Annotated in this window: 53 protein-coding genes and 2 riboswitches (1 of these 55 running past the window's edge); of the genes, 47 read left to right on the forward strand and 6 right to left on the reverse strand. The window is 29.2% G+C overall.

The window, feature by feature from the left end:
* From RSF37_RS03910 to RSF37_RS03920, 3 genes are all read left to right on the forward strand, one after another.
* Window positions 1-1,605, forward strand: a 1,605-nt coding sequence (locus RSF37_RS03910; protein WP_332563083.1) for a LytS/YhcK type 5TM receptor domain-containing protein, incomplete at its 5' end; no start/stop codon positions are given.
* A 1-nt stretch (window position 1,606) separates the two neighbouring features.
* Window positions 1,607-2,329 (forward strand): LytR/AlgR family response regulator transcription factor, encoded by a 723-nt coding sequence (locus tag RSF37_RS03915; protein ID WP_332563084.1) that lies wholly within the window; start codon window positions 1,607-1,609, stop codon window positions 2,327-2,329.
* Window positions 2,330-2,439: 110 nt separating this feature from the next.
* Window positions 2,440-3,660: an L-lactate MFS transporter gene (locus RSF37_RS03920; protein WP_332563085.1), complete on the forward strand. Its 1,221-nt coding sequence runs from the start codon at window positions 2,440-2,442 to the stop codon at window positions 3,658-3,660.
* A gap of 70 nt (window positions 3,661-3,730) precedes the next feature.
* Here RSF37_RS03920 and RSF37_RS03925 read toward each other — a convergent pair whose 3' ends face one another.
* Complete coding sequence (locus tag RSF37_RS03925; protein ID WP_332563086.1) at window positions 3,731-4,756, reverse strand: glycoside hydrolase family 18 protein; 1,026 nt, start codon at window positions 4,754-4,756, stop codon at window positions 3,731-3,733.
* Window positions 4,757-4,878: 122 nt separating this feature from the next.
* Here RSF37_RS03925 and RSF37_RS03930 point away from each other — a divergent pair, with 122 nt between their 5' ends.
* Window positions 4,879-5,838 carry an aromatic acid exporter family protein gene (locus RSF37_RS03930; protein WP_332563087.1) on the forward strand — a complete coding sequence of 320 codons (960 nt, stop codon included), beginning with the start codon at window positions 4,879-4,881 and terminating at the stop codon, window positions 5,836-5,838.
* 34 nt (window positions 5,839-5,872) lie between these two features.
* Here the strand turns inward: RSF37_RS03930 and RSF37_RS03935 are convergent, their stop codons facing one another.
* Window positions 5,873-6,646 carry a histidinol phosphate phosphatase gene (locus RSF37_RS03935; protein ID WP_332563088.1) on the reverse strand — a complete coding sequence of 258 codons (774 nt, stop codon included), beginning with the start codon at window positions 6,644-6,646 and terminating at the stop codon, window positions 5,873-5,875.
* Between the two features lie 99 nt (window positions 6,647-6,745).
* Here RSF37_RS03935 and RSF37_RS03940 point away from each other — a divergent pair, with 99 nt between their 5' ends.
* From RSF37_RS03940 to RSF37_RS04000, 13 genes are all read left to right on the forward strand, one after another.
* On the forward strand, window positions 6,746-7,090 hold the full coding sequence (locus RSF37_RS03940; protein WP_332563089.1) for a hypothetical protein: 345 nt from the start codon (window positions 6,746-6,748) through the stop codon (window positions 7,088-7,090).
* A gap of 204 nt (window positions 7,091-7,294) precedes the next feature.
* Window positions 7,295-8,545, forward strand: coding sequence for a TcaA 3rd/4th domain-containing protein (locus tag RSF37_RS03945; protein ID WP_332563090.1), 1,251 nt, complete (start codon window positions 7,295-7,297; stop codon window positions 8,543-8,545).
* 40 nt (window positions 8,546-8,585) lie between these two features.
* Window positions 8,586-9,836, forward strand: coding sequence for a murein hydrolase activator EnvC family protein (locus RSF37_RS03950; protein ID WP_332563091.1), 1,251 nt, complete (start codon window positions 8,586-8,588; stop codon window positions 9,834-9,836).
* Between the two features lie 426 nt (window positions 9,837-10,262).
* Window positions 10,263-10,421 carry a hypothetical protein gene (locus RSF37_RS03955; RefSeq protein ID WP_332563092.1) on the forward strand — a complete coding sequence of 53 codons (159 nt, stop codon included), beginning with the start codon at window positions 10,263-10,265 and terminating at the stop codon, window positions 10,419-10,421.
* Window positions 10,422-10,503: 82 nt separating this feature from the next.
* A complete protein-coding gene (locus tag RSF37_RS03960; protein WP_332563093.1) occupies window positions 10,504-11,286 on the forward strand; it encodes a hypothetical protein in 783 nt (260 codons plus the stop codon).
* Window positions 11,287-11,398: 112 nt separating this feature from the next.
* On the forward strand, window positions 11,399-12,682 hold the full coding sequence (gene tig, locus RSF37_RS03965; protein ID WP_332563094.1) for a trigger factor: 1,284 nt from the start codon (window positions 11,399-11,401) through the stop codon (window positions 12,680-12,682).
* 145 nt (window positions 12,683-12,827) lie between these two features.
* On the forward strand, window positions 12,828-13,424 hold the full coding sequence (gene clpP, locus RSF37_RS03970; RefSeq protein WP_332563095.1) for an ATP-dependent Clp endopeptidase proteolytic subunit ClpP: 597 nt from the start codon (window positions 12,828-12,830) through the stop codon (window positions 13,422-13,424).
* 34 nt (window positions 13,425-13,458) lie between these two features.
* Complete coding sequence (clpX, locus tag RSF37_RS03975; RefSeq protein ID WP_332563096.1) at window positions 13,459-14,757, forward strand: ATP-dependent Clp protease ATP-binding subunit ClpX; 1,299 nt, start codon at window positions 13,459-13,461, stop codon at window positions 14,755-14,757.
* Window positions 14,758-14,888: 131 nt separating this feature from the next.
* A complete protein-coding gene (gene lon / locus RSF37_RS03980) occupies window positions 14,889-17,213 on the forward strand; it encodes an endopeptidase La (protein ID WP_332563097.1) in 2,325 nt (774 codons plus the stop codon).
* Window positions 17,203-17,799 carry a ribosome biogenesis GTP-binding protein YihA/YsxC gene (gene yihA / locus RSF37_RS03985; protein ID WP_332563098.1) on the forward strand — a complete coding sequence of 199 codons (597 nt, stop codon included), beginning with the start codon at window positions 17,203-17,205 and terminating at the stop codon, window positions 17,797-17,799. The genes lon and yihA overlap by 11 nt, the downstream gene beginning before the upstream one ends.
* Window positions 17,800-17,960: 161 nt before the next feature.
* Window positions 17,961-18,413, forward strand: a complete 453-nt coding sequence (locus RSF37_RS03990; RefSeq protein WP_332563099.1) for a hypothetical protein — start codon at window positions 17,961-17,963, stop codon at window positions 18,411-18,413.
* 39 nt (window positions 18,414-18,452) lie between these two features.
* Window positions 18,453-18,719 (forward strand): hypothetical protein, encoded by a 267-nt coding sequence (locus RSF37_RS03995; protein ID WP_332563100.1) that lies wholly within the window; start codon window positions 18,453-18,455, stop codon window positions 18,717-18,719.
* Window positions 18,720-18,856: 137 nt separating this feature from the next.
* Window positions 18,857-19,492 (forward strand): hypothetical protein, encoded by a 636-nt coding sequence (locus RSF37_RS04000; RefSeq protein WP_332563101.1) that lies wholly within the window; start codon window positions 18,857-18,859, stop codon window positions 19,490-19,492.
* 136 nt (window positions 19,493-19,628) lie between these two features.
* Here the strand turns inward: RSF37_RS04000 and RSF37_RS04005 are convergent, their stop codons facing one another.
* A complete protein-coding gene (locus tag RSF37_RS04005; RefSeq protein WP_332563102.1) occupies window positions 19,629-20,546 on the reverse strand; it encodes a hypothetical protein in 918 nt (305 codons plus the stop codon).
* Between the two features lie 85 nt (window positions 20,547-20,631).
* Between RSF37_RS04005 and RSF37_RS04010 the strand changes: the two genes are divergently transcribed.
* A complete protein-coding gene (locus tag RSF37_RS04010) occupies window positions 20,632-21,837 on the forward strand; it encodes an ABC transporter substrate-binding protein (RefSeq protein ID WP_332563103.1) in 1,206 nt (401 codons plus the stop codon).
* Window positions 21,838-21,890: 53 nt separating this feature from the next.
* Here RSF37_RS04010 and RSF37_RS04015 read toward each other — a convergent pair whose 3' ends face one another.
* Window positions 21,891-22,298, reverse strand: a complete 408-nt coding sequence (locus RSF37_RS04015) for a Fur family transcriptional regulator (protein WP_332563104.1) — start codon at window positions 22,296-22,298, stop codon at window positions 21,891-21,893.
* A 365-nt stretch (window positions 22,299-22,663) separates the two neighbouring features.
* On the opposite strand from RSF37_RS04015, the gene RSF37_RS04020 reads away from it, so the two are divergent.
* Window positions 22,664-22,993 carry a hypothetical protein gene (locus RSF37_RS04020; protein ID WP_332563105.1) on the forward strand — a complete coding sequence of 110 codons (330 nt, stop codon included), beginning with the start codon at window positions 22,664-22,666 and terminating at the stop codon, window positions 22,991-22,993.
* 130 nt (window positions 22,994-23,123) lie between these two features.
* Entirely contained in the window at window positions 23,124-23,297 is a 174-nt protein-coding gene (locus tag RSF37_RS04025) for a hypothetical protein (RefSeq protein ID WP_332563106.1), read from the forward strand.
* Between the two features lie 68 nt (window positions 23,298-23,365).
* Here the strand turns inward: RSF37_RS04025 and RSF37_RS04030 are convergent, their stop codons facing one another.
* Complete coding sequence (locus RSF37_RS04030) at window positions 23,366-24,841, reverse strand: nicotinate phosphoribosyltransferase (RefSeq protein ID WP_332563107.1); 1,476 nt, start codon at window positions 24,839-24,841, stop codon at window positions 23,366-23,368.
* Window positions 24,842-24,953: 112 nt separating this feature from the next.
* On the opposite strand from RSF37_RS04030, the gene RSF37_RS04035 reads away from it, so the two are divergent.
* The 4 genes from RSF37_RS04035 to RSF37_RS04050 all read left to right on the forward strand — a co-directional run bounded on the left by RSF37_RS04035 (window position 24,954) and on the right by RSF37_RS04050 (window position 30,978).
* A complete protein-coding gene (locus RSF37_RS04035) occupies window positions 24,954-26,960 on the forward strand; it encodes an ATP-dependent helicase (protein ID WP_442878703.1) in 2,007 nt (668 codons plus the stop codon).
* A 127-nt stretch (window positions 26,961-27,087) separates the two neighbouring features.
* Window positions 27,088-28,272, forward strand: a complete 1,185-nt coding sequence (locus RSF37_RS04040) for a M20 metallopeptidase family protein (RefSeq protein ID WP_332563108.1) — start codon at window positions 27,088-27,090, stop codon at window positions 28,270-28,272.
* A gap of 97 nt (window positions 28,273-28,369) precedes the next feature.
* Window positions 28,370-29,344, forward strand: coding sequence for an RluA family pseudouridine synthase (locus tag RSF37_RS04045; RefSeq protein WP_332563109.1), 975 nt, complete (start codon window positions 28,370-28,372; stop codon window positions 29,342-29,344).
* Window positions 29,345-29,358: 14 nt separating this feature from the next.
* Window positions 29,359-30,978, forward strand: a complete 1,620-nt coding sequence (locus tag RSF37_RS04050; RefSeq protein WP_332563110.1) for a putative polysaccharide biosynthesis protein — start codon at window positions 29,359-29,361, stop codon at window positions 30,976-30,978.
* A 55-nt stretch (window positions 30,979-31,033) separates the two neighbouring features.
* Here RSF37_RS04050 and spoVB read toward each other — a convergent pair whose 3' ends face one another.
* Entirely contained in the window at window positions 31,034-32,527 is a 1,494-nt protein-coding gene (spoVB, locus tag RSF37_RS04055; protein ID WP_332563111.1) for a stage V sporulation protein B, read from the reverse strand.
* Between the two features lie 160 nt (window positions 32,528-32,687).
* On the opposite strand from spoVB, the gene RSF37_RS04060 reads away from it, so the two are divergent.
* From RSF37_RS04060 to RSF37_RS04170, 23 genes are all read left to right on the forward strand, one after another.
* Window positions 32,688-33,962 carry a hypothetical protein gene (locus RSF37_RS04060; RefSeq protein ID WP_332563112.1) on the forward strand — a complete coding sequence of 425 codons (1,275 nt, stop codon included), beginning with the start codon at window positions 32,688-32,690 and terminating at the stop codon, window positions 33,960-33,962.
* A 104-nt stretch (window positions 33,963-34,066) separates the two neighbouring features.
* Entirely contained in the window at window positions 34,067-34,561 is a 495-nt protein-coding gene (locus RSF37_RS04065) for a hypothetical protein (RefSeq protein WP_332563113.1), read from the forward strand.
* A gap of 22 nt (window positions 34,562-34,583) precedes the next feature.
* The gene (locus RSF37_RS04070; RefSeq protein WP_332563114.1) at window positions 34,584-36,266 is read left to right on the forward strand and encodes a B12-binding domain-containing radical SAM protein; all 1,683 of its coding nucleotides are present in this window, start codon (window positions 34,584-34,586) and stop codon (window positions 36,264-36,266) included.
* A 188-nt stretch (window positions 36,267-36,454) separates the two neighbouring features.
* Window positions 36,455-36,781, forward strand: coding sequence for an ATPase (locus tag RSF37_RS04075; RefSeq protein ID WP_332563115.1), 327 nt, complete (start codon window positions 36,455-36,457; stop codon window positions 36,779-36,781).
* Window positions 36,768-38,705 (forward strand): V-type ATP synthase subunit I, encoded by a 1,938-nt coding sequence (locus RSF37_RS04080; RefSeq protein WP_332563116.1) that lies wholly within the window; start codon window positions 36,768-36,770, stop codon window positions 38,703-38,705. Before RSF37_RS04075 ends, RSF37_RS04080 begins: the two co-directional genes overlap by 14 nt.
* 34 nt (window positions 38,706-38,739) lie before the next feature.
* Complete coding sequence (locus tag RSF37_RS04085) at window positions 38,740-39,225, forward strand: V-type ATP synthase subunit K (protein WP_332563117.1); 486 nt, start codon at window positions 38,740-38,742, stop codon at window positions 39,223-39,225.
* Window positions 39,226-39,247: 22 nt separating this feature from the next.
* Window positions 39,248-39,847 carry a V-type ATP synthase subunit E gene (locus tag RSF37_RS04090; RefSeq protein ID WP_332563118.1) on the forward strand — a complete coding sequence of 200 codons (600 nt, stop codon included), beginning with the start codon at window positions 39,248-39,250 and terminating at the stop codon, window positions 39,845-39,847.
* A 12-nt stretch (window positions 39,848-39,859) separates the two neighbouring features.
* On the forward strand, window positions 39,860-40,861 hold the full coding sequence (locus tag RSF37_RS04095) for a V-type ATP synthase subunit C (RefSeq protein ID WP_332563119.1): 1,002 nt from the start codon (window positions 39,860-39,862) through the stop codon (window positions 40,859-40,861).
* Window positions 40,854-41,165: a V-type ATP synthase subunit F gene (locus RSF37_RS04100; protein WP_332563153.1), complete on the forward strand. Its 312-nt coding sequence runs from the start codon at window positions 40,854-40,856 to the stop codon at window positions 41,163-41,165. Before RSF37_RS04095 ends, RSF37_RS04100 begins: the two co-directional genes overlap by 8 nt.
* A gap of 18 nt (window positions 41,166-41,183) precedes the next feature.
* On the forward strand, window positions 41,184-42,956 hold the full coding sequence (locus RSF37_RS04105; protein WP_332563120.1) for a V-type ATP synthase subunit A: 1,773 nt from the start codon (window positions 41,184-41,186) through the stop codon (window positions 42,954-42,956).
* A complete protein-coding gene (locus tag RSF37_RS04110) occupies window positions 42,957-44,336 on the forward strand; it encodes a V-type ATP synthase subunit B (RefSeq protein ID WP_332563121.1) in 1,380 nt (459 codons plus the stop codon).
* A 3-nt stretch (window positions 44,337-44,339) separates the two neighbouring features.
* A complete protein-coding gene (locus RSF37_RS04115) occupies window positions 44,340-44,981 on the forward strand; it encodes a V-type ATP synthase subunit D (RefSeq protein WP_332563122.1) in 642 nt (213 codons plus the stop codon).
* Window positions 44,982-45,128: 147 nt separating this feature from the next.
* The gene (locus tag RSF37_RS04120; protein ID WP_332563123.1) at window positions 45,129-46,082 is read left to right on the forward strand and encodes an MraY family glycosyltransferase; all 954 of its coding nucleotides are present in this window, start codon (window positions 45,129-45,131) and stop codon (window positions 46,080-46,082) included.
* Window positions 46,083-46,170: 88 nt separating this feature from the next.
* Window positions 46,171-46,713: a GNAT family N-acetyltransferase gene (locus RSF37_RS04125; RefSeq protein ID WP_332563124.1), complete on the forward strand. Its 543-nt coding sequence runs from the start codon at window positions 46,171-46,173 to the stop codon at window positions 46,711-46,713.
* A 53-nt stretch (window positions 46,714-46,766) separates the two neighbouring features.
* Window positions 46,767-46,851: riboswitch (SAM riboswitch) on the forward strand.
* A gap of 68 nt (window positions 46,852-46,919) precedes the next feature.
* A complete protein-coding gene (metF, locus tag RSF37_RS04130; protein ID WP_332563125.1) occupies window positions 46,920-47,807 on the forward strand; it encodes a methylenetetrahydrofolate reductase [NAD(P)H] in 888 nt (295 codons plus the stop codon).
* Window positions 47,804-48,259, forward strand: a complete 456-nt coding sequence (locus tag RSF37_RS04135; protein WP_332563126.1) for an S-ribosylhomocysteine lyase — start codon at window positions 47,804-47,806, stop codon at window positions 48,257-48,259. The genes metF and RSF37_RS04135 overlap by 4 nt, the downstream gene beginning before the upstream one ends.
* A gap of 1 nt (window position 48,260) precedes the next feature.
* Entirely contained in the window at window positions 48,261-48,947 is a 687-nt protein-coding gene (locus tag RSF37_RS04140) for a methionine synthase (protein WP_332563127.1), read from the forward strand.
* Window positions 48,925-51,318: a homocysteine S-methyltransferase family protein gene (locus RSF37_RS04145; protein ID WP_332563128.1), complete on the forward strand. Its 2,394-nt coding sequence runs from the start codon at window positions 48,925-48,927 to the stop codon at window positions 51,316-51,318. Before RSF37_RS04140 ends, RSF37_RS04145 begins: the two co-directional genes overlap by 23 nt.
* A 193-nt stretch (window positions 51,319-51,511) precedes the next feature.
* Window positions 51,512-52,183, forward strand: a complete 672-nt coding sequence (locus RSF37_RS04150) for a TVP38/TMEM64 family protein (RefSeq protein ID WP_332563129.1) — start codon at window positions 51,512-51,514, stop codon at window positions 52,181-52,183.
* 184 nt (window positions 52,184-52,367) lie between these two features.
* Entirely contained in the window at window positions 52,368-53,306 is a 939-nt protein-coding gene (locus RSF37_RS04155) for a hypothetical protein (protein WP_332563130.1), read from the forward strand.
* 121 nt (window positions 53,307-53,427) lie between these two features.
* Window positions 53,428-54,141: a biosynthetic peptidoglycan transglycosylase gene (locus RSF37_RS04160; protein ID WP_332563131.1), complete on the forward strand. Its 714-nt coding sequence runs from the start codon at window positions 53,428-53,430 to the stop codon at window positions 54,139-54,141.
* A gap of 112 nt (window positions 54,142-54,253) precedes the next feature.
* Window positions 54,254-55,117: a GNAT family N-acetyltransferase gene (locus RSF37_RS04165; RefSeq protein WP_332563132.1), complete on the forward strand. Its 864-nt coding sequence runs from the start codon at window positions 54,254-54,256 to the stop codon at window positions 55,115-55,117.
* A 75-nt stretch (window positions 55,118-55,192) separates the two neighbouring features.
* Window positions 55,193-55,279: riboswitch (NiCo riboswitch) on the forward strand.
* Window positions 55,280-55,408: 129 nt separating this feature from the next.
* A protein-coding gene (locus RSF37_RS04170) for a cation-translocating P-type ATPase (protein WP_332563133.1) crosses the window boundary here: on the forward strand, window positions 55,409-57,671 show its 5' portion. The gene runs 263 nt beyond the window's last position; the window shows 2,263 of its 2,526 coding nt (coding positions 1-2,263); it begins with the start codon at window positions 55,409-55,411; the stop codon falls past the right edge of the window.

A 57,671-nucleotide genomic window follows, 5' to 3' on the forward strand; every position in this document is an offset into this window, starting at 1 on the left:
CTATGTCTATTTTTAATGACTAGATTAAAAGGTGTGAAAGATATATTACAAAAAGAGAATTACAATAAATTCGATTATATAGTTGTCGCTGCATTTTTTTTATTTTTTGCTATATTTGAAACAGTGACTGGTGTCGAAGTTAATGGGTCTATAGTAAATATAAGAATTATTACTATAATGGCATCAGGGATATTATTTGGACCATTTGTTGGAATAACAACAGGGGTTGCGTCAGGATTACATAGATTTTTAATCGATGTTAATGGTGTGACATCGATTCCATGTTTAATATCAAGTGTGGTTGCAGGTGTTGTATCTGGGGCTATTAATAAAAAAGTAAAGAAAAAATATATGTGGTTTGTAGGAATAATAGGAGGTATATTTTGTGAATCGTTAACAATGGTTTTGATAGTTTTCATGACACATCCAGAACGTAAAGGGATAGATATAGTATCGCAAATAGGACTTCCTATGATTTTAGGACAATTTAGTATTGGATTTATAGTTATGCTTATACAAAGTATAGAAAATGAAAAGGAGGAAGTTGCAGCAAAGCAGGCAAAGCTTGCTTTAGATATAGCAAATAAAACACTCCCATACTTTAGAAATATAAATGAAAATTCTTTAAAAAGAATATGCGAAATTATAGAAGTGGAGCTTAAAGCAGATGCGGTTGCAATAATTGAAAAGGAGTATATACGTGCTTATGTAGGTGTAGGAGATAAAGAACACAAAATTGGAGGGAAAGTAATTACAGAGGAAACTAAGGAAGCATTAAAAAATGGAAAAATAGTAATAAAAAACTCAGGTATGTTTGATAAGAAAAGCAAACTTAAATCTGCGATAATAATACCTTTTTGGGAAAATGAAGAAGTGATTGGAGCCTTAAAAATATATTATTTACATGCTAATAAAATTAGTCGTTCGTTAGAAACATTAGCAATTGGATTATCTAAAATAATTTCTACGTTAATGGAATTATCAAAGCTTGAACAAATGAAGGAAATGGCAACAAAAGCAGAACTTAAAGCATTGCAAAGTCAAATAAACCCACATTTTTTATTTAATTCATTAAATGCTATAACTTCATTTATAAGAATAGACCCAGATAAGGCAAGAGAACTTATAATAAATTTATCAAGTTACTTAAGATATAATATTGAGCTAAATGATGAATTTATAAATATTAAAAAAGAACTAAAACAAGTTAGTGATTATATACAAATTGAAAAAGCCAGATTTGGAGATAAATTAAATGTTATTTATGATATAGATGATGACATAGACGTTAATATTCCAAGTCTTACTATACAGCCCTTAGTTGAGAATGCAATAGTTCATGGAATATTACAAAGTAGAGGAATGGGAACCGTTAAAATTAGTATTAAAGGTGAAGAAGAAAGAGTTAGAGTATCTATAGAGGATGATGGAAGTGGAATTGATGAGAAAGTAATAGAAGAAATATATAGCAATAAAATATGTAAACATAAAATTGGACTTAAAAATGTATATTCAAGAATTAAATTAACATATGGTGAAGGACTTATAATTAAAAGGCAAGAAAAAGGAACGAAGATAGAATTTTATATAAGAAAGGAAGATTAGATTGAGAGGAATAATAGTTGAAGATGAATTTATAGCTAGAGAGGAGCTTAAATATTTTATAAATAATTTTAGTAATATTGATGTGAAAGACGAATTTGAAGATGGGATTGAAGTTTTAAAATTTATTCAGGAAAATGAAGTAGATGTAATATTTTTAGATATAAACATTCCACTATTAAATGGACTGGTATTAGCTAAAAATATTAGTAAATTTTATGTGAAGCCATATATTGTTTTTATAACTGCATATAGGGAACATGCAGTAGATGCTTTTGAAATAGAAGCTTTTGATTATATACTAAAACCTTATGATGAGAAAAGAATAATTACAATGCTCAAAAAACTTGAATGTACATTTAATAATAGGAAGAAAGCAATAGAAGATATTAAAGTTAAAAATAAAATTAATTTATGGGACAATGAAAAAATAATAGTATTAGATGTTAATAATATATATTATTGTGAAGCTAGTGAAAGAATAACTAGTGTATTTACAAAGGAAGGAAAATATTCTGTAAATATGAGTATATCTGAATTTTACGAAACACTCAGAAGGGATATGTTTTTTAAGTGTCATAGATCATTTGTAGTAAATTTAAATAAGATTCAAGAAATAATACCATGGTTCAATAATACATATAATTTAAAACTTAAAGATATTAAATTTAATGTCCCGGTAAGTAGAAGTCATATTAAAGAATTTAGGAAGCTCATGAATATATAAAGGTATTTTATGTACATATAATAGCATTTAATTCAAAAATTCAACCATTTATATTTTATAAACCTATAATTAAAGAAAATGTTTACAAAATTTAAGTGGAGGGACAGCAGATGAAAAATTCGAAAGTAAGTAAAAGATTAATTATTTTAATAGGAACAATAATAACTCAGTTAGGGCTTGGAACATTTTATTCTTGGAGTTTATTTAATCAACCATTAGTAAATAAATTTGGGTGGGGTTTGAATAAAGTTTCACTTACCTTCTCAATTGCAAGTTTTGCTTTGTCATTTTCAACTTTGTTTTCTGGGAAGTTGCAAGAAAAATTTGGAATTAAAAGAGTAGTAGGATGCTGTGGTATTGTTCTAGGAACTGGACTTATATTAACAGCAAAAGTACATTCACTTATATCTTTATATATTTTTGCAGGAGTAATGCTTGGAGCAGCAGATGGTATTGCGTATATGATATCGCTATCCAATTGCATTAAGTGGTTTCCAGAGAAAAAAGGGCTTATTTCAGGAATATCAGTCGGAGCATATGGAACTGGTAGCTTAATATTTAAATATATAGATTCAGCGTTCTTAAGATCAAGTGGTGTAAGTATAGCATTTGAATATTGGGGAATACTAGCAATGATACTTATATTTGTTGGAGGAATGCTTCTTAAAGATGCTCCTTTAGATCCAATTGTAAATTCAGATAGTAAAGATAAAGTTGATAATAATTTTACAGTAAAAGAAATGCTTAGAACTAAACAAGCATATCTTTTGTTTATAGCTTTTTTTTCAGCTTGTATGGGAGGACTATATCTTATAGGAATAGTAAAAGATATAGGAGTTAATCTAGTTCATTTAGATGTACAAGCTGCAGCAAACTCAGTTGCAATGGTAGCTATATTTAATACAGTGGGAAGAATAATTCTTGGCGGGTTATCAGATAAGATAGGAGCACTTAGAGTTATAGGATTTAATTTCATAGTTACAGCAATTTCAGTTACAGTATTGTTATTTGTTCCTTTAAATTTCGAAATTTTCTTTGCTTGTGTTGCGGGTATAGCTTTCTGCTTTGGAGGCAATATTACGATATTCCCAAGCTTGGTTGGAGACTTCTTTGGACTTAAAAATCATAGTAAAAATTATGGAGTAATATACCAAGGCTTTGGTATTGGAGCATTATCAGGTTCTGTAATTGCTAATATAGTTGGAGGATTCAGACCAACATTTATGGTTATTGGAGTTTTATGTATAATTTCATTAATTATAGTAGCAACAATAAAAGCACCTCATCATGAAAGAGTTATAAATGAAGAATTAAAATTAGGTAATGCGTAGAGAATAATAACAAATGAGCTGTAAGAGTAGATAATCCTTTGAAAATTTTTTCAAAGGATTATCTACTTGATTATATTAAATTTTTATATATACAATTTAATAATGTACCTGTACTATCTGCATAATAGTGCCAAAACATCATTCCTAAAAGTCCTTCATCTTTTAAATAAGAGCACTTATAACTTATAGATTCTTCATCATCATAAGATATAAATTCAGTACCATTAAATAAGTATGGAGCTTTTGCTTCGTTATCAAAGTATCTTTTAAAACCATTTTTATTTATATAATTTTCTTTAAGTTCATCATAATTTGAGAAGAAACCACCTGTAGTTTCTGCTATTTGGAAAAGTCCACTATTAAAGTTTGGAACACCTTTAAATCCTCTAGCATAGAAAGCAGCACCGATAATTAATTTCTCTTTTGGTACACCAGCTTTTTCAAATAGTTTAACTGCATCATGGGTAGAACCTTTAAATAAATCACCTGTTGAATTATAAAGTGGAGTATGGTGTCCTGTTAGTACTTGGAATCCACCTCTAAAATCATAAGTCATAAGTTGAATATAATCTAAATACTTATGAATCTTATCCATTTCAGTTCCATCTAAATAATATTGCTCTGCACCAGTTGCTATTGTTAACAAGAAATGTTTGTTATATTTTTCTTCTTCAATATCTAGTTGATTTCTAAGTTCTTCTAAAAGAAGAGTGAAATTAACCTTATCATCTGGTGAAGACATAATTCCTGATACTGAGTAACATGGATATTCCCAGTCAAGGTCAAGACCATCTAATTCATACTTATGCATGAATTCTATTGCATTTTTTGCAAATAACTTTCTATTTTCATTAGAAGATGCAGCTTCAGAAAAACCGCCAGCACCCCAGCCACCTAAAGACATTAAAATAGTCAAATCAGGATTGAAATCTCTAATTTTAGAAAGTTCGTTTAAATTTTTAAGTTTTGTGTATATTTCACAATTTGAAACCTTTGCAAATGCAAGATTTATATGAGTAAGCTTTAGAGCATCCTCTTTTTTTATGTTCAAAAGTCCGATATCGCGTAAATACGCAATTATAAATTTATTTCCCATAGTACCCCTCCTAACGTTTACATAATAAGTTTATCATATATAATTAATAAATTTATATAGCAAAATACAATTAAATTTATTATCATTAATAAGTAGTTATAAAATTATAGTAGGAGTGAAAAATGAATATTTTAAAAGAAAATACATTTAAGATGGCAATATCAGCAACACTTGCGATATTTATTGCAGAAAGCTTTGGTCTTCAATTTGGAGTTACAAGTGGAATTATTGCTATTCTTAGTATACAAAATACAAAAAAAGAAGCACTTTTAGTAGGTGGAAAGAGATTAATTGCGGCTACCATAGCGGTAGTATTATCATATTTTTTATATATGTTACTTGGAAATACAGCACTTATATTTGGAATATTTCTTCTTGTGTATATTACGATTACTAAAGAACTAAAAATAGAAGAAGGAATGGTAGTTGGAGCAGTTTTATCAACTCATTTATTAGTAAGTACTAATATCGATTTAGGATGGATATTAAATGAAGAATATTTAACTTTAATAGGGATAGGGGTAGCGTCATTATTTAATCTTTATATGCCTTCATTAGAAGATAAGTTTAAAGAAAAAAGAGAACTTATAGAAGTAGGATACAGAGAAATTATAAATGATATGGCTCAAAGTTTAATATTAAAAGCAGTACCAATTAATGAAATGGAAAAGCTTAGAAAGATTGAGGGACATATAGAAGAGGCTAGAGATCTTGCGTATAAAATAAATAACAACTATTTATTTAAAGAAGAGCTCTATTATATTGATTACATAGAGATGAGAATAAAACAATTAGATACAATGAAAAGAATGAAGTCTCACTTTTCAAGGTTTTATATGGCCTATGATCAAACACTTATAATGGCTGATTTTACAAAGGATGTTGCTATGAATATATATGATGGAAATGATTGTATTGCACTCCTTTATAAACTTAAAAAATTAAAGTTTGGATATAGGAATATGCCACTTCCTAAAACAAGGGATGAATTTGAAAATAGAGCGATGCTGTTTCAATTTCTAAATGATTTAGAAGACTTCTTAACGCTTAAGAAAGACTTTAAAAAAATATATAAAAATTAGGCTATGATAATCATAGCCTAATTTTTTTAATAAACTAAAGAGATATTATTTGAGGCTTTCTTTCTTTGAAGTATATAGGCTTTAAATTAGCTTCTTTAGCCATATTAAGTGCAATATCAAAATTAGAGCCAATAGCCCCTGCATTATGAGCATCTGAGCCTAAAGTTACATATTTACCACCAAGCTCATTGTATCGTTTATATAGTGGAATAAGCGCTTTAGAGGCAGAAATAAAATCTAATCTCTTACTATTTAATTCTAAAACTTTACCTTTAGATATAAGAACTTTGAAAATTTCATCTATATAATCAGAGAAGTCCTTTAAATAAATTTCATTATCTTTGAAATTTAAATACCTGCAAGGGTAATCTATATGAGAAAGTGAATCAAAATTATCAAAGCCCTTAACATCACGTAACATTTCCTCAAAATAAGAAGTGAAGAAATCTTTCTTTGATATAGAATCTTTGTTTGGATCACTAAAAATATCAACATCATTAATAGAATGAACGGAACCTAGTATAAAATCAAATGGATATTTATTAGATAGTTCAATATTTTTATCTACAATAGATTCAGAAAGTCCAATTTCAATTCCAAGAAGAAGATTATCTCCTCTATATTTAGAATATTTTTCAAAAAACTTATCGCAATCTACTTTAAATAAATCAGGAACAGGATAGTTATAATCCATATGTTCAGTTAGTATTGTTCCAATATTCAGGTCTTGTCCTCTTTTGATTACTTCGGCTATTGTCATTTTGCTATCAGAGGATAATTCTGTATGCATGTGACTATCGAAAATCATATTAAAAAACCTCCAGTATAATATATAAATTGCTTTTTTATATTATAGCATAGTATTATTAATATTGAAGATAATAACCTATAACGAGGAGGAAAAATTATGAAAGAATTATTTAAAGTAAAAGATATGTCTTTTTATGAAGAAGACTTTTTAGATGATATTGCAGAGTATGAGGATATAATACCAATAATAAAGGAACTTGAAGGTAAGTTAGATTACGAAAAGATAGCATGTGTTGATATTAATGAATGTTGTGAAAAGAGTAAGGATAATTATTTAGTTGAAATTGTTGGATATATAAATGATGAAGATGAATTTATTACTAAAGAAGAAAAAGAGCAGTTTGAGAATGTATTAAAAAATGATGCTCTTGATTTGTTCGTAATATCAGTTTACAAATGTGCTGATTGTGGGAAATGGGTAATAAAAATATTAGAAGATTAGTATGATATTTATGGGGTTATATCAAAGAGCTAAATATAGTTCATTTTGATATAACCTCTATTTTTATATAAAAAAGTATTAATATAAGGCATAATGTTAATAATCAAAATAATTACGAAATAATTAAAATAAAGAATAAAAAGTTAAAAAAGATTGATTTTTGTTAATAAAATTTATTATTATATAAAAAGAGAGAGGTGCAAAATGGCGATAAAAGATAATTTATACAATATTAAAGAGTTTTTTATTAAAAAATGCAAAGATATAAAAGGTATAAATAAGGACAACTACAAAAACTTTTTGAGAAAAAATATTAAGTGGATTATAGCGATAATACTATTAATATTTCTAATGGCTGGGTTTTCTATTGGAAATGCAACGACAACAAAAAATCAAATCGTCAAAGAACTTAATTTAACATTAAAAGATGGAAAAGCAAATAAGCTTACAAATATTATTGAGGTTAATAATAAAAAAGTAAGCAAAAAAGAATTACTACCTTTAATTGAATATTATAAAGGCAAAAATGAGCTAGTAAACAGTACTGTTGAGCAGTTAAGTGACAACAACAAAACAGACATATTTGAACTTGTAAATGAAAAAAGTTTTTTTGGAGATAACTATCACATAAATTTAAAGACTTTTAATGTTACACTAACTAGCAACTTTAAAGATGCACAGATTTCACTAAGTAATAGTGATGAGAAATATGGAACAACAGATACTATAAGAAATATAATTCCAGGAAATTACGTAATAACAGGTGAAATAAAGAGTGATTATGGAGACATAAAATCAGAGAAAGATATCACTGTTATGAAGGATGAAAAGATAGATATGAATCTTAAAGGGGTTATGGTAACAGTACAATCAGATATAAAAGATGCTAAAGTTATGATAAATGGAAAAGATAGCGGAATTATAGCTAACAATTTTAAAGATATTGGACCAATTCCAAGTGATGGATCTGTTAGTATTTCACTTCAAAAAGAATTTCCTTGGGGAGTTGTAGATGGAAAAGAAGTGAAAGTTATGGATTCTAAAAATATAAAACTAAATATTAATTTAGTTAATGATGAGCTTTGGAACAATGTATTAAATAGTGTTAATACTTTTTATAAAAGTGTTATAGATGCACTAAATAATGAAGATGAAAGTCTTATAAAGGGTTCAAGTGAAGAGGCAAAGAAGAAAGTATATTCTATACTTGAAAAAAATTATTTCATATTTAAAAACAAATATGAAATGACATCATTAAATATTGATAAAGAAAAAAGCCATTTTGAATACAACGGAGGAGAGTATAAGGGGACTGTTGTATGTGACGTTAATTACGATGTTAGCATGGCGTTATTTGGTATTGGAAAGAAAGAGAACAATAAAAAGTTCTTTACAAAAGTAGTTTATAAAAATAATGAGTGGATTGTTGATGATGTTGAGAATTTCTCATTGTAATATTAAGGTGGATTAAGGGGTTTTAGGAGGAGTTTTCATAATGAAAAAAAGGGTTATATCAATAGGGCTTGCATTTGTTATGCTAACAGGAGTTATGGGAATCAATACAACTGATGCATATGCAACAAACACAGATTCTAAAAATAAAATAGAAGAAAATAAAAATAAAATAGAAGATCTTCAAAAAGAAAAAGATAAGATTAATAATAGAAAAAAAGAGGAAGAAAGTTATTTATCTTCATTAATGAATGAAATAGAAGAAAAGAGTTTAGAACTTTCAAAATCTGAAAATAATTTAAAAAGTATTGAAGATGAAATAAAGTCACTAGATGAAGAAGTTAGGAAAATTAATAATGAAATAAATAATAAAGAAATAGAAATAGGAGAAAATGAAGTTAAAGCAAGTGAGACTGAAGATATACTATCAAAAAGGCTTAGAAGCTATTATAAATCAGATTTTCAGTCTCAATATTTATATATGATTTTTACAAGTGAAAACATAACTCAATTTTTCTCGAATATATCAAGTATAAATAAAATAATTAAAACTGATAATGAGCTTTTAAAAGAAATAGAAGATATGCATAAAAACTTAGAAGAGCAAAAAGAAGATCTTAGACGCAGAAGAAGTGAAGTGGAAGAAAATAAAGCTTCAAAAGAAAATCTTAAAATAAAAGCTGCAAATGAGAAAGACAGATACGAATCAGAAGTTAATCAACTTAAATCTTTAGAAGAAGAAAAAGCGAGTAGAGTTGATAGTTTAAATAATGAAGAGAAAAAAATCCAAGAAGAAATTGGAGATTTAACAAGCTTTAATAAAGAACTGCAAAATGAAATGGATAATATATTTAATAATATAAATAGTGGAAATGATAGTGGTAGTAGTTCTAATAATGGTGGAGAGTCAAGCAAAGGCTTTGTAAGACCAACGGCTGGCAGAACTACAAGTCTATATGGACCAAGAAAACATCCTGTAACTGGAGCTATGGGATTCCATACAGGTGTTGATTTTGCAGGGGCAAGTGGAGCAAAAATAGTCGCATCAAAAGGTGGAAAAGTTGTATCAGCAGGTGTAATAGGTGGATATGGACAAGCTATTATAATTGATCATGGAAATGGAGTGCAAACTTTGTATGCTCATTCAAGGAAGCTGCTAGTAAATGTTGGACAAACTGTATCACAAGGACAACTTATAGCTGAAGTAGGAAGTACAGGCATGAGTACAGGACCGCATCTTCATTTTGAAGTTAGAATAAATGGAAAACATACTAATCCAATGAATTACTTATAATTTTATCTAAAATAAGGAATACTTTAAGTGTTTCTTATTTTTTTACGAAAGAAAATAAAAAACCTGTACTAAAAATAGTACAGGTTAAAGGGTTATGTTCATTTAAGAAAGGGAATAAATGAACATTTTGTGGGGTTTATTTAAACTCTATAGCGTTTGCTAATAGAGTGGTATGGGCTTTATTAATTTTTTAATTTATTTGTTAATATGATTATACTAAAATTTAAAATAAATTCCAATAGGTAAACGATAAGTTTACTAAATATTAATAAATGGTTTATAATATGTTAAAAAAGTATTCAAAAAATCAATTTCAAATATTTTTCTATAAAGTTATAAAATAATGGTGAAATTATGATAAAATAATTTGTAGAAATTTGAATAAATACAGACTAAATATAGTTTTTATAATAAAGGAGAATAATTATGATAAGAATAGATAAGAAGACACATTTAAGGGATAGTATGGAATATGAAGATTATTCTAACAATATAGCTAATTTATCCAACAAGGAAAAGGAAGAACTTGGGATTAAAACTTGTGGCGGTTGCTGTAAAACAAAAAAAGAACAAAAAAGTAAGTAAAATATAAGAAAAAATTTATTAATTTAATGTAGCAAGTATTGTATAATAAATGTAGTATTAGTAAGTTTAGGAGGTAAATATTTTGGCAAAACCAAGTATATTTAGTAAAGATTATGAAAAGAAAATGAGACGTAGAAAGATTAAGATTTCAGTAATAGTAGCTTTAGTTGCAGTAGTTACAGGAATTCTTATATATAAATTCAAGATAGAAAAAATGGATTTTTCTAATGTAAGAGGGAAATTACAAGCTTGGGTTGATAGTGGGAATGATAATAATAGTGATGAAAAGGTAAAGGAAGAAGTACAAGAAGAGACTAAGCCAGAACCGCCAAAGCAAACTTACATCGAAGCTAAAATAAATGAGAAATTAACATTGAAATGTGAGTATAAAACAGAAGATGATAAAAAAGAATTTGTCTCTATAGAAAATGCAGATGGTATAAGCTATGATATTTCACCTAACAAACAGATGATTGTTGTATTAGATAAAGATCAAAACATGCAATTAATAAATATAGATGGAAAAGTTACAGATATAACAAAAAAAGAATATATATCAAAAAAAGGTGATAAGTTTAAGAAGGAATTAAAGATTAAGGAAAATAAAGATTATTTATGGCATTCACAAGCTAAGTTTATGGATGATGAAAACATAGTATATGTAAGTAATTTACCTTACTTTGGTACTGCTGCGACAAATGAGTATATATGGATATATAACATAAAAGATAAGAAAGATACTATAAGTTGGAAAACTAAAGGAAAAGATATAACAATTGGAAAAGTAGTTCCAAAAAAAGGTATTGAAATTAAGTCAGGCAAAAATGAATATATACTAGATAATAAGGGTACTATTGTAAAGTAAGATTTAGTAAAAAAGAGCCTGGAATAAAGCATTTGATAATGTGTAGAAATTTATGTTATAATAACCTAGTTAATAAATGTGAACAAAGAACTATTTTAGGAGGAATAACAAAATGGAAGCTAAAATGGAAAAAATAGAAGCTAATGTTGTTAAATTTGAAGTGAGAGTAGAAGCAGAAAAATTCACTGCTGCTTTAAATAAAGCATACAACAAGAATAAGAAGAACTTTAATATACCTGGATTCAGAAAAGGTAAAGTGCCAATGGCAATGGTAAAGAAGCACTACGGTATCGAAGTATTATTTGAAGATGCAATAAATACAGTAGTAAGTGAAACTTACCCAACACTAGTTGAAGAAAACAACTTAAGACCAATTGATTACCCAAGCATAGACGTTGTAGAAGTTGGAGAAGGTAAAGACTTAGTTTATACTGCAGAAGTTACTTTATATCCAGAAATCGAACTTGGAGAATACAAGGGATTAGACGTTAAGAGAAAAGAAGTTAAAGTAGAAGACGTTGAAGTTGAAGGCCAATTAAAGAGCATGCAACAACAAAACGCTAGAGTAGAAGTTAAAGAAGAAGGAACTATTGAAAATGGTGATATCGCTGTTATAGACTTCAAAGGATTTGTTGATGGAGTTGCTTTCGAAGGCGGAGAAGCTAAAGACTACGCTTTAGAAATTGGATCAGGTTCATTCATCGATAACTTTGAAGAACAATTAGTAGGAATGACTACTGGTGATAAGAAAGAAATCAAAGTTAACTTCCCAGAAAATTACGGAAAAGAAGATTTAAACGGAAAAGAAGCTACTTTTGAAGTAACAATCAATCAAATTAAAGCTAAAGAAATGCCAGCTTTAGATGATGAATTTGCTAAAGAAGTTTCAGAATTCGAAACATTAGCTGAATTAAAAGCTGATATAATCGGAAAAATAGAAGAAACTAAGAAAGCTTCAATTGAAAGAGAATTCGAAGACGAGTTAATAACTGCAGTTATCGAAAACTCAAAAATGGATATTCCAGCAATCATGGTTGAAAAAGAAATAGATACTATGGTTAAAGATCTTGAAAATAGATTACAACAACAAGGTTTATCATTAGAGCAATACATGCAATTCACTGGTAACACAGAAGAAAAGATGAGATCATACATGAAGGAAAATGCTGATAAGAAAGTTAAAGCTGACTTAGTATTAGAAGCAATTGCTAAAAATGAAAAGATCGAAGCTACTGATGAAGAAATCAAAGAAAAAGCTACTGAAATAGCTAAAATGTATGCACCAGATGAAGCTGAAAAAATGGCTGAAATGTTAATGCAAACTCAAAAAGCTATGATAGCTAAAGACATAGTTGTTTCAAACACAATTAAGTTATTAGAAAACAGCTGTAAATAATTGATATATAAAAATTAAATAAATGTAACATAAAATAATTGCCAGAAAATTTCTTTCTGGCAATTATTTCAAATAAAAAGATTAACAAAAGACAAATATTAGGGTATAATTTTATTTAAGTTACATTGAAAAGGAGGGGAATTAAATGAGTTTAGTTCCAATGGTTGTTGAACAAACAAATAGAGGCGAAAGAAGTTATGATATTTTCTCAAGATTATTAAAAGATAGAATTATAATGATTAATGGAGAAATTAATGATGCTACATCAAATTTAGTTGTTGCTCAACTTTTATTTTTAGAAAGTGAAGATCCAGATAAGGATATTTATATTTATATAAACAGTCCAGGAGGATCAATAACTGCTGGTATGGCTATTTATGATACAATGCAATACATCAAACCAGATGTTTGCACAATTTGTATTGGATTAGCTGCATCAATGGGATCATTCTTACTTTCATCAGGAACAAAGGGCAAGAGATATGCACTTCCTAATGCAGAGATAATGATTCACCAACCTTTAGGCGGATTCCAAGGTCAAGCAACTGACTTTGATATTCACGCAAAAAGAATTTTAAGAATAAAAGATAAATTAAATCAAATACTAAGTGAAAACACAGGTAAGCCAATTGAAGAGCTTAAACTTGATGTTGAGAGAGATTACTTCTTAGAAGCTGATGAAGCTAAAGAGTATGGACTAGTGGATAAAGTTATCACTAAGAATGAAATCGAAAAAGCATAAAATAGTTAGGCGTTGTCCTTAGCGAGGTGAGAATATGGCTAAATACGAAGAAAAGAAACAGCTAAAATGCTCTTTCTGTGGTAAGAGTCAAGACCAAGTTAAAAGATTAATAGCTGGTCCTGGAGTTTATATATGTGATGAATGTATAGATTTATGTTCAGAAATAATAGAGGATGAATTTGAAGAAACAACAGAAGTTGTTGCTACAGATTTACCAAAGCCACAAGAAATAAAAGAATATCTTGATTCTTATGTAATAGGTCAAGAAGGTGCAAAGAAGTCATTAGCTGTTGCGGTTTATAATCATTATAAGAGAATAAACACAAAAAAAGCATCAAGTGATGATATAGAGTTACAAAAGAGTAATATTTTATTACTAGGACCAACAGGATCAGGTAAGACATTACTTGCTCAAACATTAGCTAAAGTTCTAAATGTACCATTTGCAATAGCAGATGCTACTACGTTAACTGAAGCGGGTTACGTTGGAGAAGATGTTGAAAACATCCTATTAAAATTAATACAAAATGCTGACTTTGATATTGAAAAGGCAGAAAAAGGTATTATTTATATTGATGAAATAGATAAGATTGCTAGAAAATCTGAAAATCCATCAATAACTAGAGATGTTTCAGGAGAGGGTGTACAACAAGCGCTTCTAAAGATTTTAGAAGGAACTACTGCTTCAGTACCACCTCAAGGAGGAAGAAAACATCCTCACCAAGAGTTACTTCAAATAAATACTTCAAACATATTATTTATTTGTGGAGGAGCCTTTGATGGAATAGATAAAATTATTGAAAAGAGAACAAGAAAAAGTTCAATTGGATTTGGTGCAGATATTCAATCAAAGAAAGAAAAAGACTTAGGAACAATATTTAAAGAAATAATGCCAGGAGATTTATTAAAATTCGGTCTTATACCTGAATTTGTAGGAAGACTTCCAATAGTTGTTAGCCTTGAATCTCTTGATAAGAAAGCATTAGTTAAGATTTTATGTGAACCTAAGAATGCTCTAGTGAAGCAATATAAGAAGTTATTTGAACTTGATAATGTAGATCTTGAATTTACAGAAAAAGCTTTAGATACAATTGCAGAAGAAGCAATCACTAGAAGTACTGGAGCTAGAGGTCTTAGAGCAATAATTGAAGAGATGATGGTTGATATCATGTTTGATATACCTTCAGATGAAAGAATTACTAAAGTAATAATAACTGAAGATACGATCAAAAAGGGTGAGAAACCAGAAGTTCATAGATTACCAGAAGGTGAAGTTCGACCAATGCTTGTTGATAAATCAGCAAAAAGCAAAGATGGAATGGAAACTGCATAAATAAAAAAACACTCTTTTATAAGGGTGTTTTTTTATTTATATAACAATTTTAGAATTATTGAAAAATGCCATGGTTATGGTATACTTAACTAGTCTAATAAAAAAATAAACAAGAATGGGGGAAGATAGGTATGACAAATGAAAATATACTTCCTTTAATTCCTTTAAGAGGGATAACTATTTTTCCAAATATGGTTACTCATTTTGATGTAGGAAGGGAAAAATCAAAAAAGGCAGTTGAAGCTGCTATGGAAAATGGAGAGAAAATTTTCCTTGCAACACAAAAAAATGTAGAAATAGAAGATCCAAAGAAGAGTGATATAAGCAAGGTTGGTACAGTTTGCGACATAAAGCAAATTATTAAATTACCTGATGACGTTATAAGAGTTCTAGTTGAAGGTAAGGAAAGAGCCGTAATAAAGAAGTATCAAGCTAAAAGAAGCTACTTAGAAGTAGAATTAGAGAGAATTAAAGAAGATGAAATAAACGATGTTGAAATAGATGCATATATAAAATCTTTAAAAGAAAAATTTATAAACTTTATGAAAATTACAGGTGAAAATTCAAATGAAATAATTAAAGCTGTAGAACTTGATAATAAGATTTATGAGTTTATAGATATGGTAAGCAGCGTAGCTGTTGGAAAAGAAGAAGATAGACAAGAAATATTAGAAACAATAGATTTAAAGAAAAGACTTTCAAAATTATTAGTTATGATTGAAGAAGAAATAGAAATAGCTAAAATTCAAAAGAAAATAGCTGATAAAGTGAAAGAAAAGACTGACAAAAGTCAAAAGGAATATTTCTTAAGAGAACAAATGAAAGCAATTCAAGAAGAACTTGGTGAAGATGATGAAAGTAAGCTTGAAATAAAGAAATATGAAGATAAAATAAGTAAATCTAAGCTACCAAAAGAAGTTAGAGAAAAGGCAGAGTATGAGTTAAATAGACTTAGAAGCAATTCATCAAACTCAGAAGAAGGTGTTATTAAAAGCTATTTAGATTGGATTTTAGACATGCCTTGGAATAAGAGTAGCAAAGATACTATTAGTATAAAAAGTGCTGAAGAAGTATTAAAGAAAGAACATTATGGACTAGATGATGTTAAAGAAAGAATAATAGAATATATTGCAGTTAAACAAATGAGCAAAAGTATGAAAGGACCAATACTTTGTCTTGTTGGACCACCAGGAGTAGGTAAAACTTCAATAGCTAAGTCAATAGCAGAATCTATGAATAGAAAGTATGCTAGAATTGCACTTGGCGGTATGAAGGATGAATCTGAAATAAGAGGTCACAGAAAGACTTATGTTGGTGCAATACCAGGAAGAATTGCTTATGCGTTAAAAGAAACAAAAACAAAAAATCCATTAATATTATTTGATGAAATTGATAAAATTAGTTCAAACTATAAAGGTGATCCACAAGATGCTTTACTTGAAGTTTTAGATAGTGAACAAAATTTCAACTTTAGAGATAATTACTTAGAGTTACCAATAGATTTATCAAAGGTATTCTTTATAGCTACTGCAAATAGTTTAGATACTATTCCAAGAGCATTACTTGACAGAATGGAAGTTATTGAAGTGTCAGGCTATACTTATGAAGAAAAGTTCCAAATAGCGAAAAGATATTTATTACCTAAAGAACTAAAAGAACATAATATAAGCGAAGATAAAATTAAAGTAAGTGATAGTGCCTTAAAGGAAATAATAGAAGGATATACTAGAGAATCAGGTGTTAGAAGTCTAACTAGAGTATTAGCATCCTTGATTAGAAAAGCAATTACAGAAATGCTTAAAAATAATAAAGATTCAATAAGTATAAATTCTAAAAAAGTGGAGAACCTATTAGGTAAAAAAGTATTTAGTTATGACAAAATAGACAAAGATGATAAAATTGGTGTTGTAACTGGTATGGCATGGACTGCTTATGGTGGAGATACTCTACCTGTTGAGGCTATGGTTATGGATGGTACAGGAAAACTTCAATTAACAGGTCAACTTGGTGATGTTATGCAAGAGTCTGCTAAGGCAGCCTTTACGTATGTAAGAGCTAATGCTACTAAGTATGGTATTGATAATGAATTTTATAAGAATAAAGATGTTCATATTCATGTTCCTGAAGGTGCAGTACCAAAGGATGGTCCTTCAGCTGGTGTTACTATGGTAACAGCATTAGTATCAGCACTAGCAAAGAAGAAGGTTAGACATAATGTTGCTATGACTGGAGAAGTTACTTTAACTGGAAGAGTTCTACCTATTGGAGGATTAAAAGAAAAGTCACTTGCAGCGGTTAGAGCAGGAATAGATACGATTATAATTCCAAAAGAAAACGAAAAAGATGCAGATAAGATACCAGATTCAATTAAGAAGGGACTAAAGATAATAGTTGCAGAACAAATTGATACGGTACTAAATAACGCGATAATTGGAGAGGATACCCATGAGAATTAAACAATCAGAATTTATAATATCAGCAGTAAAGAAAGAACAATATCCAGTAGATGGAAGAGTGGAAATTGCTTTCGTTGGTAGATCAAATGTTGGTAAGAGTTCAATAATAAATGCTCTTACAAATAGAAAAAAATTAGCTAAGGTCAGTCAAACTCCAGGAAAAACTAGATTAATAAATTTCTTTTTAATAAATAATGATTTCCACCTTGTAGATTTACCAGGTTATGGATACGCTAAAGTATCTAAAACTGAGAAGGCAAGTTGGGGTGCAACTATAGAAAGATATTTAAATGGAAGAGAAGAACTAAAAAGAGTAGTACTTTTAGTTGATTCAAGACATAAGCCAACAGCAGACGATATCATGATGCATGAGTGGATAAAGCATTATGGATATGATGTAACTATCGTTGCTACAAAAAGCGATAAGTTATCAAATAATGCTTTAAGAAAAAGCGAAAAGATTATAAGGGATGCATTAGAGTTAAGTAGCGAAGATAAACTATACTTCTTCTCATCACTTAATAAAAAAGGTAGTGAGCAGTTAATAAACAATTTATTTGGAGATTTAGCTGAAGATACTGAATAATTAAAGAAAAAGACCTATCAAATTTAATCAAATTTGATAGGTCTTTTTTTATGAAAAAAAATTTGTAGAAGAGAATTATAATATGCAAAAAACAGTGTCAAATTATTTGGGAGAGAATAGTATATAGTATAAAAAGGAAATAAGTCAAGGAGGATTAATCTATGGAAATTAATGATATCCTACACGGATTCAATAATGACTCAGATTGTGACGATGACTGCATGGATAATGATTGCGGATTTGGCAATGATTGTGGATGCGGTAATAACGGTTGCGGCGGCGGTAATAACTGCGGCTGTGGAAACAATAATATATGTTTAATAATTTTATTATTAGTACTTTGTGGCGGATGTGGCTCACAAGGCGGAAATGGAGGATGTGGTAATATGGGAAATAATTGTTGTTGTTGTTGTTGTGAAAAACCTAAATTTAAAAAATGTACAGAAACTGTGTATGTTCCAGAATGCGGATATCCAGCTTATGGATACGGAAATGCTGGAATGGGTGGAAACTGTGGATTCGGAAATGAATCTTGGTGGATTATAATACTATTATTATTATTCTGTGGCGGAAACGGATTCGGCGGAAACTGCGGCGGATGTGGAAACTGCTAATAAAGTATAAGAAATATAATGAAATAGGAGGAATTTAGTATGTCTCACAAAAAATCAAGTTGTTGTAGTTGCTGTGATAGAACAGTTGTAGTTTCACCTCAACATCAAGGAAACTGCGGATGTGGAAATAATTCAATATGGATAATAATCTTATTATTATTATTCTGTTGTGGAAATGGAAATGGATTCGGTGGAAATTGTGGAAATAATGGTGGCTGTGGTAATGGCTGTGGTAATAATAGTTTCTTATGGATAATTATATTACTATGTTGTTTCTGTGGAAACGGAACTGGTTTCGGATTCTAATTTAAACAAATTAATCAATTTTAGTAATTGGTAGTTGTTGGAGGGCTTTATGCCCTCCAAAAAAAAGCTCTAAAATAATAACATAATTGATATAAATTACATACTATATAACTAGAATACTTTGTAGGAGAATGAATATGGCAAAGAAGAGACATAGAAATAGAGAAAATGAGTATGCAAACGGAAATGGCCAAGAACAATTTAACAATTTTGCAAACAATCCTTTTGGAATAGATCCTAATCAACTTATGAATATGCTCGGAAATGTAGATGGTGATAAACTGAAAAACATAATGGAATCAATGGATAAAGAGGGTATAGATTTAAATTCCTTTATGGCTCAAAATGGTATGAATACTGGCAATAATGGAATGAATCAAGGTAATCCTGGAATGAATAACAATGGAAACCAAGGTGCTGGGAATAATATGAATCCTATGGATATTTTAAAAAATATGGGGATGAATCAAGGGAATGCTGGAATGAACAATGGTAATCCTGGAATGAATGGTAATATGGGATCTATGGGCAATATGAACCCTATGGCTATACTTAGCCAACTTACACAAATGGGCAACTTTAATGGTCAAAATAAAAACAATAATAATAATGGCAATAACAATAATAACAGAAAGAATAATAAAAAAAATAAATATAATACTGGGGATGCAAATATGGATATGTTGCTTGCTGTAAGAGATTCGGTAGATTCTGAAAGAATTGAATTTGTAGATAAAATAATAGGCATGTATAAAAAAGGTGACTTAGATTAAAAAAAGTTGAATAAAAAAAATGAATGGTGTTAATAATATAATTGTACCGGAGAAATTATTCTCCTACATTTACACTAAATTATTATTTAGTGTAACAAACCCCCCATCCCCCTTTTAGGCCGCTTTAAGCGGCCTTTTAATTTGTACTAATATTCGAAATTTTAAAGCTTTCATTATTTATATTTGAAATATCTAAGATAATAATGAATGGAATTTTCTTAGAGGTTGATCTTTGTATTTTTTCAAATTTTAATATCATATTTATTTCATTTAAATTTCCATCATTATCAATAATATTATCATAGAAAAAAGCATCTTTAAAATTATATTCGAATGAATCTTTATCTAATTGCCAAAGTATAGATAAAGTGTCTTTATCAATATCTTCAGTAAATATATTTGGAAGTTCAGAAACTTCGTAATCAATAAGTATTAAATCTATAAATTTGACTGCATTAATATAACCCAAATCCAAAAAAGAATTATTAGATATGTTCGTTAGATCATTGTTTAGCAGCATGTAATTTTCAAATGAATCTTTTATATCTCTATGATTAAATGATTGTAACATAGGAGTTCTATTCATATTTGAGTCTATGATTCCTAAGACATCATTATTAGATGAAGTTTTTAGTGTGAATTTATTTTTTTCAAAAGAAAATAAATAATTTATAGGTTCATTATTCTTATACCCTTGTACAATAATTTCACTTTTATTATCACGGGAAATATTAGAAATTGCTACATTCATTGAATATGAATCTGATACGTCGGATAAATAATTTGATGAACTTAACGAGCTGAGTAAAATAGTATTTTCTAAAGTTGTTATTTGTACATCGCCCTTTCCTTTTGAAGTAATTATTTTTATTATTTCATTGATACCATCACCAGTTAAATCTGCAGCAAATTCATCTTGTAATTTTATTGGCGCGCTTGATTCTTTAATATCGAATTCAATTGACTTAGAACATAAAATAAGAATAGATATTAAAAAGATAAGAAAAATAATAAAAGATATTAAAACTGTTTTAAATTTAAAAGTAAATTTCATTTATCATAACCTCCTCAATAAAGTATATGAAACATATATAATTTAATGATAATATAGGCAAACTATAATAAAGGAGGAGTTACAAATGAAGAAAATAATAAGTTTAATTATGGTTACAGTAGTATTTTTCACTGTTGCAACTGGATGTGGTAAAAAAAATAAAGGCAATGAAGAAATAAGTTTATATTATAATACTGAAGATATAAAAACCTTCAATATCGCAAATGAAATAATAAATGAATTTGAAAAAGAATACGGAATAAAAGTAAATATTCATCCAGTTACAGATAATAAAGAAATAGAAAAAAATATAAACGAGGGAAAAGAGAATTCAGTACTTTTATTAGATGGTTATAATTTTACTAAATTCGCCAATAATAACTATTTAAGAGATCTTGGTTATTTATATAAAAGCAAGGATACTAGAGAAAAATTTTCATATATAACAAATATTTATGCTATATATAATAATAGGTATTATGGAATTGGTCTTATGCCATATTCTTTAGAGCTTATATATAATAACAGTTTACTAAAAGATGTAGGAATAACAGTTGAAGATAACAATATAAATGATTTATTTAAAAAGTTAAATGATAAAAATATAAAGATACCAACACATATAAAAAGTCAATATTCAAAAGAGGTGCTTTTAAGCGCATTAGTTGCTAATGATTCAATAATATATGATTTATATAAAATAAATAATGTAAATGATGTAGATAAAAAAATAGATGCAATAGAAAATGGCCAAGAAATTTTTAAAAGATTAAATGATCTTTATGTAAGTAATACTATAAGAGAAGATATGTTTATAGATGGCGGAGAAGAAGTAATTAAAGATTTTAATGACGGGAAATATCCAGCTATTTTAACAACAACATTAGCTGCTAACGGTATAAGAGATGGAAATGACATTGGGCTAGCTAATAAAATGCACTTATCTAACGATATGATAAATGCACCGGTAGGCGTTGATTTTATAGTATGTTCATCCGTTGGAAATAGCAAAGGAGACGAAGTAGATAAGTTTTTAAGGTTTTTATTAAGGTCTGAACCGTTTGAACTATTAAGTAAACAAAACTGTGTAACGGGTAATAAAATGGGAGATAGTAATCTCAAGGGTATACATATTAAGATGGCAAACAGTATACATGCGGCAGCGGAAATAAATATATTGTATATTGAATCAATAGCGCCTAATAAAGTCGAGAGAATTGATAAAGAGGTAAAGAATGTACTGAATGGCAAGTATGATGGGAATGAGTGGAATAGAGTTAAAGGAAAATAAAAAACTAGAAGCAGAATCCAAAATAACATGGATTACTGCTTCTAGTTAAAATTTTATTGACAATCCTTACAAAGACCATAGAAATAAGTTTGGTTAGATAAAACTTTATAATCAGAGTTTTGCTCTACTTCAGAATTTAAATGATCAAATGAAAGATTCATTAAATCATCAACTCTACCACAACTTATACATTGTATATGGGGATGAGAATCTGCGTTACCATCATATCTGAAGTTACCTTCGCCAACATTTAGTTCTTGAACTAAACCAACGTCTACAAGAGTTTTTAATGCTTTGTAAACAGTAGCTAAGCTCATTGTAGGAAAATCTTCCTGTATAGCTTTGTAAATTACTTCAGCAGATGGGTGCTCTGTAGTACTCATCAAATATTTGTAAACAGCAAGTCTTTGAGGGGTTAGCTTTAGTTTTTTTTCCTTAAAAATAGCTGTGATGTTATTCATAAATGACACTCCTTAACTTGTAATAATATTATTATATCGTTAATAATATATGAAGTCAATTGCTATCAATCAATTATTATAATTTATAAATAATTAGTATTGGTTAGACTGTAAAAAAATAAATAAAAAAATTTCTTGCTATATTTAAAAAACAATGTTAAAATATAAACAAAGTTGTTAATTGATTAACAAATTCCGTGTTCATTTCATTTTATTTTATATAGAGCAGAAAATCTGTTCTATATTTTTTTTGAACAATTTTAATAATAAGTGAATTTAATTTTAAAAGTGAAAGTTTAGTTGAATATGACGATTTAAAGTGCTAATATAAAAATATAAGAGAGTTTAATAAGGAGGCTAAAGTTATGGCTAAATATAAAATTGGAGACGAACTATTAATAGTAAACGATCCTACAAAAGAAAAACAAAGATTAAAAGAGTTAACTAAGTTAACTGTAGATGATGATTATGCTCAAATATCATGGGGTATTAAAATACTAAATGTAGAATATGATAAGCCTAATGTGACACTTACATACAGAAATATTAATGGAGAAACAAACAAGGTATTTGCAGTATGTAAAGACATTGAGAATTTTGATCAACAAAAGGTACTTGAAAAGGCTCTATTAAAGGCTTTCCAAAATGAAATAATAGATATTTCAGTTGGTAAAAATACAGGTATATTAAGATAAAAATTAGCCACATGTAGTACATGTGGCTTTTAAATTATAAAATTTTAAAAAAATACTTTATTTTACAGGAAAAATATTATATACTAGTGGTGTAATAATGGTTTCGTTTTCAAAAGGGTGGGGAGAAATTATGAGTAATTGTCCATTTTGGTCTTCAGATATTGAAGGGGTAAAGTGTAATTCTGAATGTCCAATGAAACAAGATTTAGAAAAAGAAGAAGAGTGTGTTTTCAAAGAATATTTGGATGAGACTAACTTAGGGTATGGTAACCTAGTAAATGTTAAAGGTTATAAAGACTTATAAAGATATTAAATGAGAATAACATAGAAGAACAACATTGATATTTTAGTATCAATGTTGTTCTTCTTTTATTATGAATAAAAGTTTGTTGCTGAATGTAGTAAAGTTTGTTTTAAAGACCAAAGATTATCAGATAAATCAACTGAATACTCATGTGGATTTTCAAATCTCAATACTTCAGGCCAAAGCTTTTCTGTTTCTAAATTAGAAAATTCTCTTATTTCCATAACTGATGGTGAATTATAAGTACAAGTTCCTTCATTAAATATTTTAACCATTAAATCCTTAACATAGTAGTTAGTTATAACTTTTTTCTTCCATGTATGGATAGGGTGGAATATAGTTAAAGGCATATTCTCATCTATAGTTTCATCGTGAAGCATAATTAAATCAGCAATAGCTTTATGAGAATCTTTATCGAAAATTCTTACTGTCTTTTTAAAGCCAGGGTTTGTTATCTTTTCGTTATTTTCGCTTATTTTTATTTTAGGAATTATCTTTCCATCCTTTTCAACTGCTACAAGTTTATAAACTCCACCAAAAACAGGTTCAGATTTAGCTGTTATAAGTCTTTCACCAACTCCAAAAGAGTCAATTGCAGCACCTTGTGATAATACATCTGTAATTATATATTCATCTAATGAATTAGAAACTACTATTTTACAGTCTGAATAACCAGCATCATCTAAAATCTTTCTACATTTTTTAGTTAAGTAAGTAATATCACCTGAATCTATTCTTATACCTGTTGGTCTCTTACCTAATGGTTTTAAAATTTCATTGAAAACTTTAATTGCATTTGGGATACCAGATTTTAATACGTTATATGTATCAATAAGAAGTAGGCAATTGTCAGGATAAACTTCTGCCCATGTTTTAAAGGCTTCATATTCAGTATCAAACAGTTGTATCCAACTATGAGCCATAGTCCCTACTGCTGGAATATCAAAACGTTGATCTGCAAGAGTACATGCTGTTGAATTACAACCACCTATCATTGCAGCTCTAGCACCATAAATAGCACCATCATATCCTTGAGCACGTCTTGAACCAAATTCCATAACTGTTCTTCCCTTAGCTGCTCTACATATTCTATTTGCTTTTGTTGCAATTAGAGTTTGATGGTTTATAGTTAAAAGAATCATAGTTTCAACAAATTGAGCTTGAACTACAGGTCCTTTAACAGTCACTAGGGGTTGATTTGGAAAGACTGGATTTCCTTCAGGGACAGCCCAAACATCACAGGAAAATTTGAAATTTTTAAGGTAATCTAAAAATCCTTCGCTGAAAATATCCTTAGATCTTAAATAGTTTATATCATCTTCTGTAAATTTAAGTGAACTTAAATATTCTACTAGCTGTTCAACGCCAGCCATAATACAATATCCGCCACCATCTGGAACTCTTCTGAAGTACATATCAAAATAAGCTATCTTATCTTCAATGTTTTTTTCAAAGTAACCATTTCCCATTGTTAGTTCATAGAAATCAACTAACATAGTAAGGTTTCTATTATCTTGAACATTAAAAGTCGTTATAGTGTCCATAAGTCAACTCCTCTAAAAAAATACTTAAACCTATTGTACAACTTAAACAGAATTATTACAATATAGTTATTCCCTATTAAATGTGGCAATAATCAAGAAGAAGGAGGGAATTATTTTGAAGTTAGATTTGTACCAGAAAGAAGCCGTAAAGGCTAAAGAAAGAAATATATTAGTTGTTGCAGCACCAGGTTCTGGTAAGACAACAGTAATAATAAATAGGATAAGATATTTAACTAAAGACCTTGGAGTTTTAAATAAGAATATTATTGTAATAACATTTACTAAAGCTGCTGCTTTAAATATGAAAGATAGGTATGTGAATACTTTTAATACAAATTCTTCACCGTTTTTTGGAACGTTTCATGGACTTTTTTATAAGATTCTACTTAGGGAAAATTACAATATAAGAATAATAGAATCATATAAAATACATAGACTTGTTGAAAGTGTTTTAAAAAAATATTTTGATGATATTAATGAAGATAAAATAAAGGAAGTAATAAATAATATATCATTATTTAAAAATTCAAGAGTGACTTTAGGAGAATTTAAGCCATCTTTAACTAAAGAGATATTTGAAGATTGTTATACTACATATATTAATTATTGCGAAGAAAATGGTTATTGGGACTTTGATGATTTAGCAGTTAAAGTATTAGATTTATTTAACGAAAATAAAAGACTGAGAGATGGGTATAGAGGGTTATTTAAATATATATTGGTTGATGAGTTTCAAGATTGTGATGAGCTTCAAATAGAATTTTTAAATATGATGAATGAAGAGGATAACTCATTATTTGCGGTAGGGGATGAGGACCAATGCATATATTCATTTAGAGGATCTAGACCAGAATATATGGTAACTTTCTCAAAGATTTTTAAAGATAGTAAGAAATATTATTTATCAAAAAATTATAGAAGTTCATCTAACATTATAGATGGAGCTAAAAATGTTATAGAGTACAACAAAAAGAGAAATGAAAAAGAAATAATAGCGCATAAAGAGGAAGATGGAATTGTAAAAATTATGGCTCCTTACGATGAAAAAATTCAAGGTGAACAAATCGTAGATGAAATAAAATCATTAAAAAAGAATGGCTACAATTATAATGATAATATTGTTTTATATAGAACTAATATGGAGGCTATGACTTTTATTGATGTATTTACTAGAAAAAGAATTCCATTTACTTTACTTGATAAAGAATACAATTTCTTTGAGCATTTTATATGTAAAGATATTTTAACGTACTTAAAGCTTGCTATAGATCCTAATGATAGAAGTGCATTTATTAAAATAATTAATAAACCCTTTAGATATGTAAGTAAAAACAATGTTGAATATGTAAGATATTTTAGGGAGGATAAAGATCCTTTCCAAATTTTAATGGATAAAAAGGATACTCCACCATTTCAAATAAAGAAATTAGATGATTTAAGAAAAGATATAAATTATTTATCTAAACTTAGTTTAAATAGTGCGATACAGTTTATAATAAGTGACTTAGGATATTTAGATCATTTAAAGGAATATTGCGATAAGTTTAATCAAAGTATTGATGATTTAGAAGAAATATTAGAAGAATTTAAAATATCAGCTAGTGAATATAGAACTATAATTGATTTCTTTGCACATATTGAAGAAGTTAAAGAAGAAATTGAGAATTCTAAAAATAAAAAAGACGAAGATAGAGTTATTTTAAGCACTGTTCATAGAGTTAAAGGAATGGAATTTAAAAATGTATTTGTAGTTAATTGTAATGAGGATACAATGCCTCATGCATCAGCAGGAGAAGAGAACTTAGAAGAGGAAAGAAGATTATTCTACGTTGCTATTACAAGATCTATAGATAATCTTTATATTTTAGCACCAAAAACTAAAGGTGGTAAATTTAAGGAAGCATCAAGATTCATAAAAGAAACAGCATTTGTATCAGATGAAGGAATGTCTAAAGAATTTAAAAAGGGTACGACTGTATATCATAATGGAAGACAAGAGCAAGGAATTGTTGAGGAGTGTCAAGGAGATAGGGTTAGAGTATTGTTTGGAGATGGAATTAGTAGAACATTCTCTCTAAAAGTGCTTTTAGAACGTAATTTAATTATGATCATACAATAATTAAGTAGATAATTTTATAAAATATCAAATTTAAATGTTAAAAGATGATATACTTATACTAGTTATGTTTAAAATTATTTACAATTAATCATTTTAAATTAAAGTTTAATTCTAGGAGGTACGGGGAATGATTGATTTTAGAGAAGAAGCAAATAAAATAAAAAAAGATTTAATTGATATAAGAAGAGATATTCATATGCATCCAGAAGTAGGTTTTGAAGAAGTTAGAACTTCAAATCTTATAAAGAATTTTTTAGAGGTTCAAGGAATTGATTATAAAAGTGTAGCAGGCACTGGAATTTGTGGAATAATAAAAGGAACTAAAGAAGGAAAAGGTAAGACTATAGCAATAAGAGCTGATATGGATGCCCTTCCAATTCAAGATAATAAAGTTTGTGAATATAAATCTACAGTAAAAGGTAAAATGCATGCTTGTGGTCACGATGGTCACACAACAATATTACTTGGAGTTTCTAAAATACTTAATGAAAATAAACACTTATTTAGTGGAAATGTAAAATTATTATTTGAACCAGCAGAAGAGACAACAGGTGGGGCAAGTGTAATGATAAGTGAAGGTGTTTTAGAAAATCCGAGTGTAGATAAAGTTATTGGATTACATGTTTCAGAAGATGTAGAGTGTGGAAAAATAAAGATTAAAAATGGAGTTGTAAATGCAGCTTCAAATCCATACAAAATTAATATTAAGGGAAGTGGCGGACATGGTGCTGCACCTAGCGCAACAGTAGACCCAATAGTTATTGGAGCAAATGTTGTAAGCACACTTCAAACAATAGTGAGTAGGGAAATATCAGCTGTAAACCCAGCTGTTGTAACTGTTGGTACATTCCATGGCGGTACAGCTCAAAATATAATTCCAGAAGAAGTTGAAATTTCAGGTATTATAAGAACAATGACAGTTGAAGATAGAGAATTTGCATGCAGAAGAGTTACAGAAATAGCAGAAGGAATTGCAACAGTAGGAAGAGGTAGCGCTAAAGTTTTAATAGAAGAGAGTTACCCTTGCTTAACAAACAATGACGATTGTGTATCTTTAATTAGAAATGCTGCAAATAAAATTCTAGGAGAAGAGAATGTATTAGAGCAAAAGGCTCCAAGCATGGGAGTTGAAAGTTTTGCATACTTTGCAATGGAAAGACCAGCAGCATTTTATTTCCTAGGAACTTCAAATAAAGATAAGGGAACAAATAAATCTGCACATAGCAGTTTGTTTGATATAGACGAGGATGCACTACCTTTAGGAGTAGCAATTCAATGTCAAGCAGCCTTTGACTATTTGACAATGGAGTAAATAAATATTACTCTAGAGTAATGTATAGAAATAATTAGATGATTAAATGAGAAAATAATTCACTAAAGAAGTTTAAAATAATAGGAGTGATTAAATAGTGAGAATAGAAATAGGCGCAAACGAAGCAGGCCAGAGATTAGATAAATTCCTTAGAAAATTACTTAAGGACGTACCACTAAGTGCTATATTTAAAGCATTAAGAAAAGGTGATGTTAGAGTAAATGGAAAAAAACAAAAAGAAAAATATGCACTTGAAATTAATGACGTAATAGAAATAAAATATCTTCAAAGCCAAAAGATGACAGAGAAGAAAGTTGATACTTTTATAAAAGTTGATGCATGTGGTTTAAAGTCAGTATATGAAGATAATAATCTATTAGTAGTTGAAAAGTGGCCTGGTGTTTTAGTACATCCAGATACAAATAAGAAGATACCAACACTTACTGATTATGTTTTATCATATTTAAATGAAAAGGGAGATTATATTCCTGAAGAGGAAATAACATTTACTCCAGCTCCATGTAACAGACTAGATAGAAATACATCAGGAGTAGTTATGTTTGGTAAGAACTTTGAAAGTTTGAGAGAACTTAATGAAATAATTAGAGAAGGAAAAGTAAAGAAATACTACATGGCTCTAGTTAAAGGAAGAATTAAGGATGGCTTATATAAAGGTTACATATTAAAGAATGAAGAAGCTAATATATCAAGAATATTTGATAAAAAAGTTAAAGATTCAAAAGAAATATCAATGGAAGTTAAAACTTTAGAAAGTGATGGAGCATTCTCACTTTTAGAAATTGATTTAATAACAGGAAGAAGTCATCAAATTAGAGCACACTTATCACATTTAGGTAATCCTATAGTAGGAGATTCTAAGTATGGTGATAAAGTACTAAATTCACACTTCTTCAACAAGTATGGTTTAGACTATCAATTTTTATATGCATATAAATTGAACTTTAAGAATACAGATGGAAAGCTTGAATATTTAAAGAATAAAGTTATAACTCAAGCATTACCACCAATATTTAAAAAGATTAAGTACGATACATTTAAAATTAGATTATAGTTAGGGGATTTAACATGAGGGAAGAATCATCATCCACTAAAGGATTTATGATACTATCTATCGCTGGTATATTTGGAAAATTACTTTCAGCTTTTTATGTTCCTTTCTTAACTAGAATTATAGGCACCGATGGAATAGGAATGTATTCAAGAAGTTATGACATCTTTATGTTTGTTTACGCTATAACGAGTATGGGATGCCAACCGGCAGTTGCAAAGGTAGTAGCTGAACTAAGAGCTTTAGGAAATGAAAGAGATGCTATAAGAGCATTAAAAATTTCTAGAAAGTTGTACGGAATAATTGGAGGAACTTTAAGTGTACTATTATTATTAGTAGCTTATCCATTAACTAGGCTTGTAGAGATACCGAACTCTATGTTTGCAATAATGGCACTTGCACCTAGTATATTCTTTACAGCAATATTGTCTGCTTACAGAGGATACTTTCAAGGTAAAAATGAAATGACTGGGATTGCAGTATCTCAAATATTAGAACAAATATTAAATGTAGTTATAAGTTTAATATTTGCAGGTCTATTAGTTAATATAAGCGTTCCTATGGGAAGTGCTGGAGGTACTATTGGTACTTCAGTTGGTGCTATATTTGCTGTTTTTTACCTTATTTATATTTACGATAAGAAGAGATTTGAAGAGGAAGCATTAGTTTTAACAACGAGAGAAAGAAAAGTTTCTTCAAAAGCTATATCAAGAAAGTTAATAAGATATGCATTCCCAATAACACTAAGTGCTGGTATACAGAACTTTGGTGGTATGGTAGATATGATGAATGTTAACTTAAGATTGATTCATGCTGGACTTGCGGCGCAATCAGATGCTTTAAATGGACTTTTGTATCAATACAAAGTTCTGCTAGGAGTGCCGCTTATAATAGTTACAGCACTTACAACAATAGTTTTACCAGCGATATCTAAAGCTGCTATATTAAAGGATAGAAAAGCACTTAGAAGAAATTCTAACTTTGCTTTTAGAATAACCTTTATAATAACAATACCATCAGCAATAGGACTCGCAGTATTAAGTGATGATGTATATAAACTTTTATATAGAGGAACTGAAGGGTCATACCTTATGAAGTGGGGAGCTATTATACTTGTATTTATGGCGCTTGCACAAGTTCAAGGTGTAATACTTCAAGGGGTAAATAAGTTTTACCCAATGATAGCCTCTTTTGCTATTGGTATAGTATTTAAGATTGTAGCAAATTATATATTTGTTGGAATAAAATCTATAAATATAATGGGAGTATTAATAGGTAATTTATTATGCTTCGTAATACCAGTTGTATTGAATCACAGGATACTTAAGAAGAGTATAAAGGCAAAGATTCCTTTATTAAGAAATTGTATAAAACCACTAATATCAGCAATTGTTATGGCGATTGTAATAATTGTTTTAAAACAACCTATAATTATAATACAAAGTTTCTTAGGAGCAAATACAATAGTGATATTTATGTATACTTTAATATATACAGTATTACTAGTTGCAATAGGTGGATTCGTATATATTTATTCAATGGTCCTTTTAGGAGGAATAAGAAGATTAGATGTAGAGTCACTATCACCAAGAGTGTACGGAATGCTTCCAAGATTTATAAGAAAGAAATTACTATAAAAACAAGCTGTATCAATAACTTTAAAAGTATATTGATACAGCTTTATTTTATTATTTAATATTCTCCAAATTTTGAATAATAAATAAATGATATAAAAGTTAAAAAAATTATAAGTAAAATTTCTAATGTATTTAAAGGAAATAACACAGTTTTAATAAATATGTTTAAAATTAAAAAAGTTAATATAGCTAGTAAAATGAATATAACTACATTAGTTAAAGAAATATCTAAGTAGATTTCTTTTTTTACTTCATGAAGGTTTAAAATTAAACTGCAAATTGAAGTTATTAATAAAGTCAGGCTATACCCATATATATTTATACTTTTAAAAGATGTAAACACAAATAAGCAGACTAAGTCTATTAAGGCGATAATAAGACAATTTCTAACGATTATTCCTTGCTTATTTAAGCCGTTTAAAATTCCAAACATTGTTGATGCTGTGAAAAATATTGGAGCAGATATCGATGCCATAAAAATATAGCCACCTAAATCATCTCTTCCGTAAAATAGGTTACCAAGGTCCTTTGGTATTAATGAACAAATTACTGTTGTTGATAGTCCAAGTAAGAAAGCTAGCTTCATAACCTTCTTTATTCTTATTGATGCATCATAATTTTTACCTTTACTTAAACTTTGAGAAAGATCTGGAATAAGTAAGGTGTTAATAGATCCAACAACAATTAATGGAATACCAATTAAAGTTGTTGCCATACCAGTGTACTTTCCAATCATAGCTAAAGCTTCATTATATGCAAAGCCAGCTTCTATTAACCTCCGTGGCACTATGAGAGTTGATAATGTTGAAAAAATATTATTTAAAAACCCATTAATGCAAAGGGGTAATGAAATAATAAGAACATTAAAAAGAAGCTGAGCCCTACTTTCTGCAGGTTTAGTAGATTTAGGTAACTTAGATACACAACGCCTATAATAGAAAAACAACAAAATTAAACTTTGAAGTTCACCAATTGCAAGAGATACATATGCTAAAGTGACCAATGTAGTTAAATTATCTGTACTAAACGCATATACTAAAAGTGTTATTGTAACTATTCTCATAGCCTTCTCAAATATATCTATTAAAGCTGGTATTTTTATTTCTGATGTACCTAAAAAATAACCTTTTAAAATATTAGATAAAGCTATAAGAACCATAGCAGGACATGCCACCTTTATTGCATTTATCGTTCTTATATCATTTACTCCATGTTCACCTATTGTAGGAGCGAGAAAGAATACTAAAACACCGATAAATATTGCCCATATAACATTAAATATAGCAACAGAGTTAACAGTCTTAGTTAGATTGTTAGTTTCCCCTTTCTCGTGATAAACAGCAGATACGCGAGAGAGAGCTGCAACTACGCCAGCGGTCATAAGACAAATAAATAAATTATATATAGGCATTACTAAATTATAAAGCCCAATACCTTCAGCACCTAGAACTTTTGATAAATATATTGAAAAAGCAAAGCCTAATAAACCTGTAGTTATATTAGAAGCTGTTAGCAATATTGAGTTTCTAAAAAAATTATCTTTTGCCAAATTTAAATTCACCCCTTTATACTACAATAAATAATATTCATAAGAGTTATTATTTATACTGATTATTTCAATATATAAAATTATGAAATAAAAGGAATAAAGTATATACTATGTAAAATATAAATTTAATAAGTAGAGAGTTAAGTTGTTGGAGGGGGATATGAAAAAATTTATAAAGTTTTCTATACTTTCAATAGTAATAGTATCTGTAGCGCTTCTTATATATAAGTATTCAAATAGATATGATTTAAAGATTGAAAGTGAAGGTATAAAAAGTGATTTATTAATAAAAGGACTTGAAGAGTCACGATCTATATGTAATGGTGAAGGTTCAGATATTTATGTATCTTTCAAAAGTGAAATTCTAACTATAAATGAAAATAACAAAATAAATAAAGTTTATAAAGATGTTAAATTAGATATTGAGGACATGCTATATAAGAGAGGAAATCTTTATGTATTATCAAAAGATAAATTAATAGTATTTAATGAAGAAAATAAAGAAGGAAAGACTATATTAAAAGATATTCCGTATAAGGGTGAAAATTTAGAACGTAATCTTTTAGATAATAATGATAGCATCCTTATTTCAATTGGAGCAAATACTAATTCAGGAGTTTCTGAAAAGGGAGGAATAAATGATACATATCCTATAGATTTAATATTAAATGGTAATAATTTTGGTAAAGGGAATACTGGTGGATTTAAACCTTATGGAACAGAGGCAAAAGATGGAGAGAAGGTAGAAGGTAAGAAAATAGGCAATGCTTCTATAATATCTGTTGACTATAAAAGCTTTAAAACTTCGCTGTTTGCATCAGGGATACGTAATGTTAAAGGATTTGATTTAAATAGCAAAGGGGAAGTAGTTTCAATAGTTGGAGGAATGGAACCAGAAGGAACAAGGGGAGTTATAAGAGATTTTGATTATATATATAAAATAAATAAGGGGTTATGGTATGGGTGGCCAGACTTTAGTGGTGGAGATCCAATAAGTTCACCAAGATTTAGTGATGGAGAAAAAATAAAGCCAATAATAAAAAATAGTCCAGAGAAAAAGATTCCGACACCACTGTATCAACATAAAAATGTAAGTTCACTAGAGAGACTAGTCGTTGATAGGGAGGGAGAAATTCTAGAAAAAGATTCAATTATATTTTATGATAAGAAAGATACTAGCTTATATTCACTTAGTAGCAAAAGAGTGTTGAATAGGATAGTTGATTTTGGAGAGGAAAGTAAAATAAGTGATATTGAAATTATAGGTGATAAATGTTTAATTTTAGATAGTTATAAAGGTTATATTTATAGGATATATAAGGAAGAAAAAATATTGGGAGATAAAATACCATATAGCGTTATTGTTATAACTAGTATAATTATTTTAGCTTCAATAACTATATTAATTTATAAAGTGAAAATTAAGGGTAAATAGTATTAGAGCAGTTAGATTATTTTTAAATCTAACTGCTTATTCTTTATGTATATGTAAAATGATGGTAATATTAATATAGGTTATGTAAATATGGAGGGGTTAATATGAAAAAAACATTAATATTAAACTTAAAAGATGTAAAAATTAGTGGAGATATACTTGATATATCTAAAGAAGAAAATAATATAATAAGTAGATTAGTAGTAGAAGAAAATGATGAAATTGCAATAGACAGTGTAGAAGAGGAAAATGATGATTTAAATAATAAAAAATATGGAGTATGTACTTTCTTTTTTAATTTAAGTTCAATTTGGAATACTACTAAAAGAGAAATGTTAATAGAGGATGTTTATAATAAGTTACAAGATAACGCAGAAATATATATATGGGATATAAATAAAAATATTGGTGAATTTGTTGATAGTAAATTAAAGGTATTACTTCCAAAAGAAGAGATAAAGGAGTATAAAATTAAAAACAATAATTTAATTTCGTCCTCAAATGTAGAAGAATGCAAAAAAATCCTTGAAAAAAAATTCAAAATAGAAGAAACTAAGGTTTGGGAAGATATTTATTTCATTAAAGGAATAAAAATATAATCTTTAAGAGAGGAAGAATTTTATGAAAATATTACTTACAGCTATAAACTCTAAGTTTATTCATAGCAATCTAGCTGTTAGATATTTAAGGGCTTTTACTAAAGATATGCCTTATGAATGTGCAGTCAGAGAATTCTCAATTAATGATAGAGAAGAGAATATTTTAGAAGAGATAATAAAAGAAAAGCCAGATGTTGTAGCTTTTTCAACATATATATGGAATGTTGAGATGGTATCTAGACTATCAGAGCTTATTAAAAGAGTAGATAACAATATAGAGATTGTTTACGGAGGTCCTGAAGTTTCTTATGATAGTATGGTTTATTTAAAAGAAAATATAGGAGACTATGTAATAGAAGGTGAAGGGGAACAAACTTTTAGAGAGTTCGTTTCATATAAACTAGGAAAACTCGATATAAAAGAAATTAGAGGATTAGTTTATAAAGAAAATGGAGAAGTTAAATTTAATGGTAAAAGACCTCTTATGTCAATGGATGACTTAGTATTTCCATATGAAGAAGATGAAGATTTAGAAAACAAGATAGTATACTATGAAGCTTCAAGAGGATGTCCATTTAATTGCAAGTATTGTTTATCATCAACAGTACACGGTGTTAGATTTCATAGTATAGAAAGAGCCTTAAAAGAACTTGAGTATTTTATTAATAAGAAAGTTAGATTAGTTAAGTTTGTAGATAGAACATTTAACTGTAATCATAAATTTTCTATGGCTATATGGAAGTTCTTAATTGAAAGCAAAACAGATACCCAATTCCACTTTGAAATATCAGCAGATATATTAAAGGATGAGGAAATAGAGTTATTAAGAAATACTCAAGAAGGAAAATTCCAATTCGAAGTTGGAGTTCAAACAACAAATGATGATGTTTTAAGAAATATAAATAGATTTGTTAACTTTACTGATATAAAGGAAAAAGTTTGTGAATTATTATCAATAAGAAACATAAAGCAACATCTTGACTTAATTGCTGGACTTCCAGGAGAAAACTATGAGTCATTTAAAAGATCATTTAACGATGTTCATTCAATTAGACCGGAAGAAATTCAACTTGGATTTTTAAAGTTGCTTAAAGGTTCTTCAATGAGAGAAGAAGGGGATAATTACAGTATGAAATACTCACCGTACCCTCCATATGAAATATTAAGTACAGATATGATTTCATATGAAGAACTTGTTGATTTGAAGAAAGTTGAACATATGGTAGATAAGTATTATAATAGTCAAAAATTCAATAATATACTAAATTTCTTCTATCCTAAATATGAGAATAGCTTTGATTTCTTCCACAGTTTAGCTATGTTCTATGATAATAAAGGATACTTCAATAGAAATATTGGAAACAATGAATATTACAAGTTATTCTTAGATTTCAATAAAGAGGTTTTAAAGGGAGAAAATAATATATTAAGAGAAGTAATAAGATATGATTACTTATTGCATAATAAGAGAAGGGGAATACCTGAATATATAAAAGGTGATATAACAAAGGAAGAAGAAAGAGAATTAAAAGACGCTTTAAGAGAAATATATTCATTTAGAGATTATAGCGTAGAAAAATTCAATATTGATATATTACATTTTATAGAAAATGGTGAAATAGAGAGTGGAATAAAGTATGCATTACTAGATAACTCAAAAAACTTTAAATTTATCGATTTCAATGAAATAGACATTAACAAATAGATGTTTTATTCAAGTATACTTTTCAAAGTTTACACTTTAGAAACAAATGGACAGATTAAAATAAATAAAATTATTGAAATTATCCATAAAAAGTGTATAATTAGATTTATGAATTAAAAAGTAATTAATACTATATTAAGTATTAATTCATATATTATTATGCATTCAAGCACAAAGGTGGTGAGATTTTGGCATTAGAAGCAATTAAAGAAATCAAGAAAGCAGAAGCACAAGCAGAAGAAATGATAAGAAATGCTAATGCAGAAGCAAAGGATATCGTTCAAAAAGCTACCGTAGAAGCTACAGAGAATTATAATAAAGTTTTAGAAGGTGCTAAGAACAAATGCAATAGTATCGTAAGTGATGCTGTTGAAGAAGGAAATAAGCAAGCAGAACCTATCTTACTTAAGGGTAAGCAAGACGCCCAAGGAATATATAATATCGGGGAAGATAAGAGGGATAATGCTGTAAAATTAGTGATTGAGAGGATTGTGAAGATTCATGGCAATAGTTAAGATGAATAAATTCACTTTGCTAGCTTTTGAATCAAACAAGAATATTCTTTTAGAAAAACTTCAAGGTTTTTCAGAAGTAGAATTTATAAATCTTCAAAATGAAGACTATCTTGAAGATCATGAAGAACTTAAGGAATTAATGAAAGATTCTGTTGATTCAGAGTATGCAAAAAGTGAAGAAGATTTATCTAAAGTAAAGTTTACTTTAGAGTTCTTAAAGAAATACGTACCTCAAAAATCCGGTTTAAAAGCAATGCGTGAAGGTAAAAGAGCTTTAACACTTGAAGAGCTTAAAGTACAGGTTAATAGAAGTGCTTGGGAAGAGCTTTATGATAAGGTTAAGGAAAAAGACATTCAACTTGCAAATTTAGACAATGAAAAAACTAAACTAGAAGGTGAAATAGAAACTTTAAAGCCTTTAGAAGGATTAGATGTATCCTTTGAACAGCTTAAAGAAATTAAGACACCTTATTTTTTAGGAAGTGTTGCTAAGCAATACGAAAATGAACTAGTTAGTGGATTATCAAATGGATATTTAGAAATAATATCAAGAGATAATCAAGACATTCTCTTTTTAGCATTAGTTAATCAAGAGAATAAAGAAGAGATTGAAGAGGTCTTAAGAGGATTTGGATTCAGTCCATTCAAAACAGATAGAACTGAAACTCCAATTAAGGTTATCCATAATAATATGGATAGAATTGAAAAAATCGAAAGTGAAAAGTTCTTCATAAAAGAAGCACTATCAGCTTTAGATGAAGAAGTTAAATGTTTAGAACTTGCTTATGAGTATTATCATAATGAATATACAAGAAAGCTTGTAAATACTAACTTCTTAAAAACAAACAAAGTATCTTTAATACAAGGATGGCTTGCAGCTTCTGATAAAGAGGAATTATCAAGAATTGTTAAAGATACACTAGGAGAAGATTATTACCTTTCATTCGATGAAGTAAAAGATGAAGAAGTTGATAATGTTCCTATAAGATTACAAAATAATGATTTAAATAAATCATTTGAAAATATAACAGAGATGTACAGTCTACCAAAGTACAATGAAATAGACCCAACACCATTACTGTCACCATTCTTTTTAATATTCTTTGGAATGATGGTTGCAGATGCAGGATATGGTTTATTACTTTTAATAGGATCAATCATTGCAATTAAAGCATTTAACTTAGACGATTCACAAAATAGATTTGCTAAGTTCTTTATGTATTTAAGTATACCTACAATAATATTCGGATTTATTTATGGATCTTTCTTTGGAGATTTTATAAATCTAGATGGTGTAAGGTTAATAGATCCAAGTAAAGATGTTAATACAATACTTATTGCATCAATAGTATTTGGGGTAATCCAAATATTCTTCGGACTTGGAATAAAGGCATATGTCTTAATAAGAGACGGAAAGCCTCTAGATGCTGTATATGATGTAGGCTCATGGGTTGTTACATTAGTATCAATCGCAGCATTTGGTTTAGGAAGTGGAACAATAGCTACTTTCGGTAAATATGGAATGATTATCGGTATGATTGCAATTGTCTTAACACAAGGAAGACATATGAAATCAGCTGGTGGTAAATTAGGTCAAGGTTTATATGCTTTATATGGAATAACAGGATACGTTGGAGACTTAGTTTCATATACAAGACTTATGGCACTTGGACTTGCAGGTGGATCAATAGCAGGAGCGCTTAACCTTATTATAGGTATGTTCCCAACTGTTGCACTAATAATTATTGGACCTGTAGTATTTATTTTAGCCCATATATTCAATTTAGGGTTATCATTACTAGGTGGTTATGTTCATACATGTAGATTAGAATATGTTGAGTACTTCTCAAAATTCTATGAAGGTGGCGGAAGACCATTTGAACCATTTAAAACTTTAGATAAATTTATTAAAATTAAAAAATAAAAAAATTAATTAGAAGAAGTAGGAGGATTTCATCATGGAAATGAGTTGGATTAAGTTTTTCATAGAAAATAACGGAGGATTCATATTTGGAGCGTTAGGTATTGCATTAGCAGTAGGTTTATCAGGTATAGGATCAGCAAAAGGGGTTGGACTTGTTGGTGAAGCAGCAGCTGGACTAATGACAGAACAACCAGAAAAATTCGGTAAAGCACTAGTTCTTGAACTATTACCAGGTACACAAGGTTTATACGGATTCGTTATAGGTTTCTTAGTATTAAATCAATTAAGTGCACAAACAACATTCTCACAAGGTTTATATCTTTTATTCGCATGTTTACCAATCGGTATAGCTGGATTATGGTCAGGTATAGCACAAGGTAGAGCAGCAGCAGCTGGTATCCAAATATTAGCTAAAAAACCAGAACAAACAACAAAAGGTATCATCTTTGCAGCGATGGTTGAAACTTATGCACTATTAGGATTCGTTATTTCATTCTTATTAGTAAATAACTTATTTTAATTAGGATTGGGGAAGTGAAGCTATGTCAAACGTAAACAATCTAACTTCCAAAATCTTAAGTGATGCGGAAGAAAGAAAGGCAAGTATACTAAAAGAAGCTAATGAAGAAAAAGCTAAAATAGTTTCAAAAAAAGAAGCTATAGCACAATCTGAAGAAGCTACAATGGTAGAAAAAGCAAAGTCTGAAGCTAAGACTGCAAAAGAAAGAGTTGTTTCAGGAGCAGAGCTTAAAGCAAGAAATGAAAAGCTTACTGCAAAGCAAGCTATTATAGATAAAATATTCAAAGACAGTATAGAAGAACTATGCAAGATGTCTGATGAAGATATGAAAAATTTCATTAAAAATAAAATAGTTAATGCTGATATAATAGGTGATGAAACTATATTATTAAATGAAAAAGGTAGCAAGCTAGTTAATGGTGAGTTACTTAAAGAAATAAACAGTGAGCTTTCAGCAAAAGGCAAAAAAGGTGAGCTTACTATAAGCAAAGAGATAAGAGACTTTAAGGGTGGATTTATCTTAGAAAAGGGTGGCATAGAAATAAACAATACTTTTGAAGATTTAGTTAACTCTGAAAGAGATGACTTAGAATTCGAAGTAGCTAAAGTTTTATTTAATTAAGGAGGAGAGCAAATGAACTCAATGCAATTTACTCAAGTTATACCAAGACTTAGGGTATTAGAAACAAGACTCCTTGATAAAGCTAAAATCGATAGAATGATTGATGGAGATTCTGCAAATGAAGCACTTAAGGTGCTTCAAGAATCTGAGTATGCCGCTATTATGACTGGTGTTAAAAGACCAGAAGACTATGAAATGGTGCTTGCAAGAGAACTAAAAAGAGTTTATGAACTTATGTACGATGCATCACCAGAAAAATCATTAATAGATATAATGAGCATTAAATATGACTATCACAACATTAAAGTTATTTTAAAAGCAATGTTTTTAGGAAAAGACTTTAGTTATATGTTAATTCCAGTAGGAATGATAGACATACAAACATTAAAGCATAGTATTGAAAATAATAATCTAGGCGAACTAACAGAAGCTATGAAAGAGGGAATAACAAAGGCTAAAGAAGACTTTGAAGCAAATAAAGATCCTCAAAAAATAGATATTATATTAGATAATGCAATGTTTGAAGAAATGAAAGAAATCGCTAAAAAGATAAATGATAAGTTTGTCGATAAATACGTTAGAGCTTCTATTGATTCAACTAACATAAAAACTTTATTAAGAGTTAAAAAGCAAAATAAAGATAAAGATTTCTTAGAGGAAGTTATTATAAAAGGCGGAGAAATTGATAAAGATACTATCGTTTCAATGCTAAATGATGCTCCAGAAAATATATCTAACAAATTAGCATTTACAAACTACGGTGAAATGATAAGAACAGGAATCGAAGATTATTCAAAGACAGGGTCTACAAATCTTCTAGAGAAATTAGCTGATAACTACATCATGAATATGATGAAGGAAGCTAAATTCATTCCTTTTGGAGTTGAACCAGTATTAGCTTATGTTTATGCTAAAGAAACAGAAATAAAAATTGTTAGAATTATAATGGTTGGTAAACTCAACAATATTTCAGGGGAAGTAATTAGAGAAAGGCTGCGTGATATTTATGTATAAGAAAATCGGTGTAGTTGGCGACAAAGATTCAGTATTAGCTTTTAAAGCACTAGGAATAGATGTATTCCCAGTAGTTGAATCAGAAGAAGCAAGAAAAACTATAGATAGATTAGCAATGAAAGATTACGCAGTTATCTTTGTAACAGAACAAGTTGCAAAAGAGATCGAAGAAACTATTGAAAGATACAATAGAGTAACACTTCCAGCTGTAATATTAATTCCAAGTAATCAAGGATCATTAAATATAGGAATGCAAAGAATCAGCGATAATGTAGAAAAAGCTGTTGGCGTTAATATCTTATAGGAAGGTAGGTTTTGTAACGTGAAGACCGGAAAAATAATAAAAGTTTCAGGACCTTTAGTAGTTGCTGAAGGAATGGAAGAAGCTAACATATTTGACGTATGTAAAGTTGGAGAAAAAGGTCTTATCGGAGAAATCATAGAAATGAGAGACGATAAGGCATCTATACAGGTATATGAAGAAACATCAGGAATAGGACCTGGAGACCCAGTTGTAACAACTGGAGAACCTCTAAGTGTTGAACTTGGACCAGGACTTATAGAATCAATGTTTGATGGAATACAAAGACCACTTGATGCTTTCATGAAAGCAGCAAAGTCAGACTTCTTAACAAAGGGAGTATCTGTTAAATCATTAGACAGAGAAAGAGTTTGGGCTTTTGAAGCAACTGTTAAAGTTGGAGATGAAGTTTCAGAAGGAGACGTTATTGGAACTGTTCAAGAAACTCCAGTAGTTCTTCATAAAGTAATGGTACCTTTCGGAGTTAAAGGTAAAATTACAGATATAAAGAGCGGAGAATTCAAAGTTGAAGATATAGTTTGTACTATAGAGACTGAAAAAGGACTTAAAGAAGTTTCAATGCTACAAAAATGGCCAGTAAGAAAGGGAAGACCTTATGCAAATAAATTAAACCCAGTTGCGCCATTAACTACAGGACAAAGAGTTATAGATACATTCTTCCCAGTTGTAAAGGGTGGAGCTGCAGCCGTTCCAGGGCCATTCGGAGCTGGTAAAACAGTTGTTCAACACCAAGTTGCTAAGTGGGGAGATGCTGAAATAGTTGTTTATGTTGGATGTGGAGAGCGTGGAAATGAAATGACAGACGTTCTAAACGAGTTCCCAGAACTTAAAGACCCAAAAACAGGTCAAAGTTTAATGAAGAGAACAGTTCTTATAGCAAACACATCAAATATGCCAGTTGCAGCTAGAGAAGCTTCAATATACACTGGTATCACAATAGCTGAATACTTCAGAGATATGGGATACTCAGTAGCTATCATGGCTGACTCAACATCAAGATGGGCAGAAGCATTAAGAGAAATGTCAGGTAGACTTGAAGAAATGCCTGGTGACGAAGGTTACCCAGCTTATCTTGGATCAAGACTTGCAGATTACTACGAAAGAGCTGGTAAAGTTGTTTGTCTTGGAAATGATGGAAGAGAAGGCGCTGTTACAGCAATCGGTGCGGTATCACCTCCAGGAGGAGATATTTCAGAGCCAGTTACTCAATCAACTTTAAGAATAGTTAAAGTTTTCTGGGGACTAGATGCACAGCTTGCTTACCAAAGACATTTCCCATCAATTAACTGGTTAAACTCATATTCATTATATGCAGATAGAATCGGTAAATGGATGGATGAAGAAGTTGCTGGAGATTGGTCAGAGCTAAGAATAGAAGCTATGGCACTATTACAAGAAGAAGCAAACTTACAAGAAATCGTAAGACTTGTTGGTATTGATGCCCTTTCAGAAGGGGATAGATTAAAGCTTGAAATTGCTAAGTCAATAAGAGAAGATTACCTTCAACAAAATGCTTTCCATGAAGTTGATACTTATACTTCATTAGAAAAACAACATAAAATGTTAAAGTTAATACTTCAATTTAAGAAAGAAGCAGATAGAGCTTTAGAAGCTGGAGTATATTTAGATAAGATTTTATCACAAGATGTAATCAGAGATAGAATTGCAAGAGCTAAGTATATACCAGAGGAAGAAATTTCAAAGATTGACCAAATCGGTGTTGATTTAACAGCTGATATGGATAAGTTAATCAGCGAAGGAGGGGCTTTCTAGATGCTTAAAGAGTATAGAACAGTTACAGAAGTTGTAGGACCATTAATGGCCGTTGACGGTGTTAGTGGAGTTAAATACGACGAATTAGTTGAAATAGAATTACAAACTGGAGAAAAGAGAAGAGGTAAAGTACTTGAAGTTAACGGATCAACTGCAATGGTACAAATCTTCGAAGGTTCTTCAGGAATTAACTTAAAAGGAACTAAAGCAAAATTCTTAGGAAGACCACTTGAACTTGGTGTTTCAGAAGATATGCTTGGAAGAGTCTTTGATGGTATGGGAAGACCAAACGATAATGGTCCAAAGATAATACCTGAAAAAAGACTTGATATTAATGGAGAAGCTATAAATCCAGTTGCAAGAGATTTCCCATCAGAATTCATTCAAACAGGAATATCTGCAATTGATGGACTTAACACTTTAGTTAGAGGACAAAAGCTACCAGTTTTCTCTGGTGCTGGACTTCCACATGCTGAACTTGCAGCTCAAATTGCAAGACAAGCGAAAGTTTTAAATTCAGATTCAAAATTCGCAGTTGTATTTGCAGCGATTGGTATCACTTTCGAAGAAGCGCAATTCTTCGTTGATGAATTCAAATCAACAGGTGCTATAGATAGATCAGTTCTATTTATGAACCTTGCTTCAGATCCAGCTATCGAAAGAATAGCAACTCCAAGAATGGCATTAACTACTGCTGAATATTTAGCATATGAAAAAGGAATGCACGTTCTTGTTATTATGACAGATATCACAAACTACGCAGAAGCTTTAAGAGAAGTTTCAGCTGCTAGAAAAGAAGTTCCAGGTAGAAGAGGATATCCAGGATACCTATATACTGACCTTTCAACATTATATGAAAGAGCAGGAAGACTTAGAGGTAAAGAAGGATCAATCACTCAAATTCCAATACTTACAATGCCTGAAGATGATAAGACACATCCAATTCCAGATTTAACTGGATATATTACAGAAGGACAAATAATACTTTCAAGAGAACTTTATAAAAAAGGTATTATGCCTCCAATAGATGTACTTCCATCACTTTCAAGACTTAAAGATAAAGGTATAGGTAAAGGAAAGACAAGAGAAGACCACGCTGACACAATGAACCAATTATTCTCAGCATATGCTCAAGGTAAGCAAGCAAAAGAATTATCAGCTATCTTAGGAGAATCAGCTCTTTCAGATACAGATAAGGCATTTGCTAAATTTGCAGAAGCTTTTGAAAATGAATATGTTTCACAAGGATTTACTGCAAATAGAACAATCGAAGAAACACTAAACTTAGGATGGAAGCTACTTAAGTTACTTCCAAAGACTGAGCTTAAGAGAATCAGAGATGAATATATTGAAAAATATATGCCAAGAGAGGAAGAATAGGCTATGGCTAGATTGAACGTGAATCCTACAAGAATGGAACTCACAAAGCTGAAAAAGAGATTAGCAACAGCTACTAGAGGTCATAAGCTTTTAAAAGATAAGCAAGATGAGTTAATGAGACAATTCATTAACTTAGTTAAATATAATAACTCATTAAGAAAAGATGTTGAAGATGAACTTCAAGGATCTTTAAAGGACTTCGTTATGGCAAGAGCCGTAATGAGTTCAGAGTTTTTAGAAGAAGCTATTGCTTATCCAAAAGAAAGCATCTCAGTAGAGGTTGGAAACAAGAACATCATGAGTGTTAATGTTCCAGTTATGAACTTTAAAAGACAGCTTGAAGGAGATGAAGGTAGTATCTTCCCATACGGATTTGCAAATACATCATCAGAATTAGATGGTGCAATAACAAAGCTTTATGGAATATTACCAAAGCTTTTAGAATTAGCTGAAGTAGAAAAGTCTTGTCAACTTATGGCAGACGAAATAGAAAAGACTAGAAGAAGAGTTAATGCTCTTGAATATATGACAATTCCTCAACTTCAAGAAACTATCAAGTACATAAGAATGAAACTTGATGAAAATGAAAGAAGTGCTTTAACAAGACTTATGAAAGTAAAGAGCATGATAGAGCAAAGAGGATAGTTTTAAAAAGTGTACCTTGACACATGACAAGGTGCACTTTTTTTATACATAAAGCTTAAAAGAAAATTAAAATTAAGTCATTACAATTGATAATGTAATAGTTTAATAGTATAATTCTAGTAGGTTAGAATGTAGGAGAAAGAATATATGAATTATTTTATAGACTTTGTAATTTCCTTTGTAGTCGTTACAATTCTTACACCATTACTTATGAAGTTATCTCATAAGATAGGGTTTACAGATAAACCGACTAAAAGAAAGAAACATAAGAAGATAACTCCACTTTCTGGAGGACTAGGAATGTTTATAGGATTTTTTACTGTTCTATATATAAGGAATGGTAAATTTGATAATGAAATGATGTGGATCTTCATAGGAGCCATATTAATAGTATGTATAGGCCTTGTAGATGATTATTATAAATCAGTAGGAAAAGAATTTCCTATATTGCCAAGACTTATAATACAAATATTGGCTGCTGTTATAGTCTTTAAAGCAGGAGTTGCATTTAATGGTTTTACTAATCCTTTTACAGGAGTATATGTAGAACTAAATGAATTTTTAAAATTTGTACTTAGTGTAACTTGGATATTTGGAGTTACAACAGTTATAAACTGGTCAGACGGAATGGACGGCTTAGCTGGAAGTATATCACTTGTATCATCTGGTACATTTTTTATAGCCGCAATTATTTTGGGCCAACAGTACTCAGCAACTACATCAATTATACTTGCAGGTGCTATTGGAGGATTTTTAGTATTTAATAAATATCCAGCAAAAGTGTTCATGGGGGATTCAGGTGCAAATTTCTTAGGCTTTATACTTAGTATAATAGCTTTAGATGGTGCTTTTAAGCAAGCAACAGTACTTAGCTTAATGTTGCCAATATTAGCGCTAGCAGTACCTATATTTGATAATCTTTTTGTTATATTTAAAAGATTCAATGAAGGAAAGCCGGTATATCAAGCTGACAGAAGTCAAATGCATTTCAGATTAGAAGAAAAGGGTTTAACTAAACCTCAAATAGTACATTTAATAGTTGGAATAAGTATAATTTGTTCATTTTTATCAATTGTATTATTATTCTATAATCATCCATAGAGAAAAAGAGTAGCTTTTAGCTACTCTTTTTTGTTTGACTTTTTATACATTATTTGGTAGTATGTATAAAACAAAAGGGGGCGATTTTATGTTAAAAGGAAATAAAGTGAAGCTTAGAGCTTATTGTGAAGAAGATATAGAAAGAGTTGTAGGCTTTATAAACGATGAAGAAGTTAAGAAGTTTTTGTGTATTGAAACACCTTTTCCAATGACAAAATGGGAAGAGGTCGAGTGGATTAAAAGTAGAAAAGCTACTAAAGAACAAACTTATGACTTTGCAATTGAAGAGTTAGAAAATGGTAAAGTAATTGGTGGATGCAGTATTAATGAAAGTAGTATTAAAAATAGAAACTGCGTAATTGGTATTATGATTGGGGATAAAAATTATTGGGGAAAAGGGTATGGTTTTGACGCATTATCAATACTTATAAAATTTATATTTGAAGAGTGTAATATGGAAAAGATTAAACTTAGTGTTTTTGAATTAAACCCTAGAGCTAAAGCTTGTTATAAGAAGTTAGGATTTAAGGAAGAAGGAATACTTAAAAATGAAATATATCGAGAAGGAAAATATTATGATGTAACTTTAATGGCTATATTCAAAGAAGATTATTTTAAAAATAGAAATTAGAATATATTTACAAAAGTTTAAGTTTAATATATAATAATATACAACAATTGGAAATCTTATCAAGAGTGGTGGAGGGACTGGCCCTATGAAACCCAGCAACCTATATAAAATGTGGTGCTAATTCCAGACAGATAAGGATATAAATTTGAGATTATAAGTCTTAGGTATTATCCTAAGACTTTTTTTTATAAAAAAGGGGGCTATTTATGAATATTAGAGAGATTTTTAATGAAAAAAAATTAGTATTATCTTTTGAAGTATTTCCACCAAAGAGTACTTCGCCTGTTAAGAGTATTTATACAGCGTTGAATGAACTTAGCAGTTTAAGACCAGATTTTATTAGTGTAACCTATGGGGCAGGTGGAAGTCTTACAAATAATAAGACTTCTGAAATTTCATCATTAATAAAAAATGTGTACAATATTGAGGCATTAGCACATTTAACATGTATATCTTCGAGAAAAGAGGATATAGATATTATTACAGAACATTTAGAACTTGAAGGAGTATCAAATATTTTAGCTTTAAGAGGAGATGGGGAGTCTAATCTTAATATAGATTATAAATATGCAACAGAACTTATTGATTATATTAGGGAAAAGAATAAGTTTAATATAATTTCTGCATGTTATCCTGAAGGTCATATAGAAAATAAAGGATTAGAAGAAGAAATAATGAATATGAAAAGAAAAGTTTCATCTGGAACTACAAGTTTTATATCACAATTATTTTTTGATAATAATCTATACTATAACTTTTTAGAGAAAACAAGAAATAATGGAATTGAAGTTCCTATTCAAGCTGGTATTATGCCAGTTATCAATAAGAAACAAATTGATAGAATATCTTCTATGTGTGGGGCGAGCATTCCAACTAAATTTAGAAAGATAATGGAGAAGTATGAGTATAACAGCGAAGCATTAAGAGAAGCTGGTATTGCATACGCTGTAGAGCAAATAATTGATTTGGCATCAAGTGGGGTTGATGGGATACATCTTTATACAATGAATAATCCATATGTAGCAAGAAGGATTAAAGAAAATGTAGATATAATAATAAAATCAATAAATGAAGAGGGGGAAACTATAGCATGAAGAAAGTTGAGAGTTTTGAATTAGATCATAGAAAGGTTAAGGCGCCGTATATAAGAAGATGTGCACACTTAGAAGGAGTGGAAGGTAATTCTATAAGTAAGTTTGATATTAGATTTCTTCAGCCTAACGAAGAAGCATTTGGTACAGCAGCTATGCATGCATTAGAGCATATTTTAGCTTATAATGTAAGAGGGTTTTTAGATGGAGTAATTGACATTTCACCAATGGGATGTAGAACAGGATTCTATTTAATTGTTTGGGGAGATAGAGATTGCACAGAAGTTAAGGCGGCTGTCGAAAAAGTTCTAGAAATTGTTATAGAATCAACTGATGTTCCAGCTAATAATGAAGTGCAATGTGGAAATTACAAAGATCTTTCTTTATTTGGTGCAAAGGAATATGCAAAGGAAATATTAAAGAAAGGTTTTTCTTTAAATATATATGGACAATAATGTGAGTTTAAACATTGATGAAAATGAAGTTCTTCGCTATTTAGGATACAAAGGCCAAGTAATAGGAGAAGAACTTCTTCTAAAAATAAGAAGTACAATAGAAGAGGGAAAGAAACTTATTAAACCCAAGATTATATATAAAGAGTATGATATAAATAGCCTAGATAAAGGAATAGAAGTTATTGGAACTACATTAGTTTTAGAGGGGAAAGATATAAAAAACCTTTTGAAAGAGTGTAATAGATGTGTATTAATGGCGGCAACTATTGGAAATTATATAGAAAAGAAAATAAGGTTTTATGAGAAGATAGACCTTACAAGAGCATTGATTTTAGATGCTGTTTCTACTACTGCAGTTGAATGTTTATGTGATAGTGTATGTACTTCAATTGAAGATTCTTTAATTAAAGATAATTTAGAACTCACTTTTAGGTATAGCCCTGGATATGGAGACTTGAATTTAAACATTCAAAGAGATTTTATAAATGTTTTAAATGGATCTAAAGAAATTGGAGTTAATGTTTCAAAACATATGATATTATTTCCTAGGAAATCTGTAACTGCTATAGTTGGAATAAGAAGAAAATTAGGAGAAAAGGCTAAAAAAAGTTGTATTAATTGCGGAAACTACGAAATTTGCTTATATAGAAAAGAGGAGAATGCTTGTGGATGTACGAGAATATGTTAAAGAAAATATAGTAGTATTTGATGGTGCTATGGGAACTATGCTTCAAGATTTAGGAGTTAAGCTTGGAGAAAATATGGAAAAGCTTAATATTACAGAAAGTGAAAAGATAAGAGATATACATAAACAGTATATAAAGAGTGGTGCGAGTGTTATTACAACTAATACTTTCGGCGCTAATGAAATTAAATTAGAAAATACAGTATATTCAGTTGAAGAAATAATAGATAAGGCAGTCTTAATTGCTAAGGAAGCAAGAGGAAATAATAAATGTTACATTGCGTTGGATATAGGTCCTATTGGAGAGTTATTAGAACCTATGGGAACATTAAGTTTTGAAAAGGCGATTAATATATTTAAAAGACAAATAATTCAAGGTGTAAAGTCTGGTGTAGATTTAATATTAATTGAAACTATGACAGATCTTTATGAAATGAAAGCTGCAATAATTGCAGCAAAAGAAGTTTGTGATTTACCTATATTCGCAAGTATGACATTTGAAGAGGATGGTAGAACATTTACTGGATGTCTTCCTGAAAGTATGGCTATAACATTAGAAGCTTTAGGTGTGGATGCAGTAGGAATTAATTGCTCACTAGGACCTAAAGAACTTAGTAATATAGCTAAAAAAGTAATAAACAATACTAATCTACCAGTAATACTTCAGCCAAATGCAGGCCTTCCCAAAATTGTTGATGGAAAAGCAGTTTACAATATAAGTAAAGAAGAATTTAAGAAAGAAGTTGAGAAGTTAGTTAATATTGGTGTATCAATTATAGGAGGGTGTTGTGGGACAACTCCCGATTTTATTAAAGAGCTTAATAAAATTAAGAAAAATAAAAAAAGAGTTTTAAGGAATGAAGTTAGTATTTATGCAGTTACTTCACCATCAAAAGTTGTATATATAGACGAAGTTAGAGTAATTGGAGAGCGAATAAATCCAACAGGTAAAAAATTATTTAAAAAGGCTCTTATTGATAGGGATATGGACTATATATTAAAGCAAGCTATAGAACAAGTAGAAGGTGGAGCTGAAATATTAGATGTTAATGTTGGACTTCCAGAAATAAACGAAGAGGAAATTATGGAAAGTGCAATAAAAGAAATTCAAGGAATATTAGACATTCCACTTCAAATTGATTCAGGAAAGAGTAAAGTGATAGAGAAAGGACTTAGAGTGTATAATGGTAAGCCTATAGTTAACTCTGTAACTGGAGAAATTAAAGTTCTAGATAGAGTACTTCCTCTAGTTAAGAAGTATGGAGGAGCTGTTGTAGGGCTTACATTAGATAATAGAGGAATACCAAGCAGTGCAGAAGAAAGATATGAAATAGCAAATACAATTGTAACTAAAGCTATAGAGTATGGAATAAAGAGAGAAGACGTATATATAGATTGTTTAACATTAACAGTATCAGCGCAGCAAGAAGATGTAATGGAAACACTTAAAGCTGTAAAATTAGTTAAAGATAGGCTTAATGTTAAAACTCTTTTAGGAGTATCAAATATATCTTTTGGACTTCCAAATAGAGACTTGATAAATGAAACATTTCTAGCATTAGCATTAAATTCAGGGCTGGATCTTCCGATAATGAATCCTAATAAAGAGGGGATGATGAACGTTATTAATTCATTTAAAGTCCTAAACAATAATGATAAAAAAGCTAAATGTTTTATAGAGAAGTATGGAAATAAAAAGATTGAAAGAGTTATAGTACAAGATGAGAAACCTAAGACTGAAAATAATGATGAAGAATCATTACAAAATTCTATAATAAAGGGGCTTAAAAACAGTACTAAAAAGTATACTGAGGAGCTACTTAAAAGCAAAAGTGAACTTGAAATAGTTAATGAATACTTAATACCAGCATTAGATAAGGTAGCAGAAAAGTATGAGAGTGGAGAAATATTTCTTCCTCAATTAATTCAATCTGCAGAAACTGTGAAAGTGTCTTTTGATATTATTAAGGAGCGATTAATTAATAGCAATATTACAGGAGTTTGTAAGGGGGATATATTACTAGCTACAGTTAAGGGGGATGTACACGATATAGGTAAAAATATAGTTAAAGTTATTTTAGAAAATTACGGATATAACATTTTAGATTTAGGTAAAGATGTTCCTATTGAAAAAGTTGTAAATGAAGCTATAAAAAATAATATTAAGCTTGTTGGATTAAGTGCACTTATGACAACAACAATAAAGTCAATGGAGGATACAATTGCCCAGTTAAAAAAAGCAGGATATAAAGGTAAAATAATGGTTGGTGGAGCTGTTTTAACTAAGGATTATTCTGAAAAAATAGGGGCAGATTATTACTCTAAAGATGCAAAAATGAGTGTTGAGATCGCTAAGGAAATATTCGACAATTAAATAGAACATGTAAAAATAGGGTGTATTTTTAGTATAAATACACCCTATTCTTAATATTAATTATAATTATCTGAATATTTTATAATTAAATTCTTAATACTTTTCAACAAATATTTACATGGACAATCTTTTATGATATTTTTAATACTCAAGGGGATAAAGGAAATAAAACTACTTAATGAGGGGATTTTAGATGGGAAAGAATAATAAAAATAAAATAAAATTTTGTATGTTTGTAATTATAGTTTCAGTTTGTATATTTACATTAGTTGAAAACTGGAGTATTTTGAGTAATTTAGATACGGATAAAATAGCTTCTTTTATAAAAGAGAGGGGAATATTTTCATCTGTTTTATATTTACTATTCTTTATAGTAAAACCATTTTTCGTAATTATACCAACAAACATAATTGCCATAGCAGGTGGCACAATGTTTGGACCAATAAGAGGTTTTTTACTAACGATGGCAGGTTTTTTCATTTCAGGAACTGTAGCTTTTTTTGTAGCTAGATACTTAGGTAGAGATTTTGTAGAAGGAATAATTGGTAAGAAATTTATAAAGTTAGAAGATAATATGGAGAAAAACGGTTTTAAAATATTATTTCTATTAAGATTACCACCAATTTTACCATATGATCCATTAAGTTATGCCTGTGGATTAACTAAAATAAAGTATAAAGATTTTATTCTAGCATCACTTTTAGGAGTAATACCAGAGACTGCATGTTATTCTGTATTAGGTAAAAGCTTTAGTAATCCTTTTTCTATAGAATTTTTATTACCAATCGGTATTTTAATGATTGGTGTAATATCCTCTAAATTTTTAATAAAATCAAAAAAGCAAACTGAAGTACCAGCAGAGTAATATAAACATAACGGTTAATATATAGTGCTATATCAATTTATTTTGATATGGCACTTTTTTAATTTATTTCATAATAATAAAATATATGTTAAAGTAATGTTCAAATTCTAAAATGAAATAGCATTTCCTTTATATGGTATAATATTAATTATGAAAGATTATAATAAAGCAGGGGGAGAGGACAATGTTTATAGAGATTAATAAAAAACTTAGAGAGTATAAAGACAGTATAATTTTAAAAGAATCTTTAGAAGATAAGCTTAAAAAGTTGGAAGAAACGCTAAACTTAAAAAAGAAAGAACAAAGATATTTAAAAAGCTTGCTAGATAAAGAGGAAAAGTCAGTTAAACGTTTAGAAAATCTATCTATTTACAAATTAATAGCAACTGTTTTAAGGAATAAGAATAGAAAGATTAAAAAGGAAGAAGAGGATTATATTATTTCTAAAATACAGTATGAAGAATGTCTTTCAATGATACATGGTTATGAAAAAGAATATAATAGTATCAAATCTAGAATTAATAGTTTAGGAGATATAGAGGACAAGTATAACAAACTTTTAGAAGATAAGTATAATTTAATTAGACAAGATTGTGTAGACAATATTAAAATACTTCAAATTGAAAAAGATAGAAATGCATTGATGAAAGAAAAGATAGAATTAGATGAAGCAATTAGAGAAGGTAGAAAGTGTATAACTTTAGTTAATAAAATAATAAGCAATTTAGAAAGTGCAGAAAAATTCGGAACTTATGATATTATAGGTGGAGGATTTTTATCTTCAACAGTTAAGTACAGTAGAATTGACGATGCTGAAAATGAACTAAGAGGTCTTATTTATACTATTGATAAATTTAAGAAAGAAATTTCAGATGTTAAAATAATGCTTCCAGAAAGTATATTAGAGATAGATAAATTTACCTATACATTAGACGTAATTTTTGATAATGTTTTTTCTGATATATCAGTACAAAGAAAAATAAAATCATCCATAAAAAATATAAAAAATTTAAAAAGTAAGATAGTAGAAGTGAATTACTTGTTAGAAGATAAAAACTCAGATATAAATGATAATATATCTGAATTAAACTTTAAACTTAGTGAAATAATTGAAAATATATAAAGGTCTTATTTTTAATCTTACATAAATGAAAGACTCCAGTAATGTTAATAAATATGTTCTTTTTGTAGTTGAATCTATAATAGGGACATAGAGTTAATAAATTAATTGGAGGCGATTACTAATGAGAAATATTTTGTTTAATGAGGGAAAGATAATTGAAGGAATTTTAATTTTAATATTTTTGATTACAGTAAGTTTCGGCTGCTTTATATATAAATATAAATTAGATAATAGATCATTAAATAGCAAAGTAGATTCAATAAGAAATGGGAAAAATTATATAAAGATTGAAAATATAGATAGCAAATTTTTAAATTCAATGGTTGCAATTGAAGACCATAGATTTTATTCACATGGCGCTGTTGATTTTATATCAATTGTTAGAGCAACTGTTAATAATATAAAAGCTGGAAAAGTAGTACAAGGTGGTAGTACAATAACACAACAATTAGCTAAAAATATGTGTCTTTCAAATGAGAGAAGTTTTAAAAGAAAATTTAAAGAGTTATTTTTAGCAGTAGAACTTGAAAGAAAATACTCAAAGAAAGAATTATTAGAGCTATATGTAAATGTAATAAATTTTGGAGATGGATATGTGGGAATAGGTGAGGCTTCAGAAGGATACTTTGGTAAAAAAGCAAGTAACTTAAATTTTGATCAAGCAACAATACTAGCTGGATTACCACAAGCACCTAGTCGTTATGCACTTAGTAACAATAATGGACTTGCAAAAAAGAGACAAAAACAAGTTATAAATGCGTTAGAGAGATATAATGGAGTAAAAGAAAAAGATACAGTAGTTGCTTTAGAAGTTTCATATAAAACTACAAATTAATAAGCAGAACTTATGGCCCACATAATATATACGTATATATTGTGTGGGCTTAGTCTATGATATAATATTACTAAGGGTAATATTATTGGAAATAGGTATATGGGGTGGTATTATGGTTAAAGATTACTTAGAACTTACTGTAGATGAAAAAGATAAAACGTTATTATTTATAGATAGAAATAATGGAAGTATTTCTTTATCAGAGATGGATAGAATGTTTAAAAGTAAAGTTTATGGCTATGGAAAAGGAATACTAATTTTAGAACAAAATAATAAAGTAATTGGAATTGGAAGAATAGTATTACAAGAGATTAAAATTACAGGAATAGCATATATACATTTTTTAGATATATTAGAAGATTTAGATGATACAAAAGAAGTAATAAAAGAATTAATTAATGAATGTTTTACAAAAGCTGAGGAACATAAGGCAAAGAAAATACTTCTTGGGTTTAGAAAAAGAGAAACAACCGAAATGCTTCATGAAATTGGATTTGATGCAGATTATGAGGCTAAGATTATGACTTTAAATGATAGAGAAAAAAGAGAAGATATATTAAATATTGAAGAGATAAATGAAAATAATATAAAAGAATATATTAAGCTATATAATGAATCCTTTAATAATATGCCTCATGGGGCGTCATTAGATGAAGAAGAAGCAAATGGCTTTTTAAATGAGAGCAATACTTGCAATAAATATTTTATAGTTTCTAATTCAAAAGAAAATATAGGAGTTTTAAATACTACTATAGAAGATAACGAAGGTACTTTTGATATAGGTCTAAGTAGTAGATTTAGAGGAAAAGGATATGGAAAGAGATTATTAGAAACGGCAATTGATTATTTAAACGAGAAAAAAATACCAAATATTTATTTGGTTGTTATTGAAACAAATAAAATTGCTTATAATATGTATAAGAAAAGAGGTTTTGAGCAACAAAAAGTACTCAGTTATTGGATAAAATTAAAATAATAAAAAAAGTAGTACATTTTTTAATAAAATCGAATATAATTATATAGTAAATCTCTTTGCACTGCATATAAATCTACAGTACAAACTGATCAGGCCATAAATTTTTATTTATGGAGCCGGGCCAAATAGGCAACAGGAATATTATATACCTGTGGGACAGTAAAATGTTCTACGGGTATTTTTTTATCTAAGAACATTTATTGTAACTATCTATTCTTATGCATTGACATAGAGCTATCAAAATAAATGACCTAGACAATATGTCTATGGCGAAATTTGGAGGTAACTTTTATGGCACAAGAAAAAAATGATATTATGAAAGGTTTAACAAATGATGAGGCTAAGGCAATTCAGGAAAAGGTAGGCAAAAATCAATTAATTCCTGAGAAAAAAGAAAGCTTTTTTATGAAGATTATCGAAGTAATTAAAGAGCCGATGTTCTTGCTTCTTATGGTTGCAGCTATAATATACTTCGTATTAGGCGAACCTAAAGATGGATTAATTATGCTAGTATTCGTAGTTGGAGTAATTAGTATTGAAGTAATTCAAGAATGGAAGACAGATAAGACATTAAAAGCACTTAAAAATCTGTCTGCACCTCATATAGAGGTTATTAGAGACTTTGAGAAATTAGTAATAAATAGTGAAGATTTAGTCCCTGGTGATTTAATGATTGTAACAGAAGGAGTGAAAATTCCAGCTGATGGAGAAGTAATTGATTCAAGTGACCTTTGTATAGATGAATCTTCTTTAACAGGAGAAGCTGAAGGAGTATGGAAATATAATAGTAACGTAGAATATGATAGTTCTAATGATTATTTTAGACGGGATTACTGTTATGCAGGTACTTTAGCAATCCAAGGAAGTGGAGTAATTTTAGTTAAGAAAATAGGATCTAGTACTGAATACGGTAAAATCGGTAAAGATATTTCTGAGACAGTAGAAAGTAGTACGCCACTTCAAAGACAGACAGGTAAACTTGTTAAAGTATGTGCAGGAATTGCTGGAGTATTTTTTGCATTAGTTAGTTCTATAACTTACTTAAATTTAGATACTCTTATTTTAAAAGATAGGATAATTCAAAGTATACTATCAGGAGTAACTCTTGCAATGGCTATGATACCTGAGGAGTTTCCAGTAGTATTAACTGTATTCTTATCAATGGGGGCATGGAGACTTGCTAAGAAAAATTCTCTTGTTAGAAAATTACCATCTGTTGAAACTTTAGGTGCAATATCTGTTTTATGTGTAGATAAGACGGGCACTATAACAATGAATCAAATGACTTTAAGTAATACTTGGTCTAAAGAGAATGATAATAAAAGATTATTAGAAGTTATGGGAATGGCATGTGAGACAGAAGCTTATGACCCTATGGAAAAAGCAATGATTAAGTATTGCGAGGAAAATGGAATATCAAAAGATTCATTGTTTAATGGTGAGTTAATAACAGAATATTCATTTACAAATGAAAGTAAGATGATGGGACATGTATGGAAAAGAGATGAAGGGATAGTAGTTGCATCAAAAGGATCTCCAGAGAAAATTCTAAGTATATGTAACGTTAATGAAATAGAAAGAAAAGAAATTGAAAATAAAATATTTGAAATGTCAACAAAAGGTCTTAGAGTTATTGGTGTAGGTGAGATGAAAGTAAAAGATGAAGAAGAAATTAAAGATACTCTTGAAGAATGTGATTTAAAGTTTCTTGGACTAGTTGGACTTTTAGATCCACCAAGGGATGGCATAAAAGAAGATATAGAAGAATGCAACAAAGCATCTATAAGAGTTGTAATGATAACAGGGGATAATGGTATTACAGCAAGTTCGATAGCCAAAAAGGTTGGTATTAGTCATAGTGATGAAATAATTACTGGTGATGAATTAAATAAAATGAGTGATGAAGAACTTAGGGAGAAAGTTAAGCATGTAAGTATTTTTTCAAGGGTTATTCCAGAGCATAAAATGCGTATAGTTAAAGCATTTAAAGATAATGGAGAAATAGTTGGAATGACTGGAGATGGAGTAAATGATGCACCCGCATTAAAGTATGCAGATATTGGGATAGCAATGGGTAAGAGAGGATCAGAAGTTTCAAGAGAAGCTGCGGATTTAATTCTTTTAGATGATAATTTTAGTACTATAGTTGATACTGTTAAAGATGGAAGGCGAATATACGATAATATTAGAAAAGCTGTTGGATATATTTTTACAATACACATACCTATAGCATTTTCTGCATTACTTGCACCAATATTAGGTATAGGTTCTTCACTTCTTTTGCTGTTGCCAGTTCATGTTGTACTTCTAGAATTAATAATAGATCCTACTTGTTCTATAGTTTTAGAGAGGCAACCAGCAGAAGAAGATATAATGAAACGTAAGCCTAGAGATCCAAATGAAAGTATATTAACAAAATGGGTTCTCATAAAGAGTATAATACAAGGGCTTGCAATATTTGCTGCATCCTTTGGAACTTATTATATTTATTTGAATAATGGTTATGGAGATGCTAATATAGCAAGAACTATGGGACTTTCTATAATTATAATTT

The organism is Clostridium sp., assembly GCF_036643715.1.
In the GTDB taxonomy this organism is placed as follows: Bacteria; Bacillota; Clostridia; order Clostridiales; family Clostridiaceae; genus Clostridium.

Coding starts and splice junctions, on each gene's coding strand:
- RSF37_RS03920 (WP_332563085.1), top strand. CDS start 2,440: ATGAAAAATTCGAAAGTAAGTAAAAGATTAATTATTTTAATAGGAACA.
- RSF37_RS03925 (WP_332563086.1), bottom strand. CDS start 4,756: ATGGGAAATAAATTTATAATTGCGTATTTACGCGATATCGGACTTTTG.
- RSF37_RS03930 (WP_332563087.1), top strand. CDS start 4,879: ATGAATATTTTAAAAGAAAATACATTTAAGATGGCAATATCAGCAACA.
- RSF37_RS03935 (WP_332563088.1), bottom strand. CDS start 6,646: ATGATTTTCGATAGTCACATGCATACAGAATTATCCTCTGATAGCAAA.
- RSF37_RS03940 (WP_332563089.1), top strand. CDS start 6,746: ATGAAAGAATTATTTAAAGTAAAAGATATGTCTTTTTATGAAGAAGAC.
- RSF37_RS03945 (WP_332563090.1), top strand. CDS start 7,295: ATGGCGATAAAAGATAATTTATACAATATTAAAGAGTTTTTTATTAAA.
- RSF37_RS03950 (WP_332563091.1), top strand. CDS start 8,586: ATGAAAAAAAGGGTTATATCAATAGGGCTTGCATTTGTTATGCTAACA.
- RSF37_RS03955 (WP_332563092.1), top strand. CDS start 10,263: ATGATAAGAATAGATAAGAAGACACATTTAAGGGATAGTATGGAATAT.
- tig (WP_332563094.1), top strand. CDS start 11,399: ATGGAAGCTAAAATGGAAAAAATAGAAGCTAATGTTGTTAAATTTGAA.
- clpP (WP_332563095.1), top strand. CDS start 12,828: ATGAGTTTAGTTCCAATGGTTGTTGAACAAACAAATAGAGGCGAAAGA.
- clpX (WP_332563096.1), top strand. CDS start 13,459: ATGGCTAAATACGAAGAAAAGAAACAGCTAAAATGCTCTTTCTGTGGT.
- lon (WP_332563097.1), top strand. CDS start 14,889: ATGACAAATGAAAATATACTTCCTTTAATTCCTTTAAGAGGGATAACT.
- yihA (WP_332563098.1), top strand. CDS start 17,203: ATGAGAATTAAACAATCAGAATTTATAATATCAGCAGTAAAGAAAGAA.
- RSF37_RS03990 (WP_332563099.1), top strand. CDS start 17,961: ATGGAAATTAATGATATCCTACACGGATTCAATAATGACTCAGATTGT.
- RSF37_RS03995 (WP_332563100.1), top strand. CDS start 18,453: ATGTCTCACAAAAAATCAAGTTGTTGTAGTTGCTGTGATAGAACAGTT.
- RSF37_RS04000 (WP_332563101.1), top strand. CDS start 18,857: ATGGCAAAGAAGAGACATAGAAATAGAGAAAATGAGTATGCAAACGGA.
- RSF37_RS04005 (WP_332563102.1), bottom strand. CDS start 20,546: ATGAAATTTACTTTTAAATTTAAAACAGTTTTAATATCTTTTATTATT.
- RSF37_RS04010 (WP_332563103.1), top strand. CDS start 20,632: ATGAAGAAAATAATAAGTTTAATTATGGTTACAGTAGTATTTTTCACT.
- RSF37_RS04015 (WP_332563104.1), bottom strand. CDS start 22,298: ATGAATAACATCACAGCTATTTTTAAGGAAAAAAAACTAAAGCTAACC.
- RSF37_RS04020 (WP_332563105.1), top strand. CDS start 22,664: ATGGCTAAATATAAAATTGGAGACGAACTATTAATAGTAAACGATCCT.
- RSF37_RS04025 (WP_332563106.1), top strand. CDS start 23,124: ATGAGTAATTGTCCATTTTGGTCTTCAGATATTGAAGGGGTAAAGTGT.
- RSF37_RS04030 (WP_332563107.1), bottom strand. CDS start 24,841: ATGGACACTATAACGACTTTTAATGTTCAAGATAATAGAAACCTTACT.
- RSF37_RS04040 (WP_332563108.1), top strand. CDS start 27,088: ATGATTGATTTTAGAGAAGAAGCAAATAAAATAAAAAAAGATTTAATT.
- RSF37_RS04050 (WP_332563110.1), top strand. CDS start 29,359: ATGAGGGAAGAATCATCATCCACTAAAGGATTTATGATACTATCTATC.
- RSF37_RS04060 (WP_332563112.1), top strand. CDS start 32,688: ATGAAAAAATTTATAAAGTTTTCTATACTTTCAATAGTAATAGTATCT.
- RSF37_RS04065 (WP_332563113.1), top strand. CDS start 34,067: ATGAAAAAAACATTAATATTAAACTTAAAAGATGTAAAAATTAGTGGA.
- RSF37_RS04070 (WP_332563114.1), top strand. CDS start 34,584: ATGAAAATATTACTTACAGCTATAAACTCTAAGTTTATTCATAGCAAT.
- RSF37_RS04080 (WP_332563116.1), top strand. CDS start 36,768: ATGGCAATAGTTAAGATGAATAAATTCACTTTGCTAGCTTTTGAATCA.
- RSF37_RS04085 (WP_332563117.1), top strand. CDS start 38,740: ATGGAAATGAGTTGGATTAAGTTTTTCATAGAAAATAACGGAGGATTC.
- RSF37_RS04090 (WP_332563118.1), top strand. CDS start 39,248: ATGTCAAACGTAAACAATCTAACTTCCAAAATCTTAAGTGATGCGGAA.
- RSF37_RS04095 (WP_332563119.1), top strand. CDS start 39,860: ATGAACTCAATGCAATTTACTCAAGTTATACCAAGACTTAGGGTATTA.
- RSF37_RS04100 (WP_332563153.1), top strand. CDS start 40,854: ATGTATAAGAAAATCGGTGTAGTTGGCGACAAAGATTCAGTATTAGCT.
- RSF37_RS04110 (WP_332563121.1), top strand. CDS start 42,957: ATGCTTAAAGAGTATAGAACAGTTACAGAAGTTGTAGGACCATTAATG.
- RSF37_RS04115 (WP_332563122.1), top strand. CDS start 44,340: ATGGCTAGATTGAACGTGAATCCTACAAGAATGGAACTCACAAAGCTG.
- RSF37_RS04120 (WP_332563123.1), top strand. CDS start 45,129: ATGAATTATTTTATAGACTTTGTAATTTCCTTTGTAGTCGTTACAATT.
- RSF37_RS04125 (WP_332563124.1), top strand. CDS start 46,171: ATGTTAAAAGGAAATAAAGTGAAGCTTAGAGCTTATTGTGAAGAAGAT.
- metF (WP_332563125.1), top strand. CDS start 46,920: ATGAATATTAGAGAGATTTTTAATGAAAAAAAATTAGTATTATCTTTT.
- RSF37_RS04135 (WP_332563126.1), top strand. CDS start 47,804: ATGAAGAAAGTTGAGAGTTTTGAATTAGATCATAGAAAGGTTAAGGCG.
- RSF37_RS04150 (WP_332563129.1), top strand. CDS start 51,512: ATGGGAAAGAATAATAAAAATAAAATAAAATTTTGTATGTTTGTAATT.
- RSF37_RS04155 (WP_332563130.1), top strand. CDS start 52,368: ATGTTTATAGAGATTAATAAAAAACTTAGAGAGTATAAAGACAGTATA.
- RSF37_RS04160 (WP_332563131.1), top strand. CDS start 53,428: ATGAGAAATATTTTGTTTAATGAGGGAAAGATAATTGAAGGAATTTTA.
- RSF37_RS04165 (WP_332563132.1), top strand. CDS start 54,254: ATGGTTAAAGATTACTTAGAACTTACTGTAGATGAAAAAGATAAAACG.